Below are 41446 nucleotides of genomic sequence, written 5' to 3' on the forward strand. Positions count from 1 at the left end.
GAATTCACCCCAGCCGAGGGCTACGACAGATATTTCACCAACGACCACCCGCGCATGGCACCCTTCAGCAGGGTGAGAAGCATACAGAACGACACCTATTTCTATACCTATCCGATGGATGCTCCAAGAGGGGTGGTGGACAGTCTGACAGACACGAGCAAGCCGGCGGCGGAACTGTATAATGCACTTGCCGACGGTTCGAAGCTGATGGGCAAACCGGTATACAATATTGAGAAAGACGACGACGGTAATATCTCGTTCACCTTCATGACAAAGGAAAAGGAAACGGATGCTATACAGGATATAGCCATGGCAGAAGATACTACCGGCGACGATACCGTATACGACATCACGGGAAAGAAGGCAGGACGCATTGGCGACATCAAGAACGGCAGCCTGAAAGCAGGCATATATATAATAGGAGGAAAGCGGCTCCAGAAGAAGGTACTGCTGAAGTAAAACGCATACAAACATAAATCACTAAATAAAGGAAAGGACTGATTATGAAGAAACTTTACACAACATTATTCATGGCTGCGGCGGCAATCGCCGCTTCTGCCCAGATTACGCTACAGAAGCCGGAAACCAAGTTGGCGACAGATATCACATCTACTGCTTTCACTGCCAACTGGGGCGCCGTGAAGGATGCCGACGGATATGCGGTGTTCGTATACGACCGTAAGCCGGTGACTGCCGATGGCGAGGTGACAATTGCCGACGAAGATTTCTCCGGCATAACACGCGGAAGCCTCAATGAGCCATTGGGAGGCGAGGAGGAATTCGTAGACCTCTCGGCATACGGATATGCACTCTCGTATGGATGGGGAGCCTACGCATTCCCTAACTTCATTCCGAGCATGGTGGCAGGACTGATTTACTCACCTTATCTCGACCTGCGCGCTGACGACGGTAAATACAAAGTCATCATTGACGCATACTGCTCCGACGGCGATGAAATCCGTGTGGAGAGCCACGGCAAGAACGGCAGGGAGATAAAGACACAGAAGGCCGTAGTGGAAGGCGGAGCAACAGGAATAGCCGAAGTGACATTCGATTTCGACAACGGTATAAAGGACCTCTTCTTTACCGTGATAAACAACACCGCGATGGATGGCAAACCTGACTATTTCGACCGCATTCAGGTGAAGCAGAACTTGAAGGCCGGCGACGTGGTGAATGTGATGGTTGGCGGTAACGAGGCAGTAGGCTCTGTAAACGAAGTTACCAACGACTCCGTGACATCTTGCCGCATCACATCATTGGCAAAATACACCAACTCAAAGGTGGTATACTACGACCTGTATGCTTCGGCAGACGATTTCTCCACACCAAACGGATCAATGCCTTACACCTTTGTCGTAAGTCCGTTCACAGACCTCGTGAAGGTGGACCTCACGGCAAGGACATCTGAAATCTACAATCCGGAGACCGACGGCATTGACAAGGTAAAGACAGATGCTGCAGAAAAGGTGAAGGACGACGTGTGGTATAACCTCGCCGGACAGCGCGTGAGCAGACCTACTAACGGACTGTATATCTGCAACGGCAGAAAAGTGGTAGTCAGATAAGACGTCTGTTCTCCTCTCTTATTGTCAGAGACAGGATTCCCTACTCAATAGCGAACTACGTTTCTGATTCGATAAACAACACTCATGACAATTTTTAAAAAGGCGATGACATGAAAAAGATAAATTATATACTCACGCTCTTGCTCCTCGCAGTGGGAGTGAACTGGGCAAAGGCTGACGACCAGACGTTGGCGCTGGGAAATTATGACGACCTTACGGCATACGACTGGGATGAGAACCAGACATACCAGGGCAGCTGGTGGATGGTTGCACCGACACAGCTTCAGGTGAAACACACCGGTGCGCAGATCATATATACCAAAGAGCAGCTCGCAAGCATGAAGGGAAAGGAAATCAAGGGCATCAGCTTCAAGTATTACAACCTTGCCGCTTTCCAGGCATACCCAAGGACAATCAACGTATGGGTGAAGGAAATCGACGACAATGCCTTCGTATATAACGAGGCGAAGAAGAGCTATTGCTACTTTGAATATTCTGATGCCACCAAGGCGGCTACGGACTTCACTTTCGACACGGATTTCGTTGACGCCTACAATGAGAACGGTGATCTTGCCATCAACTTCAACACACCGTTTGCCTACAGCGGTGAGAAGAACTTGCTCGTGACCATAACCTTTGATGGCGAAGACGTGACGGATAGCTCTACCGACATCGAGTTCTATTTCAATACCGATGCTCCGAATCTGGCGATGTCGACATGCAGCGACAATACAACCTTTGCTGATTTCAACGAATCGGAAGACTGGCCTTATGCCAACGGCGGAGGTTCCACAATCTCTCATGCCACGAAGCTGAGCCAGCCTCTCACCCGTTTCACATATCAGGAGGCAAGCAAGCCGGTGGTGAAACCTGCCGAGCTGAGCGGCAGCGTGAAGTGTGGCGAGAGTGCAATTGCCGGTGCCAAGGTGGTTCTGACCAGCGGCGAGACCTCTCTTGAGGCTACATCAGACGCTGAGGGCGCTTACACCATAAACATCCCGGCTGAGGACATCGACAAGGAATATACCCTCACGGCAACAGCAGAAGGCTACGACGACTATTCGGCAGCAGAACCGGTGAAATTCACTTCAGGCGAGAAGAAATCTCTCAATATCGAGATGACGAAGAAAGACGTGCCTTCAGAACTCTCGGGCAAGGTGAAGTCTAACGACGACAACGCTCCTGTTGCCGGTGCTGTCATCACGTTGACAAGCGGCGACAACAAATACTCTACTACCTCTGACGAGAGCGGCAACTACACCATGACAGTGGTGAAGAGCGAGGAAACCTACACCCTCACCGCCAAGGCTGAAGGCTACGAAGACAAGACCATCGCAGACGTGACGTTCGCACCGGGCGAACCGAAGACGCAGGACATCACGATGATAAAGATAGACAATCCGGCTACCATGCAGGGCAAGGTGACATGCAACGACGAACCTGTGGAGGGAGCTGTGGTGAGAATTGCGGCAAAGGACAACAAGTATGTTACCTACAGCGCCACGACAACCGCCGACGGTTCTTATAGCATAAAGGTGGTGAAGAGCGAGAAGACATACACACTCACGGTGACCGACGGAGAATGTGAGGATTATACAGAAGACAACATCACCTTCACTCCAGGTGAGACTACTACCAAGAACATCTCGCTGACGAAGACTCCAGAGCCGGAAAACAGCGTGACTCTCGGCAAATACAACAAGATGCTCAAAGACGGAACGGAGGAGGATGTATATGAGGGACACGGATTCTCATGGGCGGCAGCTCCAACGAACTTCACTCACCAGTATACCGGATCTGAAATCATCTACACCAAGGAGCAGCTCGCAAAGATGGCTGGCAAGGCTATCACGAAGGTAAACTTCGTCTTCCACAACGAAAGTGCTTACGACGCTTGTCCTCGTACAGTGAAGGTATGGGTGAAGGAAATCGACAGCGATGCATTCGACTATGACGACAAGGCAGGCAGATACAAATTCTATGAATATGAGGATGCCACAGTGGCAATCGCTGGATATGAATATGAAGGAGAGCTATACAACTATGCCGGAGGAAACGGAGAACTGGAACTCACCTTCGACCAGCCTCTCAACTATAGCGGCGACAAGAATCTTCTCATGGCGCTCACCTTCGAGGGAGAGAATACCTGCAATGTGCTCGACTTCAACTTCTTCTACAATCCTGACATGAAGAAGAAGGCAATGAGCTATTTCAGCGACAGATACACCTTCGGCGACTATGCAGAAACAGAAGACTGGCCATATCTCAACGACGACTGCGTCAATTCATTGGAACAGCCTGTCACCCGCTTCTTCTATACAGAGGCTGATGGTATCGTAGACATCACTACTGGCAACAAGACCACTGTAAACGCTGATGGCAAGGCATACAACCTGGCTGGTCAGAGAGTGGGCAAGAGCTATAAGGGTATCACGATACAGAACGGAAAGAAGTTTGTGAGATAACGCGGAAATAACAAATTCGTTTGTCCACAACATCCATAGGAGAAACCTGTAATGATGATTCAGACAAACGAATAATATGGTGAACAAGAACATGTTTGCCGGTATAACAAAAAAGCCAGCAGTGGATTGTATTTCCTACTGCTGGCTTTTTTTTATTCTATAGTCAACTTGTCAACTCGTTACTTGTTAACTTGTCAACTTGTTACTCGTCAACTCAAAACATCCTATTTCTTCCAGTCATCCGTTCTGAATGAACTTATTGGCAGTCCGTCGCAGAACAGGTCGCCGTCTGCCCAGTCTTTGAAAGCATAGCGGACACTGACGGGATTTTTCACCTTGTCGCTCTTCACGTAGAGCTTGCTGCGTTCTATCCATGCCTTGGCAGGATGGAACACGCTGTCAGCACCAGCCACCTCAACGAGGTCGCTCTTCAGACCATTCTTGCCGTATATCCACATTCCGGCACGGTCGAACGATACCACGGCAGTGTCGCCCTTGAACTCTACATTCTTATAGCAGGCGCTCTCAGAAGTTATACCCTTTATTCCGTAAGTCTTGTCGAGGGCGAGCAGGGCGAGGCGCATTCCGGCAATCTGCTTCTTGCGAGGATGAATGCCATATTCCAGTCCGGCATCCATAAGCACCGCCATTCCCACGTTCTTGTTCATCTGTTCCGCCTTTGCCTGCTGTTCGCGCAGGAAAGCACTGTTATACTGCTGCCAGTTGATGAGGCTATAGTCGTAAGGCGCTATCTGACAGAAATAGAACGGGAAGTCACCCCTCTGCCATTCTTCTCTCCATCCTTGTATCATGCGGGAGAAGAGGTCGGCATAGTAGCTGGAGCGGCTCACGTTCTCTTCGCCCTGATACCATATCACACCACGCATGGCGATGCCAGCAAGAGGATGGAGCATACCGTTGTAGAGCACCGTAGCGGTGCGGTTTTTTGATTTTATCGTTTCCTGTGATTCCGGCAGTTCTATCTGTGGAAAAGCCTTCAGCCAGTCTCTTCTCATCCATGCCTCGCATGAGGAACCGCCCCATGAGGTGACGATGAGGCCTACGGGAACGTTGAGCATCCGTCGGAGCTCGCGTCCGAAATGATATGCCGTGGCACTGAAATCGCGTACTGCCATTGGCGATGCCTCCTGCCATGACCCTACAACATCCTCTTGCGGTTCGAATTTGCTCGTACGCTTCACTGTGAAGAGACGCATCTCTTTGTCGCTGCTATGGAGTATGTCCTCCACGGCATTCTCCACGGGCTGGTTCTTGAATCCCTTCATCGGCATCTCCATATTGCTTTGTCCGGAACATATCCACAGTTCGCCCATGAGTATGTCGTTGACAACAGTCTTTTCGCCATCGTTGAATGTGATGGAGTAGGGACCGCCGGCAGACGGTGTAGTGATGCTGACTTTCCATTTCCCGTCATTGTCCGTCTTTGTCGTTATTGTCTTTTTGTTCCACGATGCCGTGATCTTCACCGTGGCGTTTGCCTTGGCAGTTCCCCAGAGGTTGGCTTCCGTCTGTTGTTGCATAACCATACCGTTGGAGAATATCCTTGGCAGTGTAACCTTAGCGCTCGCTGTTGATGCGGCAGCGATGATGGCGCCTAATATTAATATCTTCTTCATGTATTTGTTTGTTTCTAATGTTCTTGTCAACTCGTCTACTTGCTGATCATTATCGGAGATGTAAGTCCCGACGGCAACAGGTCCTTGCTTGCGCGGCGGTATTTGCCGTTGGTCCATATTCCTGTGAAAGGCGCCTTTCCCTCGTCGTTGCCTTGTAGGGCATTTGCCCATGTGTTCACCACGACTATTTTCAGCGAGTTCTTGCCCTTCTTCACAGCCTGCGTTATGTCTACGGTGTATGGCGGACGCCATGCTGTGCCGCACTGCTTGCCGTTGACGTATACCGTAGCGATGTCTGCCACCGTGCCGAGGTCTATCACTACGCTCTCGTCCTTGGCAGGAGAATGCTTTCGCTTGAAAGTCGTTTCATAGGCAGCATGACCGGAATAGTATCTGATGCTGTTGTCGTCGGTAAACGATGTCCAGTCTTTCAGTTCCTTCATCTCCACCACCTTTCCTGTGGTTTCGAACGTCACCTTCCATCCGTTGTTGTCTATCGGCATCATCTCGCCGACGTGTTTGGGCTGATAGAGATAATCTGCGTCAATCTCATTGTCGGTGAACACATAGAAGAGGGCGTCGTCGGCAGCGAGAGCTATCTCACTGTTGGCGTCAACCTTCATTGTTCTGTTGTGTTCGGCATCTATGATATAGCAATAGCGTCGTGTGTCGCGGAATTTCGGAATGAAGCTCTTCGCTTTGCCGCTCTGGTTGCTCAAGAAATAGATGTCAGCATCGTCGGCATGGCGGTGGGTAAAGTCTATCCCTTCTGGCAGCGATGCGTCGCGGCTGATGCCTATCGACGAGAGGTCGCTCTCGCGCCACACATCTTTGATCACGGGAACACCGAGTCGTGCTATTGAGTCTAAGGTGTTCCAGCAGTCTATGTGGCGGTCAGGGTTCATGGGGCGTGCCTGTGGCACTACGATGACACTGTATGCTGTGCCGCCTCTTGTCACCAGTTTGCCGTTTTCAATGCGGCAGCCGTCGAGGGCATCGTGATTGAATGAGTCGTAGCGGTAGCCGTTCAGCGTGTTCACCCAATGTTCGGCTTTCGTCATGTTCCTGGTGTGTGTCACTCCCACCGGACTCACCTCAAGGGGCTGTCCGATATTCGCCTTGCGTGCAGCCTCTTCCTTCAGCGTAGTCTCACTGAAGAGTCCCGGCAACGATTCTGTGAGTCGTTCCGGCAGGATGGCGCGGCGTGGCATCTCGTCGCCGGTATATATGGCGATGTCGCTCACGGGGTGGCCGTATTGCAGAAGAGCCTGCGTCTTGGATATATAACTGCTGAATGCCGGCATTTCTCTCCACCATGTATTGTCGCGCTGGAAGAAGGTGCCTATGCCGTCGAGTGTCATTCCAGGCTTCTTGTCGGTATAGGGGTTGTGGGTGTTCACATGGAACACGATGCTGTTTATGCCAATGCAATAGTTGTGGTCGAGGAGTCTCTTGAGCATTGCCGGATGTTCGTCCCATGTGCCTCTCACCTCTGTGAACCCTTCTGCCTGTATGACGTTCTTTCCGTAGATATGCGCTCCGCTCACGGCATCGAGCATGTCGTTGGGTTTGTCGTGTGTGGGACTGTTGAGCCAGAACTCGCCCATAGGATAATCGGCAAACTGATAATGGCGCAGTCCGTCGCTTACCATCGTGGGAGCCACGCACTCTGTGGAGAGCTTCACACCGTATTCGTCGGCAAGGCGTCTTACTTCAGAGAAGAACACGTCGTTGACCAGATCACCGATAGTGAGGCGGATGTCTCTCAACACCTTTTCAGACTCTTCAGATGACTTCAGCGGCACACCGGCATAGAGAAGCAGCCATGGCTTGAGGTCATAGCCGCGACGCTTTTTGAATTCATCCATGAAATTGCTGCTCCAGTTCTGTGAACCGGCTTCCCAACTGTCTACATGCAGTCTGGTAAGCACTTTCCTTGCCACGTCGATGGGAGCATGGCGGTAGATGGCGGCAAACCAGTTGTCGAACTGCTTGTCAACGGCGGCTGCCGAAAACTTGTCGCATTCCAGTCCTCTGCCCCCTCCGCCAGTGGCGTTGGTATGACCTGTTGACGTGTGGCCTATGCGTACGAGGTGCCATTTGCCTTTAGGCAGCGAGAAAGCCAGCGGTGCGTCAGTGGTTGACGGGCGCCTGAGTCTTGGTGTCAAGTCAATGACCTTCGATGGGTCTACACATTCCTTGTCGTCTACAGGGAAATACTTTGAAACCCTCCATACTGCTCCCGACTTCCCTTCGTAACCGTCGATGACAGGTTCCGAACCGAGGTTCAAACCACCGATCTTCAGGTTCGGTTTCCATTTGGCGGCATCCATATCCTCGCTGCCGGGATTGCTGCCTTCCGGAGTCCAGCAGAACTTGAAGTAGCGTGCCGTAGTAGCCGGTATGGCATAGGTGGCGAGTGCATCAGTGTTCTGCCATCCCTGTCGGGCTGGAGATATCTCTCTGACGAACTTATAGTCAGTGCCGTTGTCAGAGGCATACACCTTGAATCGGTGAGCCTGGTAGTTGTTTCCACCCGTCACAATCTCCACGCTACGCAGTGTGAAAGGCTTGTCGTATTCCATCACTATGTCGCAAGGTTTCGATGACTTGAAAGGAAATTCCACCGATGCTTTAGGTTTGTTGTCGTCGCAGTATGTGGCAGGGTAGGCAAGGAGGGCAATGTCCTCGTAGTAGCCGTTGCAGATCTTCTGCGGACGAGGCATAACAAGGTTCCTTATGCCTCCACCATTGATGATGGTGTCGCTCCATACCACCCTCTGCATCGACTCCTCAGGCTTTATCCATGGTCCGCCGGCAAGGGCGAAACCATCACAGATGTGTATTCCCATCTCCAGGTTGAGGCTGTCGGCAGTGTGGAACACGGTGTCCATACGCTTCCACCATTTCGGTGAAAGCTGTTCTGAGTCGCCGCCGAGTCCTTTGCCGTCGGCAGCCGATTTTATGGGCATCAGATAGAAGCCCTTGATACTTGCCTCTTTCATCGCCTGCAGGTCGAGGCGTATACCCTCGTCGCTGACGTTGCCATACATCCAATACCAGAATGTCCAAGGCAAAGCACTGTCGGTAGGCTTTGCGAATTGTTCATACCATGTGGGTACGTAATCTGTCTGAACTGTTGTCGGAGCTGCAAGCAACGGGGCGGCAGCGGCAGATATCAATAGAGTGGCTATTCTTCTCATTTTCGTTTTGTCAGTTGATATGCAATGTCGCTTTTCCTGTCGGAATGCACTTGCAAATCATCTTGTCTGTCAATCATCTTTTTCTGTCAGAAATACTATGTTAGTCAAAATGCAGTGTCACCTCTCCTGTGTAGCTGCCGTTAGCCCATACGGGCTGTGCAGAAGGACCATTGAGGTCGGTGGTGTTCACCTTGTTGCGTACGGCAGGGATTACCTGCATCATGCTTATTCCTGTCTCCGGCAGTGTATAGAGCAGTTGGTCGCGTCCGTCGCGTGGCTGGTATACGCCGACGTAGTCTTTGTCGGTGCCTGGACAGATTGTTATCATACCCGTCTTGGTCTGCAGCTTCATCCACTGCACTCCGGCGAAATAGCCCTTGAACTCAGGATAGTCGAAGCTCTCTCCAGGCACGGGGTCGTTGTAGTCGTTTGCCCACACGCCAAGTTGCGGACCGTGTATGCGGTTTTTCCACACTCTGTAAGGACCGCATCCGAGCCACTCCTTATGCTTCACTTCTGTTTCCGGCAGGTCGAACTTCACTCCCATCAAATCTACCACCCCATTGAAGATATATGAGTAGACGAGTCGTGCTCCGCCGTCTGGCGCTATGTGCCACTCAGCTTTCTGCAGTGAACCGAGCTTATATGTAGCTGTTACGATCAGAGTGTCGTTGGCCCCTTCGGTGGCAGTGAGATTGTCAAACTTGCCCTGTTCGGCATATTCTTCGTATGTGGTCTTCTTTTTCTCTGCCTGTGGGTCGTCATGGTTGTAAAACTGGTCCATAGAGCGGTCTGCACGACGGTATGCAAAGAATTTCGGACCATTGCCAAATTTGTAGTCACCCTTCTTTGTGGTGACGCTTGCCAGACTACCGTCCTTCTCGTTGAAGGTGAAAGTCACATTGCCCGCCTTCACCACACCGCCGTTCATCTGTGGTCGGTTGCCAGTGGTGGCTGTCTTGGCGAATGGCTTGTCAGAGTCTTTCAGTTTGAATACCCATGTGAAGAGGTCCTTTCCGTATTGGTCTGTAGCTTTCACGCTCAGTGCCTCAGCTCCGTTCGGAACGGTAGGCACGGAGATTGTTCCCTTGCTGTCGGCAGGGATGTCGGCACCGTTCACGACGCCTTGTTTCAGACTGCTCGCCTTGGAACCATTGTATTTCAAGTAGCTATAATCAAATTTCACGCCTTTTAGCGAGAGGAAATTGTAACGGTTTTCCACGTTCAGTCTGCCGTCGAAGTGTTCAGGCATGCTCACCTGCACAGGGCACCATATCTGTTTCACCGTGTAGTAGCTGCCTTCCTTCTCATGGTGAGGACCAACGATGCCGTCGGCTCCATAGTTGCCTACGTTGTCAATCATTCCACCCATGTCCACTCGCTTCACGCCTTCGTCAACGAGAGCCCAGATGAAACCTCCTGCGCAGCGTGGCCATTGGCGCATCACCTCCCAGTAGTCGTAGAGTCCGGCTCCTGCTCCTCCATCGTAGAGGGCGTGCAGGAATTCTGTAGGCATCCATATCTCCGGTTTGCGCATATATTCGTTGCTCTCGCCGTAAGAGCGGTAGTGCATGGTCTCGTAGCCGCTGAAATTGCCCTGCGGATGAAGCACCGGACGCTTCTGTATGTCCCATTTATGGAAATCGCCGTCGAGTTCAGTGTTCCATCCCTTTTCGTTTCCGTTGCTCCACCATATTATTGACGGGTGGTTGACGTCGCGCGTCACCATCTCACGGATTAGTTTCTGTCCGTTGATTGTCTCGTGATGGCCATGCCATCCGCTCAGTTCGTCCATTACGTATAGACCGAGACTGTCGCAGATGTCGTAGAATTCAGGATCGGCAGGGTAGTGGGATAGGCGCACGGCGTTCATGTTCATGCTCTTGATGAGTTCCACGTCTTCGAGATTCTTCTGGTAAGACAGAGTGCGTCCCGTTTCCGGTCTGAAACTGTGTCTGTTCACACCGCGTATGTTCACCTTCTTGCCGTTGATATAGAGACCGTCGCTTTCTCTTGTCTCTATCGTGCGGAAACCGAACTTGTCCTTCTCCACGTGCAGCGTCTTGCCGTTGGCATCGATGAGAGAGAATGCCACTTGATAGCGGTTCGGTGTCTCTGCCGTCCATAGCTTGGGGTTGCTTACTTTGAAAGCCACGTCAGCATGGTCGCTGCCGTGGCGCACGTCTGTCGTGTTTTCTGCCACCTTCTTGCCGTTCATGTCGCTGATGGTAGTCTTCACCTTGGCTCCCTCAATAGTATGGTTTAGCAGCACATAGGCGTTGAACTCACCGTCGGCAGTGGCGTTGATGGCTGTGCGCTCGATATTGAGAGCCGGTTTGCACACGATGAATACAGGACGGAAGATACCTCCGAAATTCCAGTAGTCGGCGCGGCGTTCAGAGAGATTCACTCCGGCGTTCTCGCTCTCTTTGCTCACGGTGACTTCCAACAGATTCTTCTTGTCTCCGAAGAACACGCGGTCTGTCACGTCGTATGTGATGCGGTAGAAAGCTCCCATGTGCTTGGAGCCTGCCTTGCGCTTGTTTATCATCACCTGGGTGTCGGTCATCGAAGCCTCAAACACCAGTTCTATATGATGGTTTGCCCATTCCTTTGGAAGCTTGAACTCATATTTGTACATACCTTTCTCGTCGGCGATGCCGTCGGGGAATGCCTTGCCGTAGAACTTCATGCCATACTGGAAATTGCCGAATCCCTGCAGTTCCCAACATGACGGTACACCGATTTTCGTCCATTTTCCGGAGTTGTTTCCACCTGTGCAGAAGAAGTCCCACTGCACCATATCGTCACATCCATGACCGCTCAGATATTGTCTGTGTGTCATGACGTCGTTTTGTGCCGTCGCGCCGATGGATGCCGACAGCAAAGCCAATGCTGATATAATCGTTTGTTTCATATTTCTTTTAGTTGACGAGTTGACAAGTAAACAAGTTGACCGGTTGACGAGGATGCTGGTGCTCCTCATAAACCTCTCGCCGATTTGTTTTCATATATGACGCATGAAATATGAAAATGTACTATTACATACCTTTTGTTCGTAGACAATGTAGTAGTCTGTAATGTCTCTATTTACAGGGCAATGTCGTAGTATGCAAGAATATCAGTTCTTGTATTTCTTTTCTATGGCCACAGCCACGGTATGTCCCATTGTCCATGCCGCCTGCAGGTTGAAACCGCCAGTCACGGCATCCACATCGAGCACCTCGCCGGCAAAATACAGTCCGTCGTGGTCTTTGCTTTCGAGAGTGGAATGATTCACGTTCTTCAATGACACACCGCCACAAGTCACAAATTCTTCCTTGAATCTGCATTTGCCGTCCACCCTTCTGATGTCTGCCGTGAGGGTGTTTACAAGTTTGTTGAGGCCCTTGCGCTGCAGTTCGCCCCATCTGAGTTGTGGGTTCACCTGTGAACGCTCGATAAGATGCTGCCACAGACGGGCATTCAGATGTGGGGGATATGCACTTGCCAGTTGCTTTTTCGTGTTGGATGCGCTGATGGCTGAAAGTTCTTCCGTCACTTCCTCCGCTTTCCTGCCGCCACACCAGTTGATGCAGATATCCGTTTTGTATTCATGTTCATGAAGGAATCTTGCAGCATGGCTCGACAGCTTCAGTATTGCCGGACCGCTCATTCCCCAATGTGTGATGAGTAACGGACCGTCAGCTTTGAATTTAGTGCCAGGTATGCTTGTAGTGGCTTCTTCCACCACCGTTCCCATCAGTTTTGTGATGCCGTCACCTGGCAGACACATGCTGAAGAGCGATGGCACCGGATTCTCCGTAATGATGTCGAGCGGACTGAACATATTGAGCTGACTGGCTGCCGGTGTGCCTCCTATTGCCACCACCACGCAGTCTGCTGTTGCCGAACTTCTGTTTCCGCCGAACCGCAGCGAGTATTTCCCGTTCTCCTTGTCGTGGGAAATCAGTTCTACGCGGTGCCCGGTGAGGAGTCTGATGCCGAGACGGTTGATAATCTGCGTCAGCGTGTTTACAATCTCCATTGCGTCCTGAGAAACAGGAAACACGCATTCATCCTCCTGTGTGGTCAGCCTCACGCCTTCGTTCTCAAACCACTCGTATGCATCGGTATGGCTGAAGCCCTTGAGCAGTCGCTTCATCAGTCGTTCGCCTCTCGGATAAATATGGGCGAGGCTCTTCACCTGGTTGAACGAGTTTGTGAGATTACACCGTCCGCCACCCGTCACCGATACCTTGGCGAGCTGACGTTTGCCGCCCTCGTATATCGTAACGTCAGCCTCAGGTAGTCTGCGCTTGATGCCTATTGCCGCAAAGCAGCCTGCTGCACCTGCGCCTATCACTGCGATATGCATTCTTTGTCTGTATTATTTCTGTTTAAAAGTAAAAATGAAAACGGTATGCAAATCTACCACATTTTTGTGAAAGATAAGCATACCGTTCCTGTTTTTGTCATATCTGCTGTCGGCATCAGCCGTCAGCAGATAGAATATCCGCTCGGATTATCATTTCTCTCTCAAGAATCTGTAACCGAAGCGCTCGCATGCAGCCCTCTCCAGATCCTCGCGCACGGCAGGATCGGCAATGGCTATCAGAGCGTGGGCACGCTGTGCGAGGTCTTTGCCCTTGAGATAAGCTCCACCGTATTCCGTCACCACGAACTGTGTCTGGAAACGAGTAGTCACCACTCCGGCACCCTCTGTGAGCACAGGCTTGATTTTTGATATTCCCTTGCCGGATGATGCGGTCATGGCGATGAACGTCTTGCCGCCTTCCGACAACGCACCGCCATACATGAAGTCATGCTGACCGCCCACGCCGGAGAAGAGACGCGTACCGATGGAGTCGGCACACACCTGACCAGTCAGGTCCACCTCAATGGCAGAATTGATAGACATCACCTTAGGGTTCTGACGGATACGGAATGGATCGTTGGTCCATGCCACATCTTTGAATACCATGTCCTCGTTGTAGTCCATGAAGTCATACAGGGCTCTTGAGCCCAGAGCGAGCGATGCCACGCTCTTGCCAGGCATTACAACCTTCTGTGAGTTGTTGATGATGCCGCTCTTTATCAGAGGCAACACACCGTCGGTCATAGCCTCGGTGTGCAGACCCAGGTTCTTGTGGTCTTTCAGAGCGTTGAGCACGGCGTTAGGAATACCGCCAACTCCAATCTGCAATGTCGCTCCGTCAGGAATCTGCTCGGCGATGAAGCGTCCTATCTTCTCCTCCTTTTCGTTAGGCACTGCTGTAGGCACCTCTACAAGCGGATCGTCAACCTCTACGCAGGCAGCGATGTCGTTGATGTGGATAAGCGGATCGCCATAAGAGAACGGCATCTGCTTGTTCACCTGTGCGATGACAATCTTGGAACATTCCACAGCACTCACTGCAAGGTCGGCAGAGATACCATAGCTGCAGTATCCGTCCTCGTTAGGGAGCGACACGTTGAGCAGTGTCACGTCGAGAGGCAGATAACCCTCGCGGAAGAGCGCCGGCACTTCGCCGAGGAAGCAAGGTATGATCTGAGCTTCGCCGCGGTCTACAGCCTTGCGCACGCTGTTGGCAATGAAGAGGCTTCGCGGTATGAATATGTCGCGCAGCTCTGTGGTGGCGTATGGTGCGTCGCGTCTGCCAACGGCAAAGGCAGAGTACATCTCCACGCCCTTCAACTCGCTGGCGCGTGCTGTGATGGCATCGAGGAGCACCTCAGGAATAGAAGTGCTACCCTGGATATATACACGGTCGTACGACTTAATCAGTTTTGCAGCCTCGGCGGCTGATACATAGTTTGGTTTCATAAATATGTTTTGGGTTTTAGAGTTGGCAAGTTGACGTATTGACGAGATTATAAAGAATACTCTTGTCGGTTGACGAAGGAAAAGTCTTTCGTCGGTATGACGAGTTGACAAGGAGCTTTCACATTTTCAATTGGTTAAGGCAGATCTTGCATCATTCCACCTTAATATCTCCTCGTCAACTCGTCTTCTCGTTAACTTGTCTACTTGTCCAAAGGATATTTCTCGTTGAATATTCTCAGTCTCTCGTCGAGCATTGGGAAATGTTCGTCGCGCAGCATCGATGTGCAGACGCGCAGTCCCTGCTGTTCACTGCCTGTAGTGCGCAGCGAGATTGCCGATATTCCGTAGTGGATGAGTTCGGCGAGCAGGTCATCGCCGGAGAAGCCCTTTCTTCCGATGGTGAAGAAGAAACCGTCGCTCACGTCTTGGTCGAGGTCCTTGTCATACACGATGTGGAAGCCGTTCTTCAGGAACACCTCCTTCAGCAGAGCAGCCCTGCGGGCATACTCCCTGTTTTCGGTCACGAAGTCGAGCTTTCCGTCGCATGCCGCCTCATACATCGCTGCCAGTGCGCACTGTGCCGAATGGCAAACGCCCGACGACAGTGTGTAGAGCACAGTGAATATGAAAGCGCGTCCCAGTGTGTCCATGCCGAGAGTCTTCTCCAGATGCGGATACACACGGTTGAAGAGCTTGTCGCTGATGGCTACCGTTGCCACGCGCTCGCCGGCATAGCTGAATATCTTTGATGCCGAAAGCATGAGCATGTAGTTGTCGGTATAGTGTGCCACGGTAGACTGATACGGAGCCTCAAACGGTTTGCCGATGTATTTGCGGGAGTCCATGCCCAGATAGGCAAGGTCTTCGATTACCACGGTGTCGTATTTCGTTGCCAGCTCACCGATATACTGCAGTTCCTCCTCCGTGAAGCAAACCCATGTAGGGTTGTTGGGGTTGGAATAGAGTATCGCTGCGATGTTGCCTTTTGCGAGATGACGCTCCAATTCCTCCTTCAGCTTTTCGCCACGGAAGTCATACACGTCGAACATATCCTTCTTGTAGCCCAACACGTTGGCCTGCAGTGGCTGCACTGAGAAGCCAGGGTTGATGAAGAGGATAGTGTCCTTCTTCTCGTCGAGATGGTTTGTCACGATGAACGAGGCGAACGTACCCATCATTGAACCCACTGTAGGGATGCAGCCCTCAGGGTTGATGTCCACGTTGAGGAATGCCTTGACGAATCTCGAAGCCTGTTTCTTCAATGGTGCTATACCTGAGATGTTAGGGTATTTCTGTGCCACTCCGCTGTCGAGGGCCTTCTTCTGGGCCTCGATGCCGATTTGGCTTGCCGGCAGACCCGGCGAACCCATCTCCAGATGCACGAATTTCTGACCTGTTATTTTCTCCAGTTCCTCTGAGAGAGCCACGGTCTGGCGAATGGTAGCATTGCCGACATGCGGGATGTGCATCTTCTGCAATACCTCGTTTACCGTTTCTTTACTGAAAGGAATTTCCATAAAACTGTCCTTCTCTTATTTGTTGATATGCTTGTCAGCCACTTCCAGTCCGGCTCTGAAAGCCTTCAGGTTCATCTCTACGATAGCTTCGCCCTTGCGGCCGAACACGTTGCGGATACCTTCCTCTATCTTCTCCACCTCGATGCCGAGGAATGGAGATGCAGCACCGAGCAACACGATGTTTGCAGCGCGTGGTGATGCCACCTCCTTGGCGATGGTGTCAACGTCGAGCGATACATGATGGTCTATAGCCTTGATTCTGTCGAGCAGCTCCTGCAGTTCAGGATAGTTAGGGATGTTGATGAATGGGGCGGTGTTGGTGATGATCCATCCGTCCTTCTTCAGATATGGCAGATAGCGCATAGCCTCCATCGGCTCGAGCGAGATGATGAGATCCGCCTTGCCCAGAGGAATGAGGTCTGATGATATAGGATCAGAGCTGATGCGCAGGTTTGACTGCACGTCGCCGCCTCGCTGGCTCATTCCGTGAACCTCAGCCTGCTTGATATATAGCTTCTCCTTGATAGCGGCAGCGCCTATGATGGTTGCGATAGAGAGGATTCCTTGACCTCCCACTCCCGAAAGAATTATGTCTGTATTCATAATGCTGTTCCTCCTTTGTTTTTACTTTTTCTTGTTGTGGCGGCGAGCCGTCTGAATGCACTCTCTGCGTGGGATTACCACGCTCACTCCGTTGTAGTTCAACTCCTCGCGGATAACGTTCTGCATCTCTTCCATGTGCTGTGGCAATGGGATAACGACGCGCACGTGTTCTGGCTCTACGCCGAGACCGCGGCAGATGCTCTCGAGTCTGCCTGTTCCGGCAGAGTCCTGTCCGCCGGTCATACCGGTGGTGAGGTTGTCAGAGATTACCACAAGGATGTTTGTCTTCTCGTTCACTGCGTCGAGCAGTCCTGTCATTCCAGAGTGTGTGAATGTAGAGTCGCCGATTACGGCTACTGACGGGAACTGCCCTGCGTCAGCGGCACCCTTTGCCATCGTGATGGAAGCACCCATGTCGACTACTGAATGCAGAGCCTGGTATGGTGGCAGATAGCCCAGTGTGTAGCAACCGATGTCACCGAACACACGGCTGTTGTCATACTCCTTCAGCACGTTGTTCAGAGCCTCGAACATGAAGCGGTGGCCACAACCCTGGCAGAGTGCTGGTGGACGTGGAACCACGAGCTCGCAAGCCGGGTACACCTCCTCGTCTTTCAGTCCGAGGGCAGCGATGATATTGTCTGGAGTAAGCTCTCCTGTGCGTGGCACCTCTCCAGTGAGTCTTCCCTTGATGGTGATGTCCTGATCCAGAACACCGCGCAGCATCTCCTCAACAACAGGCTGTCCGTCTTCGAGGATGAGCAGTGAGTCGCACTTCTTTGCCAGTTCCTTCACCTTGTTTACAGGCAGAGGATACTGCGACACCTTGAGCACTGGGTAAGGGCATCCGTCCTTGAAGTGCTCCATCAGGTAGTTGTAAGCGATACCGCAGGCGATGATTCCCAGCGAAGTGTCTTTGCCGTCTATGAACTTGTTATACTTGGAGTTCTCAGCCTCAGCCAGGAATTCCTTCTGCAGGCCAACAAGGCGCTCGTTGCGCTTGCGTGCCACAGCCGGCAGCAATACCCAGTCCTTAGGATTTGACGGGTATGTCATTGGGTTCTGGTCCTTGATTTCACCAGTAGCCACTACGGCGCGAGAGTGTGCCATACGGGTCACCATTCTCATCACCACCGGCACCATGTGCTTCTCCGACAGTTCGAAGGCATCCTTCATCATGCCGTAAACCTCCTGCTGTGATGATGGCTCAAACACAGGCACCATGGCGAACTTGCCATAGAATCTTGAGTCCTGCTCGTTCTGTGAAGAGTGCATAGAAGGGTCGTCGGCAGCCACTACCACGAGTCCGCCGTTTGTTCCTGTCATTGCCGAGTTAACGAAGGCGTCGGCACACACGTTCATTCCCACGTGCTTCATGCAGACCATGGCCCTCTTGCCCATATACGACATACCGAGAGCTGCCTCCATGGCTGTCTTCTCGTTTGCCGACCAACGGCAGTGGATTTTTCTTTCGGCAGCCAACTGGTTGCCCTGAATATACTCTGTGATTTCTGTGGATGGAGTTCCGGGATATGCGTAGACACCCGAAAGTCCCGCATGAATGGCACCCAAGGCTATAGCCTCATCGCCAAGTAGCAAAAGTTTTTCATCCATATTCAATAAGGTTTTTATAATATTGGTTGCAAATATAATGCTTTTTCTTGATTTAAAACAAGAAATTGGTAAAATATTATTATTGTCAGATAACCCTCAAAATATAGAGGTCCTGTCCGAAGCCCAATGGATGAAGGACTTCGGACTTTATCTTTCCAGAAGCAATCCCTCTTTAAACCCAAATCGGTCATTAGGGCTTGCATGGATTTTGTTTTTTAGAAGAGTGGATTTTGTTTGGCTTTTAATGAGTAATAGCGGGCTATTTCAGATGGATCACCCCAATAATTGTAGCGACAAGAATATATGCCTGGAATTTCCCCCACGGCGTGGGGAACAGAACCCCCCAATGTGGGGTTTCATTCCCCACGCCGTGGGGGAAAATTTTAGGCATGTTTCTTTGTGAGATTGTTCGTAAGATGTACGAACTGTTTCTTTTCCTAATGCCTGATACGGGTTACCCAAATCGGTCATTAGACCGTTTTGTGTTGTATTTTATAACAGCTTGCCGTTTTGTGTGATATTTTATAAGAAGCTTCCTTTGACTGCTGATAACTCTGTCAAGTTATTGTCAGAGACTGGCGGAAATCATTTTCTCTTGAACATCACATGCAGTGAATGCTGCTTCTGAGGAATGGAGTATTTGGTAAGCACGCCAGGTCCGCAGCTGCTGTTTCCCAGTCCCATCATTGCCGCGTCGATATTGAGAAAGACGTAGTTTTCAGTATGCAGGTCGCAGTCGTGGGCTACGGTAGACAGCTGATGCTCCGAATAGGGCAGGGCAGAGAAGGCAAACGGAGTGGCGTTGGCTGTCGTCACGGTGTAGCCTCTGCCCTTGGCATCGGTGAGAGATAGCGTGACGGTCTGCTCATGGTTGCCGCTCGACTGTGGCCGCGGATAGTGTACGTATTCCTGGTCCACGCTGCTTGTCCATCTGCCGATGCCCGTAGCTTCGAGGCGGTCCACATAGCTGTCCTGCAATCCCTGTCCATACCATGACAAGCGGGTCATATCCTTGTCCATCAAGAACGTGTTGCCGATGCATGGCAGTGGCGGCAACTGTCCCTCAGGAGTATACGTGGCGCTGAAATCCACAGATCCGTCAGCATCCATGGTGTATACATAGTCTGTGGTTATCTTGCCATTGGCATAGCGGCATTCCTGTGTTGTGGTCACAGTAACCGTTCCGTCGGCATTGCGTTTGGCGTCGAGAGGCTTCACAGTGGCAGTCTCAGGAGAGTCAAGCCTGTTGTTCTTCCAGTCTTTGGCTATCCAGTTGCCGAATCCCTTGTCGTTGTCGAGAGGAGCGCGGAAGAAGTGGGGCTTCACCATATCAAACCACTCCATTGCCTCTTTCATGTCAGCCTCTCTGCCGGTTTTCAGCGACATGGGACTGAAGGCTGTGGCGAGGCGGTCGTTGATGGCAAACTGCTCGTGTTTCACTTCGAAGCCTGCCTTTGCCCACTTGGTGTCGCTTTTCAGTTGGATGCTGACATTGAGCCGCACATCGGCAGCATGGTCGAACTTGACGGAAGGTACTGTCAGATCCTTTATCTCACCTTTCTTTATCACTTTTCCGTTCTCCGTGATGTTGAATGCGATACGGTAATTGTCCATCTCCACCATATTGTCGAGCATCACGACATGCAGCCTGTTGCCCGTGAGCTGGACATCCATCGGCGCATACACCTGTTTCACCTCATTATATTTGGGAGTAAGCTTGCGGTCAGACGATACTATGCCCTTCACGCAGAAAGCCTTCAGATTGGGCACATCGCCGAAGTCACCGCCGTATGCCACCATCGTCTTTCCGTCGTCGCGTTTCTTGAATATCCCTTCGTCTGCCCATTCCCAGATGAAGCCGCCGAGCATCCGCTTGTGACTGTATATCTCGTCCCAATACTCCTTGAAGTTTCCGAGGGCATTTCCCATGGCGTGGGCATATTCGCTGGTGAGCACCGGACGGTTGTCGTTGGTCTTCCGGGCGATGCTCAGCAGACGTTCCCATCGTGCGTTCTCAGGACGCTCCATATTGTTGTCCTTCACTCCAGGGTTGAGATATTCTTCCTGCACGCGAGGATAGAAGCGGCTAATCACGTCGACATACTCCGGGTCCTTGTTGTCTGCGCCCTGTGCTCCCTCGTAGTGTACGGGGCGTGTGGGGTCGTATTCATGAATCCATGCCGCTGTCATGGCAAAGTTGGGACCCCATCCCGACTCGTTGCCAAGCGACCAGAACACCACCGACGGATGATTTCTGTCTCTCATCACCATCCGCTGCGTGCGGTCGATGAATGCCGCTGCCCATGTGGGGTCAGAGGCGAGAGTGCCCCGAAGTCCGTGTTCCTCTATGTCGGTTTCGTCCATCACATACATGCCGTATTCGTCGCAAAGCTCATACCACCGTTCGGTGTTGGGATAATGGCAGGTGCGCACGGCGTTGATGTTGCATTGCTTCATCAGTCTGATGTCCTCCACCATGCGTTCCTCCGTCATTACGTGTCCCGTTTCAGGGTCCATCTCATGGCGGTTCACTCCGCGCAGCCTCACCTGCTTTCCGTTCACGAGCATCATACCGTCTTTTATCTCCACCTTGCGGAATCCCACCTTCGTCTCGGCCCTCTCCACCGTATTTCCGGCAGAGTCGGTGAGGGCGAGTTTCAGCGTGTATAGATAGGGATGCTCGGCGTCCCATTTGTGTGGGTTCTTTATAGTGGTCTTCAGCCATCCGTATGGAGCGTAGCCACGCTGCGGGTTGCGCTGGTTGAGAATCTTTCCCTTCTTGTCAAGATTCAGCATCGGTTCGGCGGCATGCCACAGGGCAGTGTCGGTCACCGCTTTCCCGTCGGCATCGTAGAGCATTGCCGAGATGCGGTAGCCCTTTCCCTTCTCGTCGCCGCAGACGCTGAGTTTCGGGTCGATTACGAGTTCCGCATCCCTATAATCATCATCAATAAGCGTGCGCACTCCAAAGTCGGCTATGCGTATCTTCGGCGTGGCAAAGAGGGTTATGCTACGGTGTATTCCGGCGATGCGCCACATGTCCTGGTCTTCGAGATAGCTGCCGTCTGAATATTTCATCACCTTTATCGCCATCATGTTGTCGCCCTCTTTCAGATATGGCGTGAGGCAGAATTCTGCCGGTTCCATGCTGCCCTGAGAGTAGCCCACCTGCTGTCCGTTGACATACAGATAGAAGGCACTCGACACGGCGCCGAACCTTACGAACACCTCTTTCCCCTTCCATGATGCAGGCAGGGAGAATGTGCGGCGGTAGCAAGCCGTGGGGTTGCGTTCCGTATAGGCGGTGTAGGTCTTCTTCGGTTCCCGCATAACGTGGGGCGGGTCAATCTTGAAAGTGTATCCGGAGCTGCTGTATATGGGAGTGCCGTAGCCGTTCATCTCCCAGTCGCCAGGCACTCCGAAAGTAGTCCATCCGGTGTCGTCGAACGAGAGACTGTAGAAGTCAGCCGACTGTTCGTCGGGTGTCTTGGTCCAGTTGAATTTCCATTCCCCGTCGAGCGACATCTGCATGTCGCCATTCCCGTTGAGATACGGCATGAAGGCGGCACGTGCCGGCATACGGTTCTTTTGCAGCACATACTGGTTCTCCCAGTCGTGTTGCTGTGCCTGGGCTGCAGTGGCAAGGGCCAGTGCGGCAGCGAGTATGATGTGTTTCATAACGTCTTGTATATAATTATATAAAAATGCATGATTATATAGGATTGACGTCCGTGAGGTCGGTATGTAACGTGTCGTCACTCTTTCCAAACCCTCTTTTTCAGCCATAAGGCAAGTATCGGATCACACATTTCCATATATTTAGGAGCAGTGAGCGAGATAAGGTCTTTCTCAACGAGAGTTTTTTTGAGTCTTGTCACATTGGCGGCCGTGCCCAAGCGGTAAGTGTTCAAGACCGCTGACTGTGTGAATCCCGTGTGTACGCCATTTACCAAGGCGTGAAGAAAATTCATCTGATAGGCAGAAAGATCTTCTGTCTGCTGGATGAACAGTGGTTCACAAGCATCGAGCAGACGGTTGATACCGTATTGTACATCAGATTCCGTCACTTCTGTCTTGGTTTTCAGCCAAACAAGCCATGCCAGTTGTTGTACATAAGAAGAATACCTGTCTGTCACGGTGCAAATGGTGTGTGCAAGTCCTTCAGATATATGTTTTCCTGTTATTTTGAAACGCTCACATATGTATGCTACCCAATCCTCTTCGCTTATCTTGTTCAGATAAAACAGGTCTCCAAAGCGATAAAACGGATAGCTCTGGTCTTGGAACATTTTTTCCATCATGTGTTTCTTGCTTCCGTAGAGACAATATGAAACGTGTTTCTGTAGTTGCCATATTCCCCGTAGTTTCTTCTGAAATATCAACGAGTCGTTGAAATCGCCAATCTGCTGGAATTCATCTATGCACACTATAATCCTATAGCCTTTGGCTTGTGCTATCAATTCTGGTAGCTTCAACACGTCTTCTGTTGTACTGTTGCTTGCATTGTATTGCAAAGAGATGGAAAAGTCAGTCAAAGGGTCTTGTCCGAAACTTATCTTAGGGACAAACCTGCTTAAAAATACTTTCGTGTTTTCCATCCATTCCTCCCATTTAGTTGATGTTGCACGTACCACTGCCGTTGCAAAGGCATTGATGAAGTCTATCTCAGAGCGACAACCGAAAGCGTCAATATGTGCAATCTTTATGTCATCACTTTTAACGAGCGAGCATACCTTGTCGACAAGCGACGTCTTTCCCATACGGCGTGGAGAAATCAATATGGTGTTGATGCCATAGTTAAAGTTAGCCTTCAGTCGTTCTGTCTCTTCTTTTCTGTCAGTAAAAGTATCGCCTTCTACACGAACACCGAAAACAAATGGAGTTTCAAAGTTCTTTGCCATAACTGGATAGGATTGATGTTACGCATGCAAAGATATGAAAAAAAATAGTTTTAAACAAGGTTGTTTAAAACAAGGTTGTTTAAAAGTTGTAAATCCTCAACCTATAGCGAATATGTGCTATAGGTTGAGGATTTAATGGGATTTGATGGTATTGTATTGTTTTCAGAATACAGCAGCTGCTTTTCTGATTTCGCAAATTTAGTGAATGGTTTTCGTATACAATAGATTTTGTCTTGGCGTGATTTCTGTATCGTAAAGGATACCCCCCAACGGTCTGATGGCCTATTTGAAATAAAAAATCCGCAGACCAATGAGCTTGATTTGCGGATTTGTATTCATTTGTGTGTTTTGTTACCTTTTCGTATACTCTTTCTTTACATCAGACTTGTCTTGCCTTCGAGAGTGTCGTGGTTGTTGCGGAGGTCGGTCCAGTCCACTTTTTTCTTGGTGTCGATGCCATTGATGTATTTCTCGATGTTGGTGTAGCCGTCGCCGTTGCAGTCGAGGTTGGCGTCAGACGGGTCGTTGGGGTTCAGACCATTTGCAATCTCCCATTCGTCTGGCATTCCATCACCGTCGGAATCTTTCCATGCAGTGTACTTCTTGTATTTAGGGAATCCTCCCATCTGCTCGATGCTGGTAATGATTCCGTGCTTGTAAGAATCATTGTCAAGACGACGGTATTTGAAGAAGCCTTCTTCGTTCTTTGATTTGTCGGAGAGTCCCCACATATCTCCGTATGGATTCTTCTTTGGAAGTTTCTTTACGTAATAAGCCTGTCCTGTGCGAACCTCCTCAACGATGCGCTGGTCAACGATGTCGCGGCAAGGGAAAGTAGCTCCTACGTTTGACAGAACCTTATCGAAAGTCTGATCAGAAGGAATGATGGTCATGTGAGGCATGGTGAACGGTTCGTCAGAGTGCATCAGTGCTTTTACGTCATCAGGAATACCGTTAGGAAGATCCTTGTCGGCAATCTGTATGCCGCCGTCCCAGTTGTCCTTTGTTACGCGTTCGTTGCCTTCAACGATGTTGCCTGCAGCATATATTCGTCCGTATTGCGGATAATCGAAGAGTTTGTTGCTACGGCTCTCGCTCTTTACGATACGATAGCTGATAGGGCCTTCTGGAGTGAGAGGTCCTGGTTTGTAGTAGTTGTTGATGAAATTACTCATTGTAGAGTATTCACCACCATCAGCAGTACGGTGAACCCAGTTGTAGATGATGTTGTTCACGAAGTTGAACACGCCTCCCCATCCGATAGACGGGTTGCGGCCAGTGTTGTCAGCCCAGAGGTTGCGCATGAACGATGAGTTCTCTCCACCAATTGTTGATCCGAAGGCATGGTTCCATGTGTCGAGAGCCTTGGCTGATATGGTGTTCTGGATTGTTACGTTTACTGTTGGTACCTTGCGCTTTGGCTTGCCGTCATGGAGGTCAAACATGTGGCGATAGAACGAGATGTTCTCGTCCAGTCCCCACTCGCAAGAGCAGTGGTCAATCATAATGTTACCGACAGGATTGCCTCCGAAAGAGTCTTCACGGTACCATACGTGTGTGTTGCCGCGGCGGAAGCGCATGTGTCTGACGATTACGTCATGGGTGTTGACCTGGAATGACTCTCCGGAAATCTGTACACCCTCTCCTGGAGCGGTCTGTCCGGCTATGGTGATATAAGGGGCACGTACGATGATAGGAGTCTTGAGCACGATGTTTCCTGATACATTGAAGACAACGATACGTGCACCACCCTGTTCACAAGCCCAACGGAACGAGCCAGGACCGTCATCGTTGAGGTTTGTTACTGTGAGAACCTTTCCGCCACGTCCTCCGAATGTGTACATACCGCCACCCTCGGCTCCCGGGAATGCCGGAATCTTTGCCTGGCGCAGGTCGTATGGACGAGAAGCCCAAGGCACATAATGGCGTCCTTTCATAGCTTCAGCCTTGACGATAGGCCATGCAACAGCCCATGCAGAATCAGAATGGGCAGTCCAAACAGCTGTCAATGAGTCGATTTTCGCTTTTGCCTCTTGTGTGATTACGGGGTACTGTGCGTGTATCGCCTCTGAGCCGACCATGAGGGTCAGCGCAGCCAACAATAGTTTTTTGCTAATCATAATTGTTATGTTTGTTTTAATTATCCTTTTAGCTTATTTTATGACGTTGGCAACAATGATGTGTAACCATTTGCCTATACATGAAAATCCCTCTCATAGTGTTTGGGTATGAGAGGGATTAGATTATTGTTATTGCTGAATTATTTAACAAACTTCTTTCCGTTCTGGATAAGGATGCCCTTGGCATTGTTGTTTACGCGCTGACCTGCAAGGTTGTAGATAGGAGCATTGGCATTAGCCTTGTTGACAGTGATGTCGCTGATACCTGTTGTTCCGACTGTAAACTCGAAACCGTAGATACCTATCTGGCTCTTTGTGTTGAACATGTGGTAAGATTTGCCAGCCTCTACAGGGAATGAAACGTATCCGAGAACCGGACGGTTTTGTGTGATGCCGTTGGTGTGCTGCAGAACGTAGTCGTCGGCCATCTTGCCAGTGTTCAGATATTCAGCGTCGCCTGTGTCAACGCTACCCTTGAAGGCAAAGCCAGTGTTCTGGTAGAAGATGGAAACGTCGATTGTTGAAGGAGCAAGTGGCTGTTTCGTGTCGGCATCAACAATGTATGTAGGGTTTTGGTTCTTGTTGCCGTAGATGGCAACCTTGAGAGTTCCTGATTTCTTTGCAAAGAATCTGTAGTAGAGACCCTTCTGCGGCATATCCATGCCCGGTTCCCAGTATGTGCCGTACACGCGGTGTGCCGTACCGTTATCTGTTTCCTCGTCAAACTCCCAGTGGCTTATCTCCGGGTTTCCCTTGCCCATCAGATACTGTGCAAACTTTGGGTTGCATCCGTCAACAATAAGTGCATCGTTGCCGTCCACTTTGCCTTTAAGCTCCCATGCTACGGGTTCTTTGTCGCCTTCTTTCACGCCGTTTGGTGTAGAAACGGCTGTCATGGTCATGTTTTCGGTCTCAGCTGTTATAATGAAAGTCTTGAGTGTTGACGGCTTGCTCGTGTCTGGGGCATCGGCAGTGCCTCCACCGTAGATGTTTGATGTGGCTTCGCCCTGTACGACGTTCTCAAGATTATAGTCTGCAGCCTTCCACACTTCCTGTGCGTTTAAACTCATTGCGCAGAGCGCAACTGATACAAGAGTAAAAATTTTTTTCATGTTTCGTTAGTTTTTAAAGTTTAATAGATGTTTAATTTTTTCAGTCCTACTTCTTATGATTGTATGAAATACGCTTCAAAAGTATTGCTTATATTTTAAATATGTGTATATGTACACGTTTATTTAAAATCTTTTAACCGTAAAGCACACAATATATCTACATGTTAACATTGTTATCTTTACTTGTTTGTTTGTTGCGATATTCCAATGGTGTCATGCCGAATTTCTTCTTGAAGCATTTGCCGAAATAGCTTGATTCCTTGAAGCCCACTTCATAGGCTATCTCAGAAGCGCTCTTGTCGGTGGTGACGACGAGTTTCTCCGCCTTGTCGAGACGGATTTCCCTTACGAGGTCTACGGGGGCGAGCCCCGTCAGGCTCTTCAGCTTCTTGAAGAATGCCGAACGGCTCAGTCCCACACCCTCGGCTATCGTGTCGATGTTGAAGTCATTGTTCCGTAAGTTCTCCTCTATGATAGTGCGGATGCGGTCAACGAACTGCAGGTCTTTCTTTGCCAGATGGTCCTCGTATCCGTTGCCCTTTGCGGCAGGTTCTGCACTGTTCTTTGCCTGCAGCACCATCTTGCGCTGGAATATGCTCTGTTCGCGCAACAGCTGCTGGATGCGTGTGGCAAGCATCTCGTGGCTGAAAGGTTTTGTGATGAAGGCGTTGGCACCAGTGGCGATTGCTTTCATCATGTCGTCATCGCCGTTCTTTGCTGTCAGCACTATCACCGGAACATGGCTCACGCTGAAGTCACGCCGTACTCTCTTCAGCAGTTCCACACCATCCATACGTGGCATCATGAGGTCTGTGATGATGAGGTCGGGATGCACGTCAAGAATCTTTTCCAGAGCGTCGGCACCGTCTGTAGCCGTCACCACATGATAGGAGTGGCTCAGCTGTAGCTGCAGCATCCGTCTGAGATCACTGTTGTCTTCGGCGAGCACAAGGGTAGGGCGGTACTGGTCTTCAGAATGGGTATCGTCGTTGGCGGCAGCCTTATCTGCGGCATCACTGCTGATTCCTTCCGTGTCGCCGGCGTAGGTCAGATCCTGCGGATTGATATTGTCGCCAAGCAGGATGTCGTGGTCGTCGTCTTTGAACTTCTCCTTGCTCATCGGTATTTCGAGAGTGAACGCCACTCCCTTGCCGTCGGCAAGATTCTCCGCCCATATCCTGCCATGATGCAGAGCGGTGAATTCGCGCGACAGACTGAGTCCTATTCCCGTTCCATGCTGGTGTGAGTCAGAAGATTGGGCGTTGTCTGCCATAGAGAATCTCTCGAATATCTTTTCCAATTGCTTTTCCGGAATTCCTACACCGTCGTCGCTCACTGTGATGCGGCAGATGTCGGCATCATAGTCGGCAGTCAGAGTCAAGGCGATGTTGCCGCCATGGTCGGTATATTTGAATGCGTTGCTCAGCAGGTTGTTCACTATTACGGCAATCTTCTCGGCGTCACACCAAGCCATGACGGGCTTTTCGGGCAGATTGAAAGATAGCGTGATGTTGCGGTCTTTGGCTGCGAGACGGTACTCCGTGCAGAACGCCTCTGCGATGGCATTGATGTCGGCATGAGAGAGCTGCAGACGCATCTTCTTGTTCTGCAGTTTGCGGAGGTCGAGAATCTGGTTCACGAGATGCAGCATCTTTGAAGTGTTGCGGTCGATTAGTTGCAGATATTCCTTACCCTCGCTGCTTAGCGTTTCGTGGCGTTTCAGTTCCTCGATTGGCGATTTAATGAGAGTGAGCGGTGTGCGCAGTTCGTGGCTCACGTTGGTGAAGAATCTGATTTTCAGTTCCGCCAGTCTGTCGTTGATATACACCTCGTTGCGCATCCTTATCATATATAGCGAGAGTCTGATGCCGGCAAATATGGCAAGACACAGAAGGATGAAATAGATGGCGTATGCCCACCACGTGGCCCACCATGGTGGCAGCACTGTGATGAGGATAGTGCATTCTGGTGAGTCGTCGTAGACAGACTTCACTCTGAATGTGTATTTGCCAGGCGGCACGTTGGCGTATGACGCCAGACGGCTGTTGTCGTTCAGGTGCCATTCGTTTTCATATCCGTCGAGGATGTATTTGAATGTCGTGCGGCTGTTGTCTATGAAGTTCGGAGTGGTAAACTCTATGGAGAACATGTTCTGGTCGTGGTTGAGCACTATCTCCTTGGCATATCGTGGCGACATCTCGCTGATGGCGGGGGAGAAGCTGTCGAGGCTGCGGTTCTGCACCTTGAAGTCCACGATGATGGTCTTGTAATCATGTCTTGAATCCTTATCCAGTTCGTCAGGACTGAACACTATTATTCCCTCCCTGCAGCCCATGAGAATCCTGCCGTCGGAGAGACAGATGCTGCTGTTGTCTTCCACTTTGTTGCGCATCACTCCGTCGAGGAATCCGTATGTCCTCACCGAGTGGTCGCTATCAGAGAAGCTGATGTTTGTCAGTCCGTTTTCAGTCGTCAGCCACAGGCGGTGATGGTGGTCTTCGGTCATAGTAGACACTATGTTGCCCACCATGTTGTTTTCACGCATGCTCTCAAGATGCAGCTTTCCGCTTCGTTTGTCGTAGCCCATTATCCTGTTTGTGCTGCATCCGAAGATGCTGAGCCAGATGCTTCCGTTGCTGTCTTTGAATATGGAGAATATGTCGTTGTCCACTACGGTTGGGTTGTCGCCCCGTCTGTAGTCGTTTATCGTGATGTCTTTCGGTGCCTTGAAACCGGCACCGAACGAGAGCAGTCCGTCGGTGGTTGCCACCCATAGCGTGTGGTCGTTGTCTTCGGCTATCTGCCTCACGTTCAGATACAGGTCATTGTGAGGATATTGTTTCAGTTCATTGTTCTTGTTTATGAACACTGTCTTTCCGTTTCTGTTTGCTATGAGGTTCAGACCTCCGCCGTATGTGCATACCCAAATTCTGCCCTTTGAGTCCTGGAAGGTGTAATACACTTTGTCGTTGCTCAGCGAATAGCGGTCGTTGGCATTGTGTCTGTATGTGGTCAGTCTCATGCCCTGCTGACAGCTTTTGTCGGGAGTGGCCTTCGTCAGTCCGCCACCTTTGGATGCCAGCCAGATGTTGCCGCTGCGGTCTTCCATGATGTTGTATACGATGCCCATCGTGCCATTGTATTTCCTCACCACGCTGTTGGTCATCAGATCCACGCAGTAAACGTTTCCCCGCCTTGTGCCAATCCACAGTAGTCCGTCGCGGCTCTGGTACAGGGCGCGTATTCCGTAGTTGTTGTCATTCGGGTTGGTGTCGCCGGCGAGAAGCGAGGAAAGCAGATAGGAGATATGTCGGTGTGGAAAGCGCACCTTGAACAGTCCGCTGTTTGTAGACGAGAGCCATAGCAGTCCGTCTCTGTCGATATTGATATCAGAGAATGACGGACTCTCTTGTTCATTCAAGAACGTAGGAGTGAGCTGTCGGGTGAATGTTGATGTCAGCATATTGTCTATGCTGCCCATCCGTTTCGTTGTCCTGTCATAGCGCCACACCTTTCCGTTGCGCAGCAGTACGAAGAGTCCGTTGTCGCCGGCATCGCAGAATTTCACGGCATCCAGCGTTGTTTCCATCGGTGTGGCAAAATGTTCGGTTGCCTTTGTCTTTGGGTCAAACATGGTCAGTCCGTCGGCGAGACCATATATCCAGAGCTTCCCTTCCTTGTCGGCGAAAGCCGTTTCTGCCTTTGTCTTTATGGCGGAAACCAGTTTCCCGTTCACGTCATAAATGCCGTCGGCAGTAGAGAGATACGTTTGGGTTCCTATCGTAGTGATGGTGTTTATGGGCGATGTAGAGGTGGTGTGTATGATGCGTGTCTGTCCCGTCTTCATGCTGATGGATATGGCATAGCCATTCGCCGTGCCAATCATCACCAAGCCGTTCCCGATGCCGAAACATGTGGCTTTCACGCCTCTGCCCGGTCGGGAGATCATCCTTTTGCCTTTGAGAGATTTGGGTTTTGATATTGTGGCTACCTCGAAGTTAGGTCCCAGCCAGAATATGTAGTCAGCCGTCTCGCCCACCACGTTGTGCTTGAGTCTCATCGTCGTCCTGTCGATGTCGTGGCGTGAGTTGTATATGGGCTTGATAGCGGGGTTGTTTTCCTTGTCTGTGAAGACCTCATACAGGCACTTGTCGCGTGTGTATAGCAGCGTGTTGCCGTTGTCCATCGCCTGTACCTTTATCACCCTCATGTTCTTCGACACGCCTTTCAGTTCCGAATACATGTCATTGAAGCGTTCGGTGGTCTTGTCGAATCGGAAGAGTCGGTTGTCTGTGGTCCTTATCCAGAGGTTGTTTCTGTTGTCCTCCACGATTGTGATGACTTTGCGTGGCGGGATGTCCGATTTGGTGTCGCGTCGGGTGGCATATTGCGTGAATTTCGTTCCGTCATACGACATCAGTCCGTACCATGTGCCGAGCCATAGCAGTCCGTCGCGGTCTCTGAGAGATCCATAGACGGCAGTGGATGGCAGTCCGTTTTCGGTGGAGTATCTATCCACTATCATGTCCGTAGCCTGTGCTTTAGTATGCAACGGCAGGATAAGCAATGAGAGTATTGCCAATATTATGGTTTTCATGATGATTCCTCTTGTAGTTGTTTGTCAGTAGTCTTATTACTTTGCGGTCATCATCTAAACGGTCATAATGCCGTTTTTATGTAGTCATTCCATGATGATCGATTCGGCTCCAAAGTTACGGCATTTCTTCAAAATATAAAAAGAAAGGCAGGAATATTCGCATATTCCCACCTTCTTTTATTAGTATTTCTCCTCCATACGGTATCAGGCTGTGAATAATGTGTCTTTTTCAGACCAGTCCTGACATCCGGTTGGGGCTGCTATGTTTGTATCCTGAAAAACGATAATTGGTATAGAGTTGTAATATAAATTTCATTCTTGTCATGCGTCGGACTTCAATGCAAACAGGATTCGCATTTTCAAGTCCGCCTTTTCTTTTTTCGACAGAGGTACTGTTGTTCCTATGCCGCTTTGTGGCATTGTCTGTCGTTTCCCGTATTGTGTGTACTTGTCAGTCATATTCTTCAGTCGAGTCTTAAATGAGCAGTATTATTTCAATGTTTTTTACGCATATAAGACGAGGCTTTTATGACTATGTACTCATATACTGAGATATTTTTTGAGAGAAATCGACAAGTATGTCAGTCTGCAGTCCGCTCAATTGTTCTCGGCAGCCATTTCTCTCATACGGCTAAGGCTGCGGTGCATCAGGTTGCGCACAGACTGGTAGCTGATGCCCATTATCTGGCAGATGTCGTCGTATTTGCGACGCTCTATATAATAAAGGTGTACAATCTGCTGCTGGCGTGGCGACAGGTTGTGGATGTATTGTTCCATAGCCTCGTTACGCCTCTTCTCCTCTTCCATCTTCTCGAAGTCGTATGAATTATTCTGTTCGGCAAGTCGGCGGGTGTTGTAGTCGGTTATCTCCTCGTCTGACAGGCGCACCTGGCGGCGGAACTCGTCGTTGATGCGGTTTCGGAGCGAGACATAGAGATAAGACTCGATGTTGCACACCTTGTCCAATGCTTCTTTCTTGTTGAACAGTTTTACGAATACGTCCTGTATGCAGTCCTTGATGAGCTCGCGGTCTGATGTGAATTTAGATCCGAACGAGAACAGACTGTCCACGTGTTTGTCGTAGAGTTGCGAAAAGTTTACCATAGTTTGATAAGAAATACTGCTTTATAATGTTCCCACTCATAGCGGGATAGTTTGTTTTAGAGTTTTATAGATTTGTTGTTGCAAAGATACTAATTGTAAAGATACAATTGTTTTATATCAAGTCTGTTTTTATGGTAATAATTGGTTTTTCTATAAAAAAAACAGGTATTGCACTTCATTTTGCAATACCCGTTAATCAATTCGTTATGTTTCGCTGACGTTATGTCATTCAGTTTTCAATGTTTTTTCTCATATCTTTTCTATCCAGTACACCTGTTCCGCCTTGCTTTCAGTCAGTGTGTAGCTTCCGTTGATGGCAGTTTTCTTTGCCACAGACCTTATGCTGCCGCTGGTTTTGTCTATGCAGAATATGTTGTAGCGCCCAGTGGAGACAGTCAGACAGAGAGGTTTGTCGGTATGGCTGTAAACCACATAGCCAATGCCATCGTCACCTATCATATCATAAGCCCCCGATGCAGTCTGGTTGTTGTCCACTACTTTCATCTTGGCAACGTCGGATAGGAATTTCTGGTCGTCTACCGGTATGTTTGGCAGTGATCCGCCGGCCATCAGTATAGCCCAGCCATACTGCGGATATTGCTGTGCGAATAGTGTTACCGCTTTGTCAGGGAACATACTTGTGTATTCCCTTACTGCCCGGTATGCTTCCTTGTATCCGGTCTTTCCCACTTTCATCTTTCTCATAAACTGTCTTGGGGCCATGTTCTTGCCGGCAGGAGGAGCCCAGAGACCGGTGGTGTTGTAGTGCCAGTAGCGTATGTCGATGATGTCTACCACCTTTGAGAGCTGCGGGTCGGCGAGTATGGAGTCCTGTGCGTCTTTAGTGCAGCTGAGGGCTATCATGGGGTGTCTGCCCGTTTCCTTTTCCCATTTCGCTATAGTCTCCAGCCAGAAGCGTGTGAAATGTAGCGGTCCGGTGTATTCCTCGCTGATGAGCTGCACGGCGTTGCCGTTGTCTTTCAGTTGGTCGAGACACATGCGGATATATCCTTCGTGCAGTGGGCGCAGGGCAGGGTCCTGTTCGTTGTAGAACTGTTCTGCCATGAACACTCTCTTGTCGCCGGCAAAAGGTACAGGTTCTGGAAAGCTCGTGCCGTTCACATTGTTCACAGGTCGCCATGGAGCGTCCACCCAGTGGGCGCCAGCCTCGATGATGTTGTGCTGGAAATAGTTCTGGTTGAACAGCAGCATTCCCTCCTTGGCGGCAGCCTGTGCGAAGTCGCGTTCCCTCTGCCAGTACCATAGGTTTGGTTTTGTCAGGTCATACAGACTCAGTCCGTCCCACGCCCTGCCCTTGCCGCAGCGGGTGAAAGGCTGTTCGTAGAATGGAGCGCTGACGTCGCCGTCGGCTCTCTTCACTCTTTCGTGGTCGATGCGGCGCAGGTCATACCATAGTCCGTAATGGTTGTCGAGCATGGCATATCCGTTGTCTTTCAAGAATGTCACCACAGAGTCGATGCGGTCTGTCCATCCCGTGCCCTCCCTTCCGGGCACGAATCTCGTTATGGCAGGTTTTGCGCCCTTTACCACGAAGTTGTCTTTCGTCCTTCCGTTCCACCAAGGTATGGCATATCGGTTGCCGACGATGAGTCTGCCGTCGTATGTCATCTTTCCGTTTGAAATGGCGAAAGCCTTGTTGACGGTGTTCTCGTCGCTGCCTTTCAGTGATTTGCCGTGGGTGTTTGTTGACTTTATGTCGTTGATGTTCTTGAGTCCGTTTGCTGAGATGCTTGCAGTGTATGGTATGGAGTCAGTCCACATCTCTATCGTCACTCGTGGTGTGGTAACCGATTCCATGGCGAGCCTCTGTGCCACCTCTATTGTAGGACTGCTCGATGCTGTGATGTTCCTGTTATATACATAACCGTTGTTGCCTTTGTCGCCCACACGCTTTTGCAGCTGGTCGTAGAAGAGGCTTCGCGGGGTCACGGCGTCGTTGCTGCCGCTCCATTCCCCGTTGCCGGTCATCGTGCCCCAGCAGGCGTTGGCGCTCGAACGGTTGTCTTTGTCAGGAGAATAGCAGTAGAGCGTTGATGCCGTACACTGCCACATCATGCTGTTTGCCGTGTTCCATCCCGTTCCCATCTGCCAGTTTTCAAGATTGCGGAACGAGAGGTCGCCTCCCTCGATGTTCACCACGTCGAACAGTAGTCCCGGTGCCCATGAACCCACGCTGCCGCTGAAGCTGAGAGCCCCTTCGGCGTCGCATTGCACGAAGGCGTTAGGTCCGGGAGCTGCGAAGTCGGCTGCAAAATCATGAAATCCCTCTTTCGACACGCATCGCTGGAAGAGATTCTGTTCGCCCCTCGTCAGGAACACCCTTCTGCGCCAGCCTCCGATTTCCGACACCGGTTCGCTCGCTATGCAGTCTTCAACGGTGATACGCCTTGTCTGCCTCTGCAGGTTCACGGCGCTGCCGGCGAAGTGCAGGAAATCCGTACGTCTCACCCAGCAGTCGCCGGCATTGTTCATCCACACCCCGTCCCAGCAATGGTCCTCATCCTTCGGGTTCCAGTCGTTGTGCTGAGAGGCGAGCGTCATGTTCTCCACACCACATTCCGTTATCTCCCCCTTATTATAAGAGGTGATGACCATAGCCCTTCCGTATTTCTGGTCTATAGCCATCGTGATGGGGGCATCGAGGGTTATTACGTTTCCTTTTACGCTCTCCACAGTCCTTGTCCACTTCATGTCGATGTCGGATGGTTTCCATCCCGTGTAGTCGAGTCCTCCGCCAAAGTCATTGCATCCCAGACTCTCTATCCATTCCTTGGTAGACGGTCTGAAAACCATTATCCTCTCGCCAACTTTGATTCCGGCAGTGGAGGAGAGCGTGATGTTCAGGCTTCCGGCAGCCAGTTTCTGGTCAGCCACCATTATCGTGTCACCTTTTGTCATTGCGCTTTGTCCCTCGATATATACGAGGGCACCGCGGTCGGTGCCACGCTTCACGAGCTTCGTCTTCCGTTTTCCCATACCTCTCAATACCACTCCCGATGCACTGATTCTCAACGGTTTGTCGAGATAGAACGTGCCTTCGCCGATAAGCACCGTGCCACGGTGTCCCTGCTTGTCTGCCTTCAGTCGCGACACGTAGTCGATGGCGCGTTGCAGACGGAGGCTGGCATCGGCATCGTCGGATTGACAATCCACGAACACGGCATTCCTCACGTCGGGAATACCGCCCACAGAGGCGTGGTAGCCGCAAGTGGAGTAGTCCATAGGGATGAATACGCTTTTTTTCTTCCCTCCCGCCGCGGCACTCAGCGTAGCGCACAGAATAGTGGTGGTCAGGATGGTCCTCGTTATTTTCATTATCGTATTTGGAATTTTGTTGTTGTCATTTCATTGTCGGATTTGTATGGCGGCAGTATTCTGCCACCTTAAGATTCAGACGCTCTTTGCGCCTTATTGTAACCTGTATCCGCACTTGAACCTGTATGTATTTTATAAGTGCCTGTAAATTAAAAGGAACTTTACGACATCAAGCGTAAATGATACCATAAAGTTCCCTTTGCTAAGAAATCAATCTTGCTTTATTTCCTCCTGAGGACGAATTGTTTGCTGTAAATTAGTGATTGACATCCATTAACTTGGATTTGGCGGTTTCAATAGCTGTAAGTTTCAATTCATCTTCATCCTCCAAAGCATCCAAAACCTTGTCGGCAAGCCAAAGGGTGAGCATTTCCTTTTCGTCTATATGGAAATACTTTGCCAATAGTATCACTTGGCTTCGCTTTGCCCTACGGTCGCCACGTTCTATCTTGCTGAACATTGGGGTATCTATCTCCAAATATGCTGCTAACTGACGTTGCAGCACCTCATGTTTGATTCTTAATTCCTTTATCTTGTTTCCTAATAACATATCCGTTGTTTTTAAGTTCGACCGAAAAGGTCGGTTTGTCGGTCGGATTTCGCTATAATCAGTCGCTTTCGCTATAAATTCCGTTGAAAACTTCGCTATAATTATGACGGAATCATTCGTTTCTACCTATTTCCAACGTTGACATTGGTCGGATTTCGGTCGGATTGTGGATTTTTCGGTCGGATTTCGGTCGGATTTGTTCACATCCGACCGTTCCTATTTCAAAATCCATCTTAGTCCGATTCTATCTATTGAATTTTCTTCATTCATTTCTACTAACAATCTGCCGACATAGCGAAGTTGTTGCTCTTCCGTCTTATTGGCTGGAAGCACATCCTTTAGATATTCGTATATACTATCTCGCTTGGCACCTTCTTCACCAGCATTGCCGAGATATTGTAGAACCATTTGACGCAACCTCTCCTTATCCAATCCTTTTGTTTTTGTATAAGAAGGCAGTTGATGCGTGTTCTTGGCAATACTAAGAGAAATGCTGTAATGCGGAGCCTCACCCTCTATAAGTCCACGTTTTAGCAAGTCTTGGGCAACGTCTTCATGAATAGTTCTTCCTTTCTGTACTGCGTCAAGCGAGATGCAATCCCATAGTGAAAGAGTGTCGTTTGTCTTCAACAAATCAGTGTATCGTTTGTTGATTTCATTGCCATAGATGCGGACAACTACTTTCTTCTTGATTTGGTCAATCTCATAGTCTGGCATAGGGAAATGTCTGCGCCATTGCTCGTTAAACATCTTTTTGATACCACGACTTACGGTATCAATCATATTGAAGTCAACCATAGCCCGACACAAACATTCATTGCGGAAATGCGTCTGAGGTTCTTCATTTCGCAAAGCATTCTCCAAAGTACCAGGAATGAATGTGCCAGCATTGGAATAATACAGATACCCAGGATTCTCCACAAAATTGATGCGTTGCTGAAGAGTGTAGTCTTGATGGGCAATACAATTATGAAGAGCCTCACGAATGGTGTAGTCGTCATACTGCTTCATAGTATCGGGGAATAGCGTACCTCCAGGCATCTCACGCAATGTCAGGTTCTCTATCTTTGAGAGAATTTCGTCTACAGTCAATATAAAAGGTACTGTGAAGTGTTCGTAGTCAACCACTTCCTGATTCTTGTCTCTACGAGTCCAAGTAACCTGTGCAACGGCAGGACGTAGTTTGAAAGCTGATTCGTATTTGCCCAACAGTATGATGGCTGCCCGAGTTATGCCTCCGTTTCTCGTCAATCCACACTTGCTCAGGAACGTTTGGACATTCCAAGCATTCACTTCTTCCGCAGGTATGCGACTATGGACTTTCTTGAACATCATTCGAGCTTTGGCAATGGCCACCTCATCCAAATCGTCTATTGTAGCATCAGGTACAATTTCTGCAGACCAGTCCTTTGCTGTATAGATAGGCTCTTCGAGGATGACGCTCATCCTTTCGTTAGTCATTTCAACCAAAGAATCTTCTATCCGCTGCCATGCCTTCTTGTGGGCAAGTACTGGGCGACGAGGCAAGTGCTTTGGAATATGTATTATCCATACTAGCTTGTTTGTATCTTCAGTTACAAATTCCTCGATGCTTAGACCTTCTGAAGAGAGATAAGTGCATTGTTCTGTAAGTTTGAAGGTTGCTGACTGCGTGTTTGCAGGCTGCCCATTAAAGGTAAGTCTTGAAATGTCTGTACCAACAATTTCAAGCGTCTTGTCCTTTACGCCAATCACAAGATGCCTCCCTCCATGTTGGCGATTGCCGACACGTAGGATATGACATCGTCTTTCTCGTTCCCACAGAACGAGTTCTTCAAGTTCTTAAACTCTTTCCATTCGCATCGTGCATTCTCCTGCGGATATTTGCAACGGAGATATTGTTGTAGTTCTTGTTCGAGCATAATCAATACTTCTTTCTATTTCAGTAATATTTATATCTCAATATAATCACTTCTTCGTGATAATGGTAATTCTCTGAAAATAACAGGATTCCCTTCACTTGTCAAAAATAAGGATACTCTGTTTCCTTCAAATTTGGTTAGGAATAAATGAAAACTTTTGAGTCCATCATCTTCACAAAGCCATTCATCTTTAGGAACAATAAAATATCCATCGCCGATATTGTTATTCTGATAGTCTGACTTCCTTACCACCAAAACATCTACATTTGTGTTATACAATTTAATCATTGTGATTTCCTTTTAAGTTCGTAATAACAATCATATGCTGCTTGTACGTCCGCCATAGCATCATGTTGGTTATTAAAGTGCTTATTGAACAATTTGTAGTAAAGTTCATCCAATTTGGGATATTTATATGGCTGACTCATACGTGTATGGAATGACAAATTAGGTATTTTGCATATATTCATACCCATTTTCATCGTGTCAACTACATTGTGATTCTTTGTAGTGAACAATGCATTTTCTATCCCTTTGACTCTGATTATTTCAGCTTTAACCACATTTAAGTCGAAGGAAACATTATGTCCTATAACGATGTTAGAATTACTTAAAACCTGATCTAAGAAACCTATAACATGTTTTCTATCTTCTCCTACTTTGATAGCTTGGGCATTGGATATTCCATGTATTCTTGCGGATGATTCTGGTATGGAATACCCATTCGGTTTCAAAATCATATTCCGTTTTGCCAATATTCCATAGTTGTCATCTTCAATAATTAATGCAACTTGAACAAGATGAGGCCAATTGTCCAATTCTGTATACGGCAGATTGTCGTTTATTGGTAAACCTGTTGTCTCAGTATCAATAAAACATCTCAAATTCTTAAAGGGAGTTCCCCATATGCGATGTCCTTCTTCATCACATGAGTCATAATTCAAAAAAGGAACAGCATAGATAAATTCATCTTTTGCAAGATTTATATCGGCACCATAATTACCTATATGGAATCGCAAATCTTGGCAAGACCAACCAACAGACACTCTGTCAAATATGAAACTGCTTAAAGGACGTTGATTTGTATCCAAGATAGCACACTTTATTTCATTGGCAGCACCTAAGAAGTTTCCGACTTTTTTACCTGTATAATTTCCAACAACTATTATTGGATTTTGTTCGCTATAAAAGACTCTTGCATAATCCCATTTAAATGGAATTATTATTTCCTCTGGGACTTTTCCAACAATGTCATAACCTCCATATGAAGGATTTTCTGTTTCTGACAATTTATCGTGTTCTTCTATTACGATTCCTTCTTTCTCTTTGTCAAAATCAAATACAGCTACCCAATTGCAATTTCGTTCCTCATAAGGTGATACTTTCCATCGTTTACAATCTGGTCGCATGTTGTCCCAACACAATGTGGACATTGTATTATATAGTGTACGCCCTTTGTAGTATAAATGAATCTCCACTTCTGTTTCATCTATAAACCGAATAAAATCAAATTCTGGAGATTTGAAAATTCCTACTCCGTAACTTTCACAGGCGTAATCGTACTTTAAAATCTGCCATTTATCAATGGTTAATCTTGAAATAAAATAATTATTACCTAATCCGTTTAAATATAGATATTTCTCTAAGTCTAATCTTTTTGAAAGTGCAAGTTGATTATATGAAGAATGTATTTCTATCATATAATCAGATTCATATATTATTTTAGAATCATCAATAATACATAACTTTCTATAATTCTCTATTTCTACTATAGCAAAATATTCTCCACTAAGCAAGATGCCAAATTCAATGATTTTGTCACATTTATAGCTGAATAAAATTGTCGTCGGACGATTATTGTATAAGCAGTAGTATTCACTTGCTTCATTCTTTTTGCAGTCAAACGTATTAGATTCTCTATTATCAAACACACACCATTTGCCATCCCTTTTACCAATTAAATAAGATATTTTGTGCTTTACATTTACTTGTCCTATTGCTGGAATAGAAGTATATCCATCCCAATCATCAGGATAGATGTTCTTTGTAAAATAAGTTCCATCATAGAAATCTATAGTTTCTAATATGTCATACGGACTGTCATCAAATTCATTTTTCGTGTTTCTAAGATAGTATTTTTGAGATAGAATTTTGTATTTTGAATTAAATTCATCACAAATAAACGAGTATGTGATATTGCCCTTCTTATCATATCCATCACATTGCATGTGCTCTCGTTTTAAGACGAAATATACATCTGTGATTTCGAATAATCCATCAGGAGCGCCGCGTTGATTTGTTGCTGCTTCAACCAAATCATCATCTGAATAATGCTTGCCTCCTTTTGAATATATGGCATCATATTTACATGGAATAATTTCCTTAAATGCAATTGTTATTGTTTGAGAACTGAAGTGTTTTACAAAGTGTGTATTAACGATACCATATTTATAACCTTCATAATTATTACCAAGAACAACTATAGAGTAATTGTTGTACAAATAATCTAAATCCTCATATGCAGATGGATTAGATGGATTATAATAACATTTTGATATCCTTGTTATTATTTGATATTTTGTATCTACAATAACTTTTCCTTCAAGGTTCACAGTTCCCCATTTCTCGTTTTTACACACAAAATAACCATCTTCTGCCTTATTGATATTATCATAGATAAAAGGTAATACAATAGTAGCATCAAATCTTAACAATCCCCATTTTTTTGACAATGTGTCTTGTGCCCAAATTACCTTACTTGTGTGATATCCAAAACTTAAATAGTTTAATGGTAAGATGAATTCTCCGTGTTTATTAACGATTCCATGTTTATTTTGCTGTGACACATCATAATAACCAACAACCTCATCTACTGGGAGCACACTATCGAATTCGGCAAATGACTTTTCCCCGAATTGATTAATGACTCCACTAAATATACCATTGATATATGTACTTGCAACTTGGTCATTATAGAAGAACACTTTACGACTATATATTGGTTGTATTACGACTTTACCAGATTTGTCCAAGCACCCCCATGTTCCTCCTGATATAAAGAAACCGGTTAGGTCATCTTCCATTAACGTTCCACCTATATTGAACGGAATATAACCGCATGCATCAATGTCTGGATCACGATGCTGCCCCATTGGTAATAAATTATAGCTATTGGGAAGATCTATCCATGACTTCATGGCCACGGAATTAAGAATGTCATTATCTACAGACATAATTCTCCAATTACCACCAACATCAATCCATAAAACTTCCTTTTCAGAAATATCCTTTCTTCTTCTTGCTTCCTTCTCTTTTGTATAGAAATTAGCTAAGGATTCCTCTAAAAGATAATCCTCATCATCAGATTCAATCTTATATTTTATTGATTTAAGATTAATATCATCTTTTTTAA

General features: G+C 48.6%; 22 protein-coding genes and 1 pseudogene (1 of these 23 running past the window's edge). 3 read left to right on the forward strand and 20 right to left on the reverse strand.

Annotated elements, in window-relative coordinates; all coding sequences use genetic code 11:
- The 3 genes from ST42_RS05210 to ST42_RS05220 all read left to right on the forward strand — a co-directional run.
- A protein-coding gene (locus ST42_RS05210) for a M6 family metalloprotease domain-containing protein (protein ID WP_082028585.1) crosses the window boundary here: on the forward strand, positions 1–459 show its end. It extends 1392 nt beyond the left edge of the window; only the last 459 of its 1851 coding nucleotides appear in the window; its start codon lies beyond the left edge, outside the window; the stop codon is at positions 457–459.
- A 44-nt stretch (positions 460–503) separates the two neighbouring features.
- Positions 504–1568: a hypothetical protein gene (locus tag ST42_RS05215; protein WP_042519355.1), complete on the forward strand. Its 1065-nt coding sequence runs from the start codon at positions 504–506 to the stop codon at positions 1566–1568.
- A 110-nt stretch (positions 1569–1678) separates the two neighbouring features.
- On the forward strand, positions 1679–4033 hold the full coding sequence (locus ST42_RS05220) for a carboxypeptidase-like regulatory domain-containing protein (RefSeq protein WP_044072671.1): 2355 nt from the start codon (positions 1679–1681) through the stop codon (positions 4031–4033).
- 224 nt (positions 4034–4257) lie between these two features.
- Here ST42_RS05220 and ST42_RS05225 read toward each other — a convergent pair whose 3' ends face one another.
- The 20 genes and pseudogenes from ST42_RS05225 to ST42_RS13140 all read right to left on the reverse strand — a co-directional run.
- Entirely contained in the window at positions 4258–5670 is a 1413-nt protein-coding gene (locus ST42_RS05225) for a sialate O-acetylesterase (protein ID WP_044065720.1), read from the reverse strand.
- Positions 5671–5705: 35 nt separating this feature from the next.
- Positions 5706–8873 carry a glycosyl hydrolase gene (locus ST42_RS05230; protein ID WP_052488243.1) on the reverse strand — a complete coding sequence of 1056 codons (3168 nt, stop codon included), beginning with the start codon at positions 8871–8873 and terminating at the stop codon, positions 5706–5708.
- A 100-nt stretch (positions 8874–8973) separates the two neighbouring features.
- Positions 8974–11790: a glycoside hydrolase family 2 protein gene (locus ST42_RS05235; protein ID WP_044072672.1), complete on the reverse strand. Its 2817-nt coding sequence runs from the start codon at positions 11788–11790 to the stop codon at positions 8974–8976.
- 204 nt (positions 11791–11994) lie between these two features.
- On the reverse strand, positions 11995–13230 hold the full coding sequence (locus tag ST42_RS05240) for an aminoacetone oxidase family FAD-binding enzyme (RefSeq protein ID WP_022317609.1): 1236 nt from the start codon (positions 13228–13230) through the stop codon (positions 11995–11997).
- A 150-nt stretch (positions 13231–13380) separates the two neighbouring features.
- Positions 13381–14679, reverse strand: coding sequence for an acetyl-CoA hydrolase/transferase family protein (locus ST42_RS05245; protein ID WP_022317610.1), 1299 nt, complete (start codon positions 14677–14679; stop codon positions 13381–13383).
- A 200-nt stretch (positions 14680–14879) separates the two neighbouring features.
- Positions 14880–16196: an aminotransferase class I/II-fold pyridoxal phosphate-dependent enzyme gene (locus ST42_RS05250; RefSeq protein WP_042519358.1), complete on the reverse strand. Its 1317-nt coding sequence runs from the start codon at positions 16194–16196 to the stop codon at positions 14880–14882.
- A 15-nt stretch (positions 16197–16211) separates the two neighbouring features.
- Positions 16212–16799 carry an indolepyruvate oxidoreductase subunit beta gene (locus ST42_RS05255; RefSeq protein WP_044072673.1) on the reverse strand — a complete coding sequence of 196 codons (588 nt, stop codon included), beginning with the start codon at positions 16797–16799 and terminating at the stop codon, positions 16212–16214.
- Positions 16800–16820: 21 nt separating this feature from the next.
- Complete coding sequence (locus ST42_RS05260) at positions 16821–18413, reverse strand: thiamine pyrophosphate-dependent enzyme (RefSeq protein WP_022317613.1); 1593 nt, start codon at positions 18411–18413, stop codon at positions 16821–16823.
- Between the two features lie 585 nt (positions 18414–18998).
- On the reverse strand, positions 18999–22091 hold the full coding sequence (locus ST42_RS05270) for a glycoside hydrolase family 2 TIM barrel-domain containing protein (RefSeq protein ID WP_044072677.1): 3093 nt from the start codon (positions 22089–22091) through the stop codon (positions 18999–19001).
- A 77-nt stretch (positions 22092–22168) separates the two neighbouring features.
- Positions 22169–23314, reverse strand: a complete 1146-nt coding sequence (locus ST42_RS05275) for an AAA family ATPase (RefSeq protein WP_044072679.1) — start codon at positions 23312–23314, stop codon at positions 22169–22171.
- A 374-nt stretch (positions 23315–23688) separates the two neighbouring features.
- Complete coding sequence (locus tag ST42_RS05280; protein WP_044072682.1) at positions 23689–25434, reverse strand: polysaccharide lyase; 1746 nt, start codon at positions 25432–25434, stop codon at positions 23689–23691.
- A 140-nt stretch (positions 25435–25574) separates the two neighbouring features.
- Positions 25575–26546, reverse strand: a complete 972-nt coding sequence (locus ST42_RS13135) for a hypothetical protein (RefSeq protein WP_156145797.1) — start codon at positions 26544–26546, stop codon at positions 25575–25577.
- Positions 26547–26703: 157 nt separating this feature from the next.
- On the reverse strand, positions 26704–31143 hold the full coding sequence (locus ST42_RS05290) for a two-component regulator propeller domain-containing protein (protein WP_052488244.1): 4440 nt from the start codon (positions 31141–31143) through the stop codon (positions 26704–26706).
- A 321-nt stretch (positions 31144–31464) separates the two neighbouring features.
- Positions 31465–31602: a hypothetical protein gene (locus ST42_RS14005; protein WP_156145794.1), complete on the reverse strand. Its 138-nt coding sequence runs from the start codon at positions 31600–31602 to the stop codon at positions 31465–31467.
- 138 nt (positions 31603–31740) lie between these two features.
- A complete protein-coding gene (locus ST42_RS05295; RefSeq protein ID WP_044072683.1) occupies positions 31741–32247 on the reverse strand; it encodes an RNA polymerase sigma factor in 507 nt (168 codons plus the stop codon).
- A 249-nt stretch (positions 32248–32496) separates the two neighbouring features.
- Positions 32497–35583 carry a DUF6298 domain-containing protein gene (locus ST42_RS05300; RefSeq protein ID WP_052488245.1) on the reverse strand — a complete coding sequence of 1029 codons (3087 nt, stop codon included), beginning with the start codon at positions 35581–35583 and terminating at the stop codon, positions 32497–32499.
- A 256-nt stretch (positions 35584–35839) separates the two neighbouring features.
- Positions 35840–36133 carry a helix-turn-helix domain-containing protein gene (locus tag ST42_RS05305; protein ID WP_042519786.1) on the reverse strand — a complete coding sequence of 98 codons (294 nt, stop codon included), beginning with the start codon at positions 36131–36133 and terminating at the stop codon, positions 35840–35842.
- A gap of 216 nt (positions 36134–36349) precedes the next feature.
- Positions 36350–38034: pseudogene (locus tag ST42_RS05310) on the reverse strand (RNA-binding domain-containing protein).
- A gap of 30 nt (positions 38035–38064) precedes the next feature.
- Positions 38065–38322, reverse strand: coding sequence for a hypothetical protein (locus tag ST42_RS05315; protein WP_042519785.1), 258 nt, complete (start codon positions 38320–38322; stop codon positions 38065–38067).
- On the reverse strand, positions 38319–41446 hold a 3128-nt coding region (locus ST42_RS13140), incomplete at its 5' end, for a 3'-5' exonuclease (protein WP_052488246.1). The genes ST42_RS13140 and ST42_RS05315, both read right to left, overlap by 4 nt.

Source organism: Prevotella pectinovora (genome assembly GCF_000834015.1).
Classification (GTDB): Bacteria; Bacteroidota; Bacteroidia; order Bacteroidales; family Bacteroidaceae; genus Prevotella; species Prevotella pectinovora.

Excerpts from the sequence above, each read along its gene's own strand:
- ST42_RS05215 (WP_042519355.1), top strand. The coding sequence starts at position 504 with ATGAAGAAACTTTACACAACATTATTCATGGCTGCGGCGGCAATCGCC.
- ST42_RS05220 (WP_044072671.1), top strand. The coding sequence starts at position 1,679 with ATGAAAAAGATAAATTATATACTCACGCTCTTGCTCCTCGCAGTGGGA.
- ST42_RS05225 (WP_044065720.1), bottom strand. The coding sequence starts at position 5,670 with ATGAAGAAGATATTAATATTAGGCGCCATCATCGCTGCCGCATCAACA.
- ST42_RS05230 (WP_052488243.1), bottom strand. The coding sequence starts at position 8,873 with ATGAGAAGAATAGCCACTCTATTGATATCTGCCGCTGCCGCCCCGTTG.
- ST42_RS05235 (WP_044072672.1), bottom strand. The coding sequence starts at position 11,790 with ATGAAACAAACGATTATATCAGCATTGGCTTTGCTGTCGGCATCCATC.
- ST42_RS05240 (WP_022317609.1), bottom strand. The coding sequence starts at position 13,230 with ATGCATATCGCAGTGATAGGCGCAGGTGCAGCAGGCTGCTTTGCGGCA.
- ST42_RS05245 (WP_022317610.1), bottom strand. The coding sequence starts at position 14,679 with ATGAAACCAAACTATGTATCAGCCGCCGAGGCTGCAAAACTGATTAAG.
- ST42_RS05250 (WP_042519358.1), bottom strand. The coding sequence starts at position 16,196 with ATGGAAATTCCTTTCAGTAAAGAAACGGTAAACGAGGTATTGCAGAAG.
- ST42_RS05255 (WP_044072673.1), bottom strand. The coding sequence starts at position 16,799 with ATGAATACAGACATAATTCTTTCGGGAGTGGGAGGTCAAGGAATCCTC.
- ST42_RS05260 (WP_022317613.1), bottom strand. The coding sequence starts at position 18,413 with ATGGATGAAAAACTTTTGCTACTTGGCGATGAGGCTATAGCCTTGGGT.
- ST42_RS05270 (WP_044072677.1), bottom strand. The coding sequence starts at position 22,091 with ATGAAACACATCATACTCGCTGCCGCACTGGCCCTTGCCACTGCAGCC.
- ST42_RS05275 (WP_044072679.1), bottom strand. The coding sequence starts at position 23,314 with ATGGCAAAGAACTTTGAAACTCCATTTGTTTTCGGTGTTCGTGTAGAA.
- ST42_RS05280 (WP_044072682.1), bottom strand. The coding sequence starts at position 25,434 with ATGATTAGCAAAAAACTATTGTTGGCTGCGCTGACCCTCATGGTCGGC.
- ST42_RS13135 (WP_156145797.1), bottom strand. The coding sequence starts at position 26,546 with ATGAAAAAAATTTTTACTCTTGTATCAGTTGCGCTCTGCGCAATGAGT.
- ST42_RS05290 (WP_052488244.1), bottom strand. The coding sequence starts at position 31,143 with ATGAAAACCATAATATTGGCAATACTCTCATTGCTTATCCTGCCGTTG.
- ST42_RS14005 (WP_156145794.1), bottom strand. The coding sequence starts at position 31,602 with ATGACTGACAAGTACACACAATACGGGAAACGACAGACAATGCCACAA.
- ST42_RS05295 (WP_044072683.1), bottom strand. The coding sequence starts at position 32,247 with ATGGTAAACTTTTCGCAACTCTACGACAAACACGTGGACAGTCTGTTC.
- ST42_RS05300 (WP_052488245.1), bottom strand. The coding sequence starts at position 35,583 with ATGAAAATAACGAGGACCATCCTGACCACCACTATTCTGTGCGCTACG.
- ST42_RS05305 (WP_042519786.1), bottom strand. The coding sequence starts at position 36,133 with ATGTTATTAGGAAACAAGATAAAGGAATTAAGAATCAAACATGAGGTG.
- ST42_RS05315 (WP_042519785.1), bottom strand. The coding sequence starts at position 38,322 with ATGATTAAATTGTATAACACAAATGTAGATGTTTTGGTGGTAAGGAAG.